Genomic DNA, 55379 nt, shown 5'->3' on the forward strand with positions numbered 1-55379 from the left:
GGCGGCGTTCAGCTTCTTCTCGCCGCCGGTCGTGACCATGCGCTGCATGTCGTCCGTCTGGATCGGGAAGTGCACGACGGGCTTGTCGGCGGGGGAGTCCGCGACGGCCGCGATCGAGGGCTTCGGGCCGGTCGCGATGATCTTCACGGTCGCCGGCTGACCCTCGGCGCCCGTGGTGGCCGTGCCGCTGGTCTTGCCGTCGGCCAGCGTGGCGTCGGTGAGGGTGAAGTTGATGGGCGCGTTCGTGACGCCCTTGTCGTTGGCCTTGACCAGCGCGAGCGTCCAGGTGGACTCGGTGCCGATGATCAGCGGTTCCTTCGGCGCGGTCGCGCTGAGCGTCCACGGGCCGCGGTTGGTCTCGGCGTCGGCCTTCAGGCGCGCGACGGCGTCCATGACCGGCTGGGGCAGCCGCGCGGCGTAGAAGGGCGCGTCGTAGGCGAGGAACTTCGGGTCGGTCGTGTCGAGCCTCACCGCGCCGTCGGGCACCGAGGTCCAGCTGTGCAGCAGGTGCGCGAGAGCGGCGGCCTCCTCCGGCGACTTCGTCGTGGAGTAGCGCAGCAGCAGGTAGGAGATGTTCGCCGCGATACCGGCGTCGAGCTTCTTGCCCGCCTTGGTCAGCAGTTCGTCGCCCTCGCGGTACCCGACACCGCTGTCGGGCGCCGGCAGCGCGTACTGCACGCACCACACCTGCTTGTCCTGCCAGATGTATGACCCGTGCCACTCGCTACCCGCCGTGGCGTTGGGCTGGAGCGCTGACGCGTTGTGGCCGATGCCCTTGACACCGACCGCTGTCGCCGTCGCGGGAACGGTCAGGAGCGCGAGCCCCGAGACCATCGCCACGGCGGCCAGACGTTTCCAGCCCATTTGGATCTTGATCCCCTCTGACCTGCGGATTGTCTCGCGTGCGAGCTTGTCGGTCCCCCACACCGGGGACAAGCCGCCACGAGGGGGAAGTCTCTCGCTACTCTGCGTGTGAACGTGATCGGAATGTGACGCGGCTTACTCGGTTCAGGTAGGACACGCCGCGACACGCCGTAGTCGTATAACGCTCTGGAGTTGGCGCAGTATTTGCACACGTGTGATCGTCGTCGGGGGTAAAGTCGCCTTTACCGATGGGGAACATGGCACTAAGCGTGCTCGTTGAACCCAGTGACGGCGTAAAGCAACGCCACAGGAGGATCAGGTGCGCTCGAGCAGCAACCCGGCCTTCCGCAACCTGCCGACCGGCGGCGGGTACGGAGGCTACGCAGGCTTCGGCCAGCCAGAGCAGGCTGGCTACCAGCAGGCCCCGCCGCCGCTGACCAGCGAGCGGCCGATGACGATCGACGACGTCGTCACCAAGACGGGCATGACGCTCGCCCTGGTGGCCACGACGGCCGTCATCACGTACCTCATGAAGGCGTGGGGCCTGCTGTTCCCCGCGGCGATCATCGGTCTCGTCCTCGCGCTCGTCATCATGTTCAAGAAGATGCCGAGCCCGCCGCTCGTCCTCGCCTACGCGGCCGTCGAGGGTGTCTTCCTCGGCGCGTTCAGCGGGATCATCGGCAACATGGTCGACCGCATGACCGGCAACCCGGGCCAGGGCGTCGTCATGATCGGGCAGGCCATCATCGGCACGCTCGGCGTGTTCTTCGGAATGCTCGTGGTCTACAAGACCGGCGCGATCCGCGTCACGCCGAAGTTCACCAAGTGGATCGTCGGCGCGATCATCGGCGTCGGCATCCTCATGCTCTTCAACCTGGTCATGAGCTTCTTCACCGACGGCGGCCTCGGCCTCCGCAGCGGTGGCCCGCTCGCGATCATCTTCAGCCTCGTCTGCATCGGCCTCGCGGCGTTCAGCTTCCTGATCGACTTCGACGCCGCCGACCAGGCGATCCGCGCCGGCGTGCCGGCGAAGTTCGCGTGGCAGATCGCGTTCGGTCTCACGGTCACCCTGGTGTGGCTGTACACCGAGATCCTGCGCCTGCTGTCGTACTTCAACTCGGACTGACGCTTCGGGTGTGCTGGAGGGGCGTTCCGCTGCGGCGGAGCGCCCCTTCGGCGTTGCGGGAGGGTTCGGAGAATTCAACTTCAGGGGGAATGCGTGGACTCCGCATATCGGCTCGTCATGGAACCGCCGTCAGTCGACGACTACCTGCGCCTGCGCAAGGAATCCGGACTGAGCGAGCGCACCAGGGAAGAAGCCGAGAACGGCATCGACGGCGCATGGGCGAGCGCCAGTGTCATTCACGTGCAATCAGGGGAAACCGCGGGCATGGGCCGCGTGCTCGGTGACGGCGGTTGGTACTTCGTCATCATCGACATGGCGGTGCTGCCGCAGCATCAACGCAAAGGCATCGGCGACGCGATCATGACCGCGCTGCTGGCGAGGATCCGTGAATCCTCTCCAGGCGCTCAGGTCAGTCTGCTCGCGGATCCGCCCGGCTGTCGTCTCTACGCACGACATGGCTTCGTGGAGAGCGCACCGGCCTCGATCGGGATGTGGCGGCGCTAAGCCCGCCAGCGCACGTCCGGCAGTTCGGTGCCCACCTTGATCAGGCAGTCCATGCAGAGAGCGCCCGCCTGGGCGCGTGACACCCGTTCGTCAGGCACCGAATGTTCGCAGACCGCCTCGTAAAAGCTGCGCGAACCGTTGGCCTGGTCGAGCGAGAACGCATGGCACTGCAGGTCGTATTCGCTTTGCCACCACACATAAGGCATGTCCGACCCCTCCTTGCTCATCGGTAGGGACGGACTTCCCCTCGCCTGATGACGTCAATGCGCGACGATTCATCTCATCGGCAGAAAGGGAGCAAGCAAGTAGCTCCGTTCGGGTGATACGGAGCTACTTGCAAGCGTCAATTTGCAGATCTTGAGCGAAAGATCAGCTCAGCCGCTCGATGACCATCGCCATGCCCTGGCCACCGCCCACGCACATCGTTTCGAGACCGAACTGCTTGTCGTGGAACTGCAGCGAATTGATCAAGGTCGTGGTGATGCGCGCGCCGGTCATGCCGAACGGGTGGCCGACCGCGATCGCGCCGCCGTTCACGTTCAGGCGGTCGAGGTCGATCCCGAGGTCCTGGTAGGACGGGATGACCTGGGCGGCGAACGCCTCGTTGATCTCCACGAGGTCGATGTCGGAGACCGACAGGCCCGCCAGCGCCAGTGCGCGCTTCGAGGCCTCGACCGGGCCGAGGCCCATGATCTCGGGGGACAGGCCGGAGACGCCGGTCGACACGATCCGGGCCAGCGGCGTGATGCCGAGTTCGCGGGCCTTGGTGTCGGACATGATCACGAGGGCCGCGGCGCCGTCGTTCAGCGGGCAGCAGTTGCCGGCGTTGATGCGGCCGTCGGGACGGAAGACGGGCTTGAGCTGGGACACCGCCTCGTAGGTGACGCCGGCGCGCGGGCCGTCGTCGGACGAGACCACGGTGCCGTCGGGCAGCGTGACCGGCGTGATCTCGCGGGCCCAGAAGCCGTCGGCGATGGCCTTCTCGGCGAGGTTCTGCGAGCGGACGCCGAACTCGTCCATCTCCTGGCGCGAGACGCCCTTGAGCAGCGCCAGGTTCTCGGCGGTCTGGCCCATCGGGATGTAGACGTCCGGCACGACGTCGAGCGAGCGCGGGTCGATCCACTCCGAAGCGCCGGTCTGGGCGACGGAGGCGGTGCGCGCCTCGGCCTCGCCGAACAGCGGGTTGTGCGTGTCCGGCCACGAGTCGGAGCTGCCCTTGGCGAACCGCGACACGGTCTCGACGCCGGCGCTGATGAACACGTCGCCCTCGCCCGCCTTGATGGCGTGCAGGGCCATGCGCGTCGTCTGGAGCGAAGAAGCGCAGTAACGGGTCACCGTGGTGCCGGGCAGGTTGTCGTAGCCCAGCAGCACGGAGACGACGCGCGCCATGTTGAAGCCCTGCTCGCCGCCGGGCAGGCCGCAGCCGAGCATCAGGTCGTCGATCTGCGCGGGGTCGAGCTGCGGCACCTTGTCCAGTGCCGCGCGGATCATGCGCGCCACCAGGTCGTCGGGCCGAACGTCCTTCAGCGAACCCTTGCCCGCACGGCCGATGGGGGAGCGGGCGGCGGAGACGATCACGGCCTCAGGCATCACGAAACTCCTCGTTGAGAGTCAAGGTTGCCGTCGAGCCTAGTTAACGCCCGCTCACCCCGGCCAGCGCGAGTGACGAGAATTCCGAAACTCAAGCGTGCCGCTTCTGCATCCACGCCGGCACGCGGGACGGTCGTATCGCCAGCGCGGCCGCGGACGGCAGCCGCACGACAGGCGCGACCCAGCCCGGCCACAGCCCCGCGACCTGGCACAACGGCGCCAGCAACACGCCGGCCGCGGCCTCGTAGCCGATCGAGCTGGGGTGAAAGCGGTCCGAACTGAACATGTCGGCGTGCCGCGCCATGAACTCCGGCGCCAGGAGGTTCCCGAGCGACACCGGCACACCACCCGCCTGGCGCACCGCGGCGGTCTGCGCGGCCGCGAGGCGCAGGCTGTACCGGCGCCCGACCATCCGCAACGGCTGGGGGATCGGCCGCACGATCCCGAGGTCGGGACAGGTGCCGACGACGACGCCGCAGCCGACCGCGCGCAGCCTGCGCACCTGCTCCGCCAGCAGCCGGGCCGACTCGGCGGTGCCCATCCGCGACGTCACGTCGTTCGCGCCGATGATGACCAGCGCGACCTGGGGCACGTCCCGCACGGCCGCGTCGACCTGCGGCACCAGGTCGTGCGTGGTCGAGCCGCTGATGGCGTACGTCGACAGGCGCACCGGCCGGCCGGCTTCCTCCGCCAGCGCCTGGGCCAGCAACACGCCCGGCATCTGCGAGGGATGGGTCACACCGACACCCACCGCCATCGAGTCGCCGAGCACCGCCAGCCGCACCGGATCACGGCCGTCGTCGAGGTACACGCCGTCCGGTGCGGGCCAGAGGTGCTCCAGCACGCCGATGGCCACGCGAGCTCGTCGTCCCTGCTCAGTGAGCAGTCCGACCAGTGCGCCGGAGAGACCTCCGAGCGTCGCGGCGGTCATCGCCACCGCTCGCAGCGTCCGCAGTCCGATCATCCGCGACACCACCTTCCTCGTGGAATCGTCGGCGTCGCCGTTCGAATCAACCTCCGCAGCCACTAGAGCTACGCTTCGTCCCGCTATCTCGGAGAGTGGGAGCAGGGGAGTAGATACCGGTGGAGTACGTCGAGCACGTCGTCGATCTGGTCGGCAACACGCCGCTGGTCAAGCTGAACTCCCTGACCACGGGGATCAAGGCCACGGTGCTGGCCAAGGTGGAGTACCTGAACCCCGGCGGCAGCGTGAAGGACCGCATCGCCCTGCGGATGGTCGAGGCGGCCGAGAAGTCCGGTGAGCTGCAGCCCGGCGGCACGATCGTCGAGCCGACCTCGGGCAACACCGGCGTCGGCCTCGCGCTGGTCGCGCAGCGCAAGGGCTACAAGTGCGTCTTCGTGTGCCCGGACAAGGTCAGCGAGGACAAGCGCAACGTCCTCAAGGCCTACGGCGCCGAGGTCGTGGTGTGCCCGACCGCCGTCGCCCCCGAGCACCCGGACTCCTACTACAACGTCTCGGACCGGCTCGTCCGCGAGATCCCCGGCGCGTGGAAGCCCGACCAGTACTCCAACCCGGAGAACCCGGCGAGCCACTACCACCAGACCGGCCCCGAGATCTGGCGCCAGACCGCCGGCAAGATCACGCACTTCGTCGCGGGCGTCGGCACCGGCGGCACGATCTCCGGCACCGGCCGTTACCTCAAGGAGGTCTCGGACGGCGCCGTGAAGGTCATCGGCGCGGACCCGGAAGGCTCCGTCTACTCCGGCGGCACCGGCCGTCCGTACCTGGTCGAGGGCGTCGGCGAGGACTTCTGGCCGGAGGCCTACGACAAGACCATCTGCGACCAGATCGTCGAGGTCTCGGACGCGGACTCGTTCGACATCACCCGCCGCCTCGCCCGCGAGGAGGGCCTGCTCGTCGGCGGTTCCTGCGGCATGGCGGCCGCCGCCGCGCTGCGCATCGCGAGGGACCTGCCCGAGGACGCCGTCGTGGTCGTGATCCTCCCGGACGGCGGCCGCGGCTACCTGTCCAAGGTCTTCAACGACCGCTGGATGGCGTCCTACGGCTTCCTCCCGCCCGACTCGACCGGCGCGACCGTCGGCGACGTGCTGCGCCGCAAGGGCGGCATGCTGCCCGACCTCGTGCACGCCCACCCCAACGAGACCGTGGGTGACGCCGTCGCGATCCTGCGCGAGTTCGGTGTCTCGCAGATGCCGGTCGTCAACGCCGAACCGCCCATCATGGCGGCCGAGGTCGCCGGCGCGGTCAACGAGCGCGACCTGCTCGACGCGTTGTTCACCGGAAAGGCCCAGCTGTCCGACCGTTTGGACAAGCACATGTCGCCGCCGCTGCCGACGCTCGGCGCCGGTGAGCCGGTCGGCATCGCCATGAACGCTCTCTCGAACGCCGACGCCGCCCTCGTGCTGGAGGACGGAAAGCCCGCCGGCGTCGTGACTCGGCAGGACATTCTGGGGTTCTTGGCTGGTCGCTGAGCGTGGAAGCCGGTGCGTCCGATAGCGTGACGCCCCAGATCATCATCAGTCTTACTCGTACACGGCCCAGCCAAGGGGGTTGGAAACCGGATGAACGCTCCGCAGCCGCCAGGAAATCCGTTCGGCGGTCAGCCGCAGGAGCCCAACGCGGACGCAACGCAGATCGTCCCGGGGGGTGGCCAGCCGTCCGCGGCGAACCCGAACCCGGACGCGACGCAGGTCGTCTCGCCAGGGCACGCTCCTGCCGCACCGCAGCAGAACGCGGACGCCACCCAGGTCGTCAGCCCCGGTCAGGTGCCGCCCTCCTCGGGTGGCTTCCCGGCTCAGGGACCCGGCTCCGGCGGGTTCCCCGCCCAGCCGCCGGCCTACGGCGCTCCGCAGCAGCAGTCCTACGGTGCTCCTCAGCAGCCTTACGGCGCTCCGCAGTCCAACCCGTACGGCCAGCCGGCCGCGGGTGCCTACGGTCAGCCTCAGCAGCCTTACGGTGCTCCGCAGTCGAACCCGTACGGTCAGCCGCAGCAGCAGGCGTACGGCCAGCCCGCCGGCTACGGCCAGCCCGCCTACGGCGGCGCTCCGCAGCCTCCCACCGGCTACGCCGAGTGGGGCTCGCGGGCAGTCGCGGGCCTGATCGACTACGGCATCCCCGGCGTCGCGGCGGGCATCATCATCGGTGTCTTCAGCGCGATCGGCGCGAGCAGCGGTGACCCGTCCTCCGCGGGCCTCTTCCTGCTGATCGCCTACCTCGTCGGCTACGGCGGCCTGCTCGGCTTCTACATCTGGAACACGGTCCTCAAGGGCGGTTCCACCGGGCAGTCGATCGGCAAGAAGGTCGCGAAGATCAAGGTCGTCAAGGAGGACACGCAGCAGCCGCCCGGCGGTGGCGTGGCCTTCCTGCGTCTTCTGCTGAACAACGCGTTCGGTCTGCTCTGCGGCATCGGCTCGCTGATCAACTACCTCGCGCCGTTGTGGAACCAGCCGAAGAAGGAGACCTACTCCGACAAGATCTGCGGCACGGTCGTCATCAACTGGCCGGACACCGCGAACTACGGCGGCGGCGGTTATCCGCAGCAGCCCGGCACCGGCGGCTACCCGCAGCAGCCCGGCACCGGCGGTTACCCGCAGCAGGCCCCGCAGCAGGGTGGCTACGGCCAGCCCCCGCAGCAGGGTTACGGCGGTCAGCAGCAGGGCTGGTAAGCCCAAGGGCGTGCACGACCTCGACCAGCCCCCGGCCACCTCGGCCGGGGGCTGGTCCGTTTTCACTGCCTGGACTCTTGCGGTCGGCGGCCAGATGGGTGAGTACCCTTCGAACATGAGCACCCCATACGGCTTCGCCACCAGGGCGATCCACGCCGGTCAGGACCCGGACCCGACCACGGGTGCGGTGAACGTCCCCATCTACGCCACGTCGACGTACGCCCAGGACGGCGTGGGCGGCCTGCGGGAGGGCTTCGAGTACTCGCGCACCGGCAACCCCACCCGCCGTGCACTGGAGACGTGCCTCGCGTCGCTCGAACGCGGCCGCTACGGCCGTGCGTTCTCCTCCGGCATGGGTGCGACCGACGCCGCGCTGCGCACGTTCCTCAAGCCCGGCGACCACGTCGTCATCCCGAACGACGCCTACGGCGGCACGTTCCGCCTGATCGACAAGGTCTTCTCGCAGTGGGGGGTCACCCACTCGCCCGCCCCCGTCTCCGACGTCGACGCCATCCGCGCGGCCATCCGTCCCGAGACGAAGCTCGTGTGGATCGAGACGCCCACCAACCCGTTGCTGAACATCGGCGACATCGCGGCCATCGCCTCGGTCGCGCACGGTGCCGGCGCCAAGCTCGTGGTGGACAACACGTTCGCCTCGCCCGCCCTGCAGACTCCGCTGGAGCTGGGCGCGGACGTGGTGCTGCACTCGACGACCAAGTACATCGGCGGGCACTCCGACGTCGTGGGCGGCGCGCTGATCACCTCCGACGAGGAGCTGGACGCGGCGTTCGGCTTCCTGCAGAACGGCGCCGGGGCGGTTCCCGGGCCGTTCGACGCCTACTTGACGTTGCGCGGCATCAAGACCCTCCAGCTGCGCATGGAGAAGCACTCCGACAACGCCGAACTGGTCGCCGAGGCGCTGACCCGGCACCCGCGCGTGAAGAAGGTCATCTACCCCGGCCTGGAGTCGCACCCCGGGCACGTGGTCGCGGCCAAGCAGATGAGCCGGTTCGGCGGGATGGTGTCGTTCATCGTCGAGGGTGGCGAGGAGGCGGCGCTGGAGGTCTGCGCGCGGACCAAGCTGTTCCTGCTGGCCGAGTCGCTGGGCGGCGTCGAGTCGCTGATCGAGCACCCCGGGAAGATGACGCACGCCTCCACGGCCGGGTCGATGCTGGAGGTGCCCGCGGATCTGGTGCGGGTGTCGGTGGGCATCGAGTCCGGTGACGACCTGGTGGCCGACCTGCTAGAAGCTCTCGGCTGAGCTTGAAACGCACGCGGGGCCCTTTCGTACTGCATGAGAGTACGAAAGGGCCCCGCGTGCGTTCTTCTACGGCTTCTTCGAGCCGAACCTGTCCACGTTGTCGGCCTCGGCTGTCGGCGCCGCCGGTAGGTCGGCACCGTTCACACAGCCTCCGACGAACTGGATCGTCTCGCCGGTGCGGACGAAGCGGCCGGCTTCGTCACAACCCGCGTGCGCCACGGTCAAGAACGCCGCGCCGGTCAGTGCCGCAGCCGTGGTCACGGCTCCGACCAGCGGAATCACCGCGGCCACGCGTCGCGCGAATGCCATGCCACCTCCACCCGATGTGAGTCCCCCGTGAGGCAGCCTACCGGGGGATCGCCACCAGTGGCGTGACTCGGCATGTCGGCGGCGCATCCACGCTCAGCAGGGCGCCTCGCGGCACGGCCCCCCGCCCCCGTACAACCAGTACGAAGACGTGGGGGCGGCACCACGGTGCACCCGTCTGGCCGCGGATGCACCGGCAACGTGCCGAGCCACACCACTAGAGGTTGCCGCGTCGCTCCTGTTCGCGCTCGATCGCCTCGAAAAGGGCCTTGAAATTGCCCTTGCCGAAGCCCAGGGAGCCGTGGCGCTCGATCAGTTCGTAGAAGACGGTCGGGCGGTCGCCGATCGGCTTCGTGAAGATCTGCAGCAGGTAGCCGTCCTCGTCGCGGTCGACGAGGATGCGGTGCTCCTTCAGCGTCTCGATGGGGACGCGGACCTCGCCGATGCGGGCGCGCAGCTCCGGGTCGTCGTAGTACGAGTCCGGCGTCTCCAGGAACTCGACGCCCGCGTCGCGCATGGCCGTGACGGTGGTGATGATGTCGTTGGTGGCCAGCGCGATGTGCTGGACGCCCGCGCCCTCGTAGAACTCGAGGTACTCGTCGATCTGCGACTTCTTCTTCGCGATCGCCGGCTCGTTCAGCGGGAACTTGACGCGGTGGTTGCCGTTGGAGACGACCTTCGACATCAGGGCGGAGTAGTCCGTGGCGATGTCGTCGCCGATGAACTCCGCCATGTTCACGAAGCCCATGACGCGGTTGTACCACTCGACCCAGTAGTCCATCTTGCCGAGCTCGACGTTGCCGACGCAGTGGTCGACGGCCTGGAAGAGGCGCTTCGGGGCGCCTTCCGGACGCTTCACGGACGACGTGCGCGCCACGTAACCGGGCAGGTAGGGGCCGGTGTACTTGGAGCGGTCGACGAGCGTGTGGCGGGTCTCGCCGTACGTCGCGATCGCGGCGAGACGGACGGTGCCGTGCTCGTCGGTGACGTCGTGCGGCTCCTCCAGCACGGTGGCGCCCTGCTCGCGGGCGTGCTTGATGCACTGGTCGACGTCACCGACCTCCAGTGCCAGGTCGATCACGCCGTCGCCGTGGCGGCGGTGGTGGTCCAGGAGTTCGGAGCCGGGCGTGACGCCGCCGTGGATCACGAAGCGGGCCGAGCCCGACTTCAGCACGAACGACTTGTGGGTGCGCTGGCCGGTCTCGGGGCCCGCGTAGGCCACGAGCTCCATGCCGAACGCCACCTGGTAGAGCCACGCGGTCTGCGTGGCGTTGCCCGCGACGAACACCACAGCGTCCATGGCGCGCACAGGGAAGGGGTCCTTGGTCGCGTCGTAGTCGACCAACCCCACGAGCTGCCGGAGCTGGTCGTAGCTCACGTCGTCAAGCTGCTGCGTCATGCCCATCAGCATGATTCGACCTAGCATCGTGAGCAACAGTCTGCGAATTCACAGGGCAATTTGTATAGTGATCCATGCCTTCAGATCAGCAGAGTGAGCACTCTGACCAGCCCGTGGACGATCTCGACGCGAAGCTGCTGTTGCTCTTGACGGACGAACCCCGGCTGGGCGTCCTCGAATGCTCCCGCCGGCTGGGCGTCGCGCGGGGAACCGTGCAGGCCCGGCTGGACAGACTGGTCGAGCGGGGCGTGCTCACCGGGTTCCCGCCGGCGCTCGACCTCGGCGCGATGGGCTACGGGCTGACGGCGTTCGCGACGGTGGAGATCGCGCAGGGGCGCCGGGCCGAGGTGTGCGAGGGGCTGGCCGCGATCAGCGAGGTGTGCGAGGTGCACGCGACGACGGGCCAAGGGGACCTGTTCGTGCGAATGGTCGCCCGGTCGAACGCGGACCTGCAGCGCGTGGTCGACCACATCGTCGACGTTCCGCACGTCCGGAGGCTGTCGACCTCCATCGCGTTGTCGACGCCGGTACCTCCACGTGTGCGGCCTTTGCTCGAACGCGTGAAAGGGCGGCCACCGAAGTGACCGCCCTTTCGCACGTTTTTTGCGCGACTACGACTGGTAAGGAACCGCCGAGATCAGCGTGACCTTCTGCTGCTTGCCGTTCGGCAGCTCGTAGGACACGGTCTCCCCGTCCTTGGCGCCGTTCAGGGCCTTGCCGAGCGGCGAAAGCGGGGAGTAGACCTCCATCTCGCCGTGCGCGCCCTCTTCGCGGGTGGCGAGGAGGAAGGTCTCCGTCTCGTCGTCACCCTCGTAGCGGATCGTGAGCACTGTGCCCGGCGCCGCGACACCCTTGGTGGTGGGAGCCTCGCCGACCTTCGCGGCCTGGAGCAGCTCGTGCAGCTGGCGGATGCGCGCCTCCTGCTTGCCCTGCTCCTCGCGAGCCGCGTGGTAGCCACCGTTCTCACGGAGGTCGCCCTCCTCGCGGCGGGCGTTGATCTCGGCAGCCATGACCGGGCGGTACGCGATGAGTTCGTCCAGCTCAGCCTTGAGCCGGTCGTAGGCCTCCTGGGTCAGCCAGGTCACCTGGGTGTCGCTCACGGTCACCAACTCCTCGTCTTGCTCCGGCGCACGCGTGTGCCCCAGATAGTTCCCGGGCCGTGGGCCCGGAACGGAAAAACACGGCCCGCGCCGGGGCCGTGCTTGAGCTGCAATAGTAACACGTAGACAACGTTCAGCGACGGCGATTTGTTCCCCATCTCGCCGTTTAAACCGCAGATCACCCGCTTGGCCGCTAGCTCGTGGACAAGTAGGCGGGAACCTGGTAGGAGCACCCGAACACCTCGCCGGTGACCGGCGGCTTCGAAGTGCGGAGAACGGTTGTCTCTACGACGACGTCATTTCCCGGCGGCACCAGAACTTCGCGTCTGCCTGCTTCGTCCCCGTCCTTGGACCGGGCCCGAATGATGCAGACAGCCGCACGTTCCGGTTGATCTCGGGAAACCTCGAAACTGACCTTCACCTGGTCGTCGCCGAGGAGGATGAACGCGGTCTGCTTCGCCTCGATCGGCTTTGTGCCGAGATTTCGGTAACCGACGAAGGCGATGACGGCACCTACCGCGACGGCTACGGCGAGTAATGCCCATCGTGCCCATGCGGCCAGCGGTGCGCGGCTCTGCTTGCGGTAGCGCCCCTCGGGGAGCGCGCGTTGTGCCACTTGTCCGCGCCCTCCTCGGCCTCTGGGGAACAATGGTGCCCGGCGTTCAGTTGATGAGTGTCGCAGGACCATTCTCACAGGAGGACCACGGGGGTCATGGCCGACAAGCTGCGCCTTATGGCAGTGCACGCACATCCCGACGACGAGTCGAGCAAGGGCGCGGCCTCGATGGCTCGCTACATCGCCGAAGGGCACGACGTGATGGTCGTGACCTGTACCGACGGTGGTGCGGGCAGCATCCTCAACCCGGCGATGGACCGGCCGGACGTGCTCGAGAACATCATCGAGGTTCGCCGGGAGGAGATGGCCCGCGCGGCCAAGATCCTCGGCATCCAGCACCGCTGGCTGGGCTTCAAGGACTCGGGCCTTCCCGAGGGCGACCCGCTGCCGCCGCTGCCCGAGGGGTGCTTCGCCCTCGTGCCGCTGGAGGAGTCGGTGCCGTCCCTGGTGGAGGCCATCCGCGACTTCCGCCCGCACGTCGTGGTGACCTACGACGAGAACGGCGGCTACCCGCACCCGGACCACATCCGCACGCACGAGATCTCGATGGCCGCCCTGGACGCGGCCGCCGACCCGGCCTACCAGCCCGAACTGGGCGAGGCGTGGGAGACGCTGAAGGTCTACTACGGGCACGGCTTCTCGCGCGCCAAGATACTCGCCTTCCACGAGGCGATGGAGGCCCGCGGCATGGAGTCGCCGTACACCGAGTGGCTCGCGAACTGGGGCACCGACCGGCCGGACGTGATGGACCGCGTGACCACCCAGGTGGAGTGCGCGGACTACTTCGACGTCCGCGACGAGGCGCTGAAGGCCCACGCCACCCAGATCGACCCGACCAGCCGCTGGTTCGGCATCCCGATGGAGCTGCAGCGCGAGATCTGGCCGACCGAGGAGTACGAGCTCGTCCGCTCGCTGGTCGACTCGACGCTGCCGGAGAACGACCTGTTCGCCGGAGTTAAGGTCTAGGGGTGCTCTCCCCAGACTTCTCCGTCGGCAGCACGGTGGCGCTGGTCGCCGTGCAGCCGTCGAACACGAACGACGACGACAAGGGCGGCCAGGGCGAGGACTTCGGCAAGTCCTCCCCGGTCGGCCTCGTCCTGCTGATCGTCTTCTTCATCGCGGTGTTCTTCCTCGTCAAGTCGATGAACAAGCACATCAAGGGCTTGCCCGCATCGTTCGACGAGCCGGCCGAGGCCTCGAAGGAGACCCCGGCCGAGCCTTCCGCGCCGAAGAAGAAGGACTAGCGCGACCTGAGTTCCACCACGAAGTCGTGGACCTCCTCGAAGGCCGGCGGCTCCACCGGCAGGTCGCTGGTCTCCCGCGCCTGCCGCAGCTCCTCGTGCCAGTGCGCGAGGTCCGCCTCCAGCCGTTCGGGCGCGGGCCTGCCCGGCACCCCGGCCAGCGCCCGGTGCTCGCCGAGGATCTTGGCCTCGATGAGTCCCGGCAGGTAGTCCGGGCCGTCGAGCTTCTCCAGCAACGTCGGCAGGTGCGCGTTCACCTCGCCGGTGCGCAGCAGGTGCACGCCGGTCAGCAGCGCGCGGAACGTGTAGAGCAGCGGCTTGATCTCCGCGGTCTTCTCGAACAGCCGCCACTGGGTCGCGGCGAACCCCCGGTAGTGGTGCCCGTGCCGTGAGGTCAGGCACCCCGCGGCGAGGCCGGCCAGCTTGCGGTGCGCCTCCGTGGTGTGCACGACCAGCGGCGAGAGCAGTTGCTCCAGCACGTAGCCGTTCGGGCGGGTCAGCAGCCGGCAGAACTTCTGCACGTCGTGCGTGACGAGGTCGATCTCGACGCCGTCGCGCACCCACATCCGTTCCTTGGTCTCCGGGCCGTGCCGCAGGCCGAGGATCTCGGCGAGCGGCAGCACGTGCACGCCGCGCAGGTCCACGTCCGAGTCGCGCGACGGGAAGCCGTACAGGTGTGCGCCGGACACGGTCGCGAACAGCAGGTCGTGCGACTGCTCGGCGACGACGGCGCTCAGGTCGGGTACCTCGTAACTCACAACATCCTCCTGCGCACCGACACCAGCCAGTCCTCGACCCGTGCCCGGTCCGGGTCCTCCGGCAACGGGCCTTCTGCTCGAGCGATCTCGTCGCCGAGCCTGTGCGCCCACGCGACCGCGTCGTCCCACGGCATCTCGCCGTTGCGGATCTTCAGCAACGAGCGGTCCGCCGTGATGTCGTAACGGCCGGTGCGCAGCAGGTTCAGCCCCACCAGCCGCAACCGTACGACGTGCATGAGCTGCTTCGGTTTGAGGTTGCGGCCCGCGCGCGACAGCTGCATCTCCGTCGCGCGCGTGAAGGCCCGCACGGCGTACCGGGAGAGGAACGCGGGCAGCAGGTCCCGCAGCTCCTCTCCCATCGGCGTGCTGATCTCCACCAGCGGGCTCACCAGCGTTTCGAGCACCGTCGGGTTCGACTTGAGGCCCAGCTTGCAGAAGTGCTCGACCTCCCAGCTCAGCTGCTCCGGGTCCGGTCCCTCGACGCTCGTCGAGGGCTTCTCCAGGCGCCAGAACGCTTCCGTGGGCGCGACGAACACCCCGCGTCTGTCCACATCGGATTCCGCGCTCGCCAGCCCGTAGGCGTGCGAGCCGATCACGGCTTCGAGGATCACAGTCTTGGGTCCACCGGTTCCGACTCCAGCGCGAGCACGCCAAAGACGCACTCGTGCACCCGCCACAGGGGTTCGCCGCGCACGAGGCGTTCCAAGGCCTCGATGCCCAGGGCGTACTCGCGCAGGGCGAGTCCGCGCTTGCGGCCGAGCGAACGCTTGCGCAGCCGCGAGAGGTTCTCGGGCGAGGTGTAGTCCGGGCCGTAGATGATCCGCAGGTACTCACGCCCGCGCACCTTCACACCCGGCTGCACGCGTCCGCCGAGGTTCGCCAGTGGCTTCACGACCATGCCCTCACCGCCGGCCGCGGTCAGTTCCTCCCACCACTGCACGCCGGCGGCCACCTGCTCGGGGTCGTTCACGTCGACCACGAGGTGCCGGGTCCGCTGGAACAGCGGTCCTTCGAGCTTGCCCAGCGTCTCCAGGTGCCACAGGTGCGAACGGTCGTGGAACGTCCGGCCCTCCGCCGCGAGCAGCTGGAACGGCGCGATCCGCACGCCCTCCAGTCCGTCGGTGGGCCAGCAGTACCGCTCGTACGCCGCGCTGTAGGCAGCGGCGTTCGAGGCGCGCTGAGTCGTGCGCGCCAACAGTTCCGCGACGTCGACACCGCGTGCCGCCGCCGCTGCCAGTGCGTCGACCGCGACCGGGAGCGCGCCGTTCGCCGCGGCGCCGACCGCCGCGTACTGCTCGCGGATCAGCCCGGAAGCCTTGGCGTTCCACGGCATCAGCTCGGCGTCGACGAGCAGCCAGTCCGTGGCGAACTCGTCGAACAACGGCTTGGCCGCCTCGCGCACGCCGTCGAGCAGTTCGGTGCCCAGCGCGCCGTCGAAGAACGCACGGCCGGTGCGCGTGTAGATCGCGCCGCCAACCTTCCGCACCAGCAACACGGCGCGGGAGCCCATGTGCTTCTCCTCGCAGATCACCTGCCCGACGCGGGCGGACCGGTACTCCGCGAAGGCCTCCTCCGGGTGCTCCAGCACGTCCTCGCGCTGCGAGGTCGCCACAGGTGCCATCGTCGGCGGCAGGTACATCAGGTCGTGCGGGTCGATCGCGAACCGGCTCATGACCTCCAGCGCGCTCGCGGACTGCTCCGCGCGGATCGTCACGGCGCCGATCAGCGACGTGTCGATCCGGCGCAGGCCGGTGACGTCGGAAAGCGCCAGCACGTCCGGCGCGCGTTCGACGGCCTTCGGCGGGAACGGTGCGTCGTTCTCGTACCAGGTCTGATGTGCCTTGACGGAGACGAGTTCCTTCTCCGGGTAGCGCAACGCGGTCAGCTTGCCGCCGAACACCACGCCCGTTTCGAGGCACATCGTGTTGTTGATCCACTCCGCCTCTGGCGTCAGGACGTGCCCGTACAGCACCATCGCCGAGCCGCGGTAGTCGTTCGCCCACGGCAGGCGCACCGGCAGTCCGTACGCGTCGGTCTCGCCCGTCGTGTCGCCGTACAGGGCGAAGCTGCGGACCTTCGCGGACGCGCGGCCGTGGTAGCGCTCGGGCAGTCCGGCGTGCGCGACGACGAGGTTCCCGCCGTCCAGGACGTAGTGCGCGACCAGGCCGTCGCAGAACTTCGTCGCGGCCAGGCGGAACTCCTCGGACTCGTGTGCGAGCTGCTCCAGCGACTTCTCCAGCCCGTGCCGGACCGTCACCTTGTGGCCGCGCATCGCCCGCACGAGCTTCTCCTCGTGGTTTCCGCGCACGCTGAGGGCGTGCCCGTTGGCGACCATGCCCATCACGAGACGCAGGACGCCGGGGGTGTCCGGCCCGCGGTCCACGAGGTCGCCGACGAACACGGCCTTGCGCTCGCCCGGCGGAACCGCGTCGACCGCCCGGCCCTCGTCGTCACGCACGAGGGTGTAGCCGAGTTCGGTGAGCAGCTCCTCCAGCTCCGCGCGGCAGCCGTGCACGTCACCGAACACGTCGAACGGGCCGGTCTCGTGCCGGAGGTCGTTGAGCAGGCGCTCGTACACGATCGTCGAGTTGTCCACATCGGACTCGGAGCGCAGCACGTGGACGCGCTTGAACCCCTCCTTGCCGAGGTACTTCAGCGAACGGCGCAACGCCGCCCGGTGCCGCTTCACGACGTGCGCGCCGAAGTCCCGGTCGGGGCGCTGCGCGTTGCGGGCGAGGCACACCTCGGTAGGGGTGTCGAGCACGATCGCGACCGGCAGGACGTTCGCCTTCCTGGCGACCGCGACCAGCTGGGCGCGGTCCTGCGGCTGCACGTTGGTCGCGTCGATCACGGTGACACGTCCGGCCTCCAGCCGCTTGGACGCCACGTGGTGCAGCACGTCGAACGCCGCCGCGGACGCCGACTGGTCGTTCTCGTCGTCGGCCACGAGACCGCGGAAGTAGTCGCTCGACAACACCTGCGTGGGCAGGAAGTGCTTGCGCGCGAACGTGGACTTGCCGGATCCGGAGGCGCCGACGAGCACCACCAGACACAGGTCGGGGATCTTCAGTTCCATCAGTTCACGTCTCCCGAGCTGAAAACGGCCATCTGGGTCGGTGCGCCGCGTTCGGCGTCCTCCGGCCCGATCGGCACGAAGCGCACTGCGTAGCCACGGCGTTCCGCGACGCCGTCCGCCCATTCCCGGAACTCCTGGCGGGTCCATTCGAAACGGTGGTCGGAGTGCCGCATCTGCCCTTCCGGCAACGTTTCGAACAGCACGTTGTACTCGACGTTCGGCGTCGTCACCAGCACCGTCGCCGGACGTGCCACGGTGAAGACCGAGTGCTCCAGCGCGGGCAGGCGCGACGGGTCGACGTGCTCGACGACCTCCATCAGCACCGCCGCGTCGTAGCCGGCCAGTTCGGGGTCCGCGTACGTCAAAGCCGACTGCCGCAACGTGATCCGCTCGCGCTGACGGTCGCCCATGCGGTCGAGGTGCAGCTTGCGCGCGGCCTCGTGCAACGCCTTCGCGGACACGTCGACACCGTGGATCTCGGTGAACTCCGGCTCGTTGACGAGAGCGCGCAGCAGCGCCCCGCCACCGCAACCGAGGTCGAGCACGCGCTTGGCCCCGGCCTCCTTGAGCGCCTTGATCACAGCCTCCTTGCGCTGTGCGGCAAGGGAGATCTTCGGCTCGGCCAGCGCGTTGTCGAGCTCCTCCGGCTCGACCTCGTCGACGTCCGCGAGACGTTCCAGGGCCGAGGTGATCAACGGTCGCTTGCGCGCCAGGTACCGGGTGGTGATCAGCTCCTTGTCCGGGTGCGCCGCCAGCCAGCCGTCACCGGCCTTGAGCAGCTTGTCGACCTCGTCGGCCGCGACCCAGTAGTGCTTGCCGCCGTCGAGCACGGGCAGCAGCACGTAGAGGTGCTTCAGCGCGTCGCTGAGCTTGACGGTGCCGGTCAGCGTCACGTCGCCGAAGCGCGAGTCGCCGTGCCCGGTCGTCTCGACGCTCCAGCCGAGTGGCGTGAACAGCCGCGCCGCGAGCCGGTGCGGCAGCGCGGGAATGCGGATGACCAGCGGGATCGGCGTCGCGGCGAGTTCGGGGTAGCTCTCGCTGCGGCCGTTCATGGCCGTGCGGAACACGCTGCCGAGCGCGACCGTGAGCAACGACCCGGCCGCGTACGGCCTGTCGTTGACGTATTGGGTGAGCGTGCTGCCGGGACCTCGGACGAGCGCGATGGGGTCGACCTCCAGCAGGAGGGCGACCGTGCATTCCTCGTTCGTCGCCTTCGGGTAGAAGACGTGCGCGACGCCCGAGCTCGTCGTGAAGGACTGAGCCCGGTCGGGATGCTTGTGCAGCAGGTGGCCCAGATCGGTCGCCGGCTGATGCGTCGTGGTCATGGTGAGCAACACGGGCCTGAGTCTGATCGAGATTCGGCCTCTGCGCTGCTCATTTAGTGTGGTTCGCATGACTAACCGGCTTGCGGACGCGACCAGCCCTTACCTGCTGCAGCACGCGGACAACCCGGTCGACTGGTGGCCCTGGTCCGAGGAGGCGTTCGAGGAGGCGCGGCGGCGCAACGTGCCGGTGCTGCTGTCCGTCGGCTACGCGGCCTGCCACTGGTGCCACGTGATGGCGCACGAGTCTTTCGAGGACGCCGAGGTCGCTCAGTTCCTGAACGAGCACTTCGTGCCGGTGAAGGTGGATCGGGAGGAACGACCGGACGTCGACGCCGTGTACATGGAGGTCACGCAGGCCATGACCGGCCACGGCGGGTGGCCGATGACGGTGTTCCTCACGCCGGACGCGCGGCCGTTCCACGCCGGCACCTACTACCCGCCGGCTCCCCGTCCCGGCATGCCGTCGTTCCGGCAGCTCATCGAGGCCGTGTCGGCGACCTGGGCCGCGCGGCCTGGCGAGATCCTGCAGTCGGCTTCCGCCGTGGTGGAGGAGATCTCCCGCCACGCCTCGCCGTTGCCGCCGTCCACTGTGGACGCGGACGTGCTGGCGGGCGCGGTGGTGTCCTTGCTCGGCGAGTTCGACCGGCGCAACGGCGGGTTCGGCGGCGCGCCGAAGTTCCCGCCGTCGATGGTGCTGGAGTTCCTGGTGCGCCACCACGAACGCACCGGGTCGGTCGAGGCCGTGTCGATGGCGACCGCGACGGCCGACGCGATGGCCAACGGCGGGCTCTACGACCAGCTCGGTGGCGGGTTCGCGCGCTACAGCGTCGACGCCTCGTGGGTGGTGCCGCACTTCGAGAAGATGTTGTACGACAACGCTTTGCTGCTCCGCTTCTACACGCACCTGACTCGGGTGACGGGTTCCGGGCGCTATGAGCGGGTCGCCAGGGACACGGCCGCGTTCCTGCTGCGGGACCTTCGGACGGCCGAAGGTGGTTTCGCCGCCTCGCTGGACGCGGACACCGAGGGCGTCGAGGGCCTGACCTACGTGTGGTCGTTCGAGGAGCTCGGTTCGGCGGCCGCTGCCTTCGGCGTGACCGCCGAGCCGAACTTCGAGGACGGCAAGTCCACGTTGCGGTTCGTGTCGGAGCCGGGGGAGGAGGTGCGAGCCGCGCTGCTGGCCCAGCGCGCTCTGCGGCCGCAGCCCGGCCGTGACGACAAGGTGATCGCCTCCTGGAACGGCATGGCGATCGCCGCGCTGGCCGAGGCGGGCGCGTTCTTCGGCGAGCCGTCGTGGATCACGGCGGCCTCGGAGGCGGCGTCGCTGCTGGCCTCGGTGCACCTGGTCGAGGGCAGGCTGCTGCGGACCTCGCGCGACGGCGTCGCCGGACCGTCGTTCGGCGTGCTGGAGGACTACGGCTGCCTCGCCGACGGCCTGCTGGCGTTGCACCAGGTCACCGGCTCGATCCGGTGGCTCGACGTCGCGTGCGGCCTGCTGGACACCGCCCTCGCGCGGTTCGCCGTGCCGGACTCTCCCGGCGCCTACTACGACACCGCCGACGATGCCGAGACGTTGGTCAGGCGTCCTGCGGACTCGACCGACAACGCGTCGCCCTCCGGCGCGTCCTCGCTGGCCTCGGCCTTGCTGACGGCCTCCCTGCTGTCCGGCGCCGATCGTTCCTCGCGCTACTTCACCGCCGCTTCGGAGGCGGTGACGCGGGCCGGTCTGCTGGCCGCGCGGGCGCCGCGGTTCGCCGGTCACTGGCTCACCGCCGCCGAGGCGCTGGTCGCGGGCCCGTTGCAGGTGGCGGTGGTGGGTGCCGACGACTCGCGCCGTGCGTCGCTGTGGGCAGCGGCCGTAGCCCATGTGCCCGGAGGCGGCGTCGTCGTGGCCGGAGAGCCGGGGTCCGTGCCGTTGCTCGAAGACCGCCCGCTGGTCGATGAAGGTCCTGCGGCCTACGTGTGCCACGGCTACGTGTGCGACCGGCCCGTCGTGTCGGAAGAAGCCCTGGTCACTTCGCTGACGGCGAACACCCGCTGACTGATTGCAGGCGTAACGTCGGTTACAACGTAATCATGTAATCAGAGGCGGTTGTAATGGGACGTGGATGGCGAGGAAGAGGCGGGTGGCAGCAGGCTGACCTGCCCCCGGCCGACGACGCGGCGGCGTGGTTCGCGGGCAGGCTCCCGGACGGCTGGTTCACCGGCGCCGCGGAGGTGATCGTCGACCGCGAGGAGATCACGGTCGTCGGCACGCTCGCGCCGCTGGAGGGCGAGTTCGACGAGGCTTCCCGCGCCGCGGCCGAGTCGGGCCGCATCTCGCGCTGGCGCGAGGAGACGCGCGACGAACGCATCGAGATCGCCCGCCAGGCCGAGCACCGCTACGGCCGCAAGGTCGCCTGGGGCGCTTCTCTGGGCAGCACGCGCGAACTGTTCACGCACCTGGCCGTGCCGGTCATGACGCGCCTGCGTCAGCCAGAACGCCAGGTGCTCGACACGCTCGTCGCCGCCGGCGTGGCCCGCTCACGCGCAGACGCGTTGGCATGGGCCGTGCGCCTGGTAGGCGAGCACGCGGACTCGTGGCTCGGCGAGCTGCGCGATGCCATGTCGAAGGTCGACGATCTCCGCTCACAGGGACCAGATCTGGCCTAGTGTCCTGCGCGTGGATCTGACGTCGGTCGCGGCAGCGGTCGTCCGGGACGAGCCGGGCGCGTTCGAAACGTTCATCAACGAGGCCCAGGGCCGTTCGCCCGACGAGATGTCGGCGGCGGCCCTGGTCCTTTCTTCATCGCCGGACGTCCAGGTCAACGAGCTGCTCGGCAACCTCCTGTTCTACATCGGCACGTGCGACGCGTTGGAGCCGTTGGTCCTGCGCGTGGCGGAAGCCTTCGAACGCGGCGATGGCGAGGCATGGGAACGTGCGCTCCTGCTGCCCATGCAGGACGAGGACATCCGCGCCGGCCTGCCGCACCGCGAGCGCCTTCTGGCCGCCGTGCCTGCCGAATCGTGGTTGTACGGCCTGTTGATGGTGGTGGACCTCGAACCGCTGCTGGTGCTGCATCGCCCCAGTGGCACCGGTTTCGAGGTGACGATCGGCGGAATCGGCGACAACTTCCAGCTCCACACGCTGCTCGCCTACCGGCTGATCCCCGCGCACGTGCCTGGCGAACCGCCGTTGCAGTCATGGGTGGAGGCGGCGTCGGTGGGTCCGGACCTCGAGCCTGAGGGCGGAATTCGGGGCCAGTTCCAGCTTTCCGACGGGTTCGGCGACACGATCTGGAACGAGGGCCGCCCGTCCGGCATCCCGTTGTTCGAGGGCCGCCGGGTCGTCGTGCTGGACCCGCCGCCCTACCTGCGGTCGTGGAACGCGGGTCGCGTCTACCCGATGATGACGCCTCTCGTCGACGTTGCGCGCGTGCTGCCCGCCGATGAGGCTGCTTCGTGGCTCGCAAAGGTCAGTTCGTGAGTTTTTCCAGTGACAGGAGGAAAGCCCTCGACACCTCGCTGCCGCTGGGCCAGCGGCAGCGCCCTGCGCCTGTGCCTGTGGCGCTACCGGCCGCTTGGTTTCAACGCGTCGTTCAGCTTTCTCCAGACCGTGGCCGGCGACTTCATCCGCGACCCGGCCTTGCTGCCAGGGGCGGTGGAACTGCTGACCGCGAGTCACGCCGCTTGGCAGGCCGACCTTCGCGCCTACGGCGTTCTCCGGCGGCATGCCAAGCGCCTGGGCCACCGGGTGCCGCACCCTTCCGCACCCAACCCGAACAAGCTTTCGCACTGGTACGGCGCACCGCGCGAGGCCGCGCTTCACGCCGTGTGGTTCTGGTACTCGAAGGGCGCCTCTGCGGACATCGACGTGCACAGCCTCGCCGTTGCGCTGCTGGAGCGCGGACGGTTCACGGCGGAGCAGCGGGAGATCTTCGACCGGGTGTGTGCCGAGCCCGGCGATTCGTGGGCCATCCTCCGGCAAATGGCAGTCGTGGTCGACAACTCCTGACACCTTTACGGCGCAACAACTTCCGCAGGAGTGTCAGACCCCTTCGCTATTGTTGATTTTGGGGGTACCCGGCCCGAGTCGTGTGTGTGGTGCGTCCCCTCTGGTTCGTGTGTTCCTCTCCGGAGCCCGATGACGCACCCGAGTGCGACCGTGGTGACGCCGGCGACGGACACGAGAGTGAGTTCCTGCGCGCCCAGCAGCACGGAGGTCGCCAGGCCGGACACCGGCATCAGGCCGATGAGCACGCCCGCGCGGTCGGAGCCAAGGCGGTTCACGGCGAAGTACCAGAGCCCGAAGGCCAGCGCGGTCACCACCACGGCCAGCAGCACGAGCGAGAAGCCCTGCTGGGCGTTCGGCATCTGCCAGCCGCCGAAGAACGTGCCGAGCACAGCGCCGATCACCGTCGCGAAGATGCATGTCCAGGTCGCCACGCCGAGCACGCCCAGGCGCCGTACCACTCCCACGGCGAACAAGGTGAAGCAGACCTCGCCGACCATCGTGATCAACGCCAGCACAAGGCCAGGACCGTGCCACGAGCCGCCGCCGGACAACAGCACGATGCCTGCCGCCACCACCACGGCGCCGACCACGGCCGATGCGGTTCGTTGGCGCGAGAGCAACGCCAGCGCGATGGGTGAGCCGCCCATGACGGCGGCGACGAAGCCCGGTTCCGCGTACTGCTGGGCGGCGATGAGCACGGCGTTGAAGCCGAGCATGCCCGTGACGACCACCCCGAGCAACGGCGGGATGTCACGCCGCGAAGGCATGGGCAAACGGCGCGCCACCAGCAGCAACACCGCCGCGCCGAGGGCGTAGCGCATGGCCTGGCCGGTCAGGACCGGATAGCCGTCCAACATGCCCGTGATCGGCACCGACGCGCCGACGATCATTGCCGCTGTCGCTCCCGCGGCCACCCCGAGTTTCATGCCTCAGAGCCTTGCGCTGAACTGGTCCAGGTTTAAGCTCCACTTCAATGACCACGAACTGGACCACTTTTCGCGAGCTGCTGTTGCCGGGGCACCAGCGGCGGCGCGGGGTGGAGGCCGAACTGCGCCGGGGAATCCGGGACGGGCGGCTCCCGCCCGGCACGCGGCTGCCGTCGAGCCGCGACCTGGCCGCGCAGCTGGGGGTGGCGCGCGGCACGGTGACGTCGGCGTACACGCAACTCGTCGCGGAGGGGTACCTCACGACGCGGCGCGGCTCGGGCACGACGGTCGCGAGCCTCGGGCCGGCCGGTGCGTGCGGCGTGCCCGCGCCACCGCAGCGGTGGCGGTACAACCTGCGGCCCGGCCTGCCCGCGCTGGGCGCGTTCCCCCGCGCCGAGTGGGTGGCGGCTCATCGCTCGGCTCTCGCCGAGCTCCCCGACGACGACCTCGCCTACCCCGATCCGGCCGGTTTCCTGGGGCTGCGCAAGGAGATCGTCGACTACCTGGCCCGCGTCCGGGCGGTGGTCGCCAAGGACGCGGTGATCACCAACGGCGCGGCGGACGGGTTGCAGCTCACCGCGCGGATCGTGAACGGCAGCATCGCGATCGAGGAGCCCAGCCACCTCGGCGGAGAGAACATGCTGCGCTCGCACGGCCTCGAAACCGTGGCGGTTCCGGTGGACGACAAGGGAATCCGGGTCGATCTCCTGTCCAAAACGGACTGCAAGGCGGTGCTGGTCACGGCAGCACACCAGTTCCCGCTCGGCATGGTCCTGCACCCGGAACGGCGGCGAGCGCTCGTCGAGTGGGCGCGCGAGCGGGACGCGTTGATCATCGAGGACGACTACGACGCCGAGCACCGCTACGACCGGCCGGCGCTCGGCGCGTTGCAGGCGCTCGCACCCGACCATGTGGTGTACCAGGGCACGACGAGCAAGGTGCTGGCGCCCGCGCTGCGCCTCGGATGGCTTGTGGTGCCGGAACGTCTGCGTGAAGGCATCGTGCAACGCAAGCAGTACAACGACATGGGCACCGGCACGATCCCGCAGGCCGCGTTCGCGCATCTGTTGCGGACGGGTGGCTATGACCGGCATCTGCGCCGTACGCGCGCGCTCTACCGGAAGAGGCGGGACGCGCTGCTGGAGGCCGTTGCGGAGCATCTGCCCGCATGGCAGCCCATCGGCGTCGCGGCCGGGTTGCACGTCGTCCTGCGGATGCCTGACGGGACGGACGACCTCGCGTTGAAGAACAGGCTTGCGGAGCGTGGCGTGCACGTCTGGGCGTTGGCGCAGTACACGCGCACGCCCATGTGGCCCGGCTTGGTGCTCGGCTACGCGTCGCTGACCCCTGACCGCCTGCGTGAAGCGGTCAGGGAGATCGCCGACGTGGCCGTGGCCTAGTGGCGTGACCCGGCCCGTTGGCGAGCGAATTCACGCTCAGCAGGGTGCATCGCGGCACCGCCCCCACGCCCCCGTACATCCAGTATGAGGACGTGGGGGCGGCACCGCGATGCACCCGTCTGACCGCGAATTCCCCGGCAACGTTCCGGGCCACACCACTAGAGGATGTGCTCCCGCATGGCGCCGGCGTCAGCGCCGAGGATGTGTTCGCGATCGCCGGTGCCAGGACCGGCGAAGGACGTGACGGCGACGGCCGCGAAGAGCAGGGCGGCAGCGATGAAAACACGCATGGTGCGGTAAACCCCCAGGTAGAACGGTTGGCCCGGTCAGCCTAGCCCGAGCCTCCAGAAATTGTCAGTGCTCGGGTGCACCATTGAACCGTGCTCCTCTCCGAAGTGGTCGACACGTCAGCCGCGGTGGCGGCGACGCGGTCACGCCTGGCCAAGGTCAAGGCGTTGTCCGCGTTGCTGCGCGCGGCGACGGCGGACGTGGTGGTCGCGGTGGTGTCGTTCCTCATAGGCACGCCGCGGCAGGGTCGCATCGGCGCGGGCTGGCGGACGGTCGTCGACCTGTCCGTGCCGCCCGCCGCCCGCGCCGAACTGACGATCGCCGAGGTCGACGCCGCGCTCGCCGAAGTGGCCGCGACGTCCGGCAAGGGCTCGGCGCAGCGCCGGGTCGACCTGCTGACGGCGCTGTTCGCGCGGTCGACCGAGGCGGAGCAGGACTTCTTACGCCGGTTGCTCACCGGCGAGCTCCGCCAGGGCGCGCTGGAGGGCGTGATGCTGGACGCGATCGCCTCGGCCGCCGACGTGCCGGGCGAGACGGTGCGGCGAGCGTTCATGCTGTCCGGCCGGTTACCGGAGACCGCGGTGGCCGCGCTGGACGGCGGCGCACCCGTGCTGGAGGCGTTCCGGCTGGAGGTCGGGCGCCCCCTGCGGCCCATGCTGGCCTCGCCGGCGGAGTCGCTGGACGAGGCCCTGGCCGAGCTCGGCAGCTGCGTGGTGGAGCACAAGCTCGACGGTGCGCGCATCCAGGTGCACCGCTCGGGCGACGAGGTCCACGTCTACACGCGCACGTTGCGCGAGATCACCAAGACGGTGCCGGAGCTCGTCGAGCTCGTGCGCGGCCTGCCGTGCACCTCGGTGGTGCTCGACGGCGAGACGCTGGCGCTGACCGACGAGGGGAGACCCCGCCCGTTCCAGGAGACGATGAGCAGGTTCGGCGCGCAGGACGAACGTGAGCTGCTGCTGCACCCGTACTTCTTCGACTGCCTGCACCTCGACGGCAAGGACCTGCTCGACGAGCCGTTGCGCGACCGCCTGGCCGCCCTGCGGCAGGTGGCGGGCGAGCACGTCATCCCGGGCGTGCTGGACCCGTCGCCGGAGGAAGCGGCGGACGTCGTCACGGCGGCGCTCGCCGCGGGCCACGAGGGCGTGATGGTGAAGTCGCTGGCCTCGCCCTACGCGGCAGGCCGCCGAGGCAGCGCCTGGCAGAAGGTGAAACCGGTGCACACGCTCGACCTGGTCGTGCTCGGCGTCGAGTGGGGCAGCGGCCGCCGCCGCGGCTGGCTCTCGAACCTGCACCTGGGCGCCCGCGACCCGGACGGCGGCCCACCGGTGATGGTCGGCAAGACCTTCAAGGGCCTCACCGACGAGCTGCTGAAGTGGCAGACGAAGGCCCTGCAGGACATCGCCACCGAGCAGAACGACTGGGTCGTCATGGTCCGCCCGGAACTGGTGATCGAGATCGAACTGGACGGCGTGCAGGTCTCGCCGCGCTACCCCGGCGGCGTGGCGCTGCGGTTCGCCCGCGTCGTCCGCTACCGCCCGGACAAGGACCCGTCGGAAGCGACCACGATCGAGGAGGTGAGGGCACTCCTGCCCACCGCACAACCGAATCCCGAGAGCTGACCCTCGCTGGTACGACGGACGGATCCTCGCCGTGCAGGACTTCGGCACGACGATTCCCGTCGTCCTGCCGATCAGCCTCGACACCAGACGAACGGTCCTGTTCGAGGTCTGAGTCGTCGTCGACTTCGACGAGGGGAACGAGCTCGAGGCGGGCCACTGGAGCGGAGCGACGGCCGAGGGCCTGCTGCTCAACGTGGTCGAACCCTGGCCAGAGGTCTACGGCGCCGCGGTGACGTTCGTCGGGAAACCAGGTGAGCGGCTACCACGCATCACCGGCTCCGAGCACCCCGTCCTGCACCGCGTGCTCACCGAGAAATGGCCGGTCAGCGTGCTCGCGCTCGGGCGGTTCTGGTTCGAAAATCGGGTGCGGCCGTCCACGCCCGGCAATAGCGTCAAGCCGGTGACCGACGCTTCCGCGCTGCTCAGCGCATTCGACACCCAGGCCCGCTCCGCCGAGTGGGAGGCGTATCCCGACGCGGTCCAGGACTCGGAGGTGTTCCGCGTCGCCTGGGGACACCGCCGCGGCTTTGTTGCAGGCCCGCCCGACCTCCGTCTCGACGGTGCCGAGCTGGACGCGGTGATCGCACGCCAGCGCGACTTCTTCGCCGCGCGCGGGCAGGCCGTCGAGTGGAAGACCTGGGGCCACGACAGGCCCGCTGACCTGCCGGAACGGCTGGAGGCGGCCGGGTTCGTCTCCGAGGGCCGCGAGACCGTGCTCGTCGGGCTCGCCGAGGAGATGGCGGGGCCGGTCCAGCTCGACGCCGGGATCGTCCTGCGCGAGACCAAGGAGGAGGCCGACCTGCATCGGCTCGCCGTCACGGCCACCGAGGTGTTCGGCAGGGACAGCAGCTGGCTCGTCGGCTACCTGCTGGAGAAGCAGGCCGACCCGAACACGGTCGTCGTGGTCGCTGAGGCCGACGGTCAGGTCGTGTCGTCGGCGCGGCTGGAGATCGTGCCGGGCACGGAGTTCGGCGGGCTCTGGGGCGGCGGCACGCTCGCCGCGTGGCGCGGCAAGGGCATCTACCGCGCGCTCGTGGCACACCGTGCGCGCGTCGCGCTCGAACGAGGTGTGAAGTACCTGCAGGTCGACGCGTCGGAGGACAGCAGGCCGATCTTGGAACGCCTCGGGTTCGTGGTGGTGACCACGACCACCGGCTACGTCTGGGAGCCGAGCCGCATGCCCTGGTGAGACGCTGCGGGTATCGTGGAAGCACGTGCGGTTCATCGAAGGGCATCGACCCTCTTACGACCTGACCTACGACGACGTGTTCCTCGTCCCCGGCCGAAGCGCCGTGGAGTCGCGGTTCGGCGTCGACCTCTCCACTTCGGACGGCACCGGGGCCACGATCCCCATCGTCGTCGCCAACATGACGGCCGTGGCCGGGCGGCGGATGGCGGAGACCATCGCGCGGCGTGGCGGGCTCGTCGTCATCCCGCAGGACGTGCCCACCGAGGCCGTCGCGGAGATCATCGCGTGGGTCAAGGAGCGGCATCCCGTCTGGGACACCCCGTTGACGCTCACCACGGGCGATGCGGTGGCGGACGCGTGGAACCTGTTGCACAAGCGGGCGCATGGTGCCGTTGTCGTCGTGGACGACGGTGGGCGGCCTCTTGGCGTTGTCGACGAGGCGGCGCTCACCGGGGTCGACCGGTTCGCGCGGCTTGGCGACGTGATGAACACCGACGTGCTGAAGCTGTCGCTCGACTCGCGGCCCCAGGACGTGTTCGACGAGCTTCACCACAGCGCGCACAAGATCGCGTTGGGTGTGGACGAGTCGATGCGGCTCAGGGGCGTCCTGACGGAGCTGACCGCGCTCAGGGCAGAGGTCTACAAGCCCGCCACCGACGACGACGGCAAGTTGCGGGTCGCGGCTGCGGTCGGGGTCAACGGGGACGTGCGGGCCAAGGCCGAGGCGTTGATCAAGGCCGGGGTGGACGTGCTGGTCGTGGACACCGCGCACGGGCACCAGGAGAAGATGATCGCGGCGCTGCGGGCCGTGAAGGAAGCGAACCCGAGCGTGCCGGTCGCGGCGGGCAACGTCGTCACCGCGCAGGGTGTCCGGGATCTGGTCGAGGCCGGCGCGGACATCATCAAGGTCGGTGTCGGGCCCGGCGCCATGTGCACCACGCGAATGATGACCGGGGTGGGGCGGCCGCAGTTCAGCGCCGTCGCGGAGTGTGCCGCGGAGGCGCGGAAGCTCGGCAAGCACGTGTGGGCCGATGGCGGCGTGCGGCATCCGCGGGACGTGGCGCTCGCGTTGGCCGCCGGGGCCAGCAGCGTGATGGTCGGCAGTTGGTTCGCGGGGACGTACGAGTCGCCCGGGGACCTGCAGCGGGACGAACGCGGGAACCTCTACAAAGAATCCTTCGGAATGGCGTCGAAGCGTGCCGTGACGGCGCGGACGCGCAGTGACAACGCGTTCGACCGGGCCAAGAAGGGGCTGTTCGAAGAGGGCATCTCGACTTCGAAGATGAGGTTGGACCCGGTGCGCCCGAGCGTGGAGGACCTGCTCGATGCGATAACGTCCGGCGTTCGCTCGGCCTGCACGTATGCCGGTGCGAACTCGCTGGAGGAATTCCACGACAAGGCTGTGCTCGGCATCCAGTCCGCCGCCGGATTCGCGGAAGGAAGGCCGTTGCCAGGGGGATGGTGACCAAGTGGACGAAGCGGTCTCGTTAAGAGATCTCCGCAAAGTCTATAAAGCGGGACAAAAGCCCGCGGTGGACGGATTGAGTTTCGACGTCCGCCGGGGTGAGGTCTTCGGACTGCTCGGGCCCAACGGCGCGGGCAAGACGACCACGGTCGGCGTCCTCACCACGCGCGTCCGCCCCACCTCGGGGCAGGCGCTCGTGGAGGGCGTCGACGTGGTGGCCGACTCCAAGCGCGCGCGGCAGTTGCTCGCGGTCGTGCCGCAGCGCAACAACCTCGACCGGTCGCTCAACGCGCGGCAGAACCTGTTGTTCCACGCGGCTTATCACGGCATCGGACCGAAGGAACGGCAGAAGCTCGCCGACGACATCATCGAGCGGATGGGCCTCAAGGACCACCAGAACGCGCTCGTGGACACGTTGTCCGGCGGTCAGGCGCAACGGCTGATGATCGCCCGCGCGCTGATGCACCGGCCGAAGGTGCTGTTCCTCGACGAACCGAGCACCGGCCTCGACCCGCAGGCCAGGCTCTTCGTCCACGAGCGCGTCGCCGCACTGCACGCGGACGGCGTCACGGTCGTCCTCACCACGCACGACATGGACGAGGCCACCAAGCTGTGCGACCGCGTCGGCATCGTCGACCACGGCAAGCTGCTCACGCTGGACGCGCCGGACGAGCTCACGAAGAGCCTGCCCGGCAGCAACACGGTCAGCGTCACGGTGAGCCCGAACGGCCATGAGGCCGCCAAGATCACCAAGGCGCTGTCCGAAGTGGATGGTGTGCAGCGGGTGGAGGACCTGAACGACGTGTTCCGCGTCTACACCGACTCCGACACCGCGATCACGCTGCCCGCGGTGCTGAACGTCCTGCGGGACCTCGACGTCACGGTCAGCGATGTGGCGATCGGCAAGCCCAGCCTGGAAGACGTCTTCATCCACTTGACCGGCAGGGAGCTCCGGTGAGCCAACTCAGGACGTTCCGGGCGATCCTGTGGCGCGACGTCTTCGTCACGGGCCGCGAACTGCCGAGCTTCATCGCGCAGGTGGTCATCCAGCCGTTCTTCATCCTTTTCATCTTCGCGAAGGTGCTGGGGGACATCGGGTACGTGCAGGACGACTTCGCCCAGGTGTTGTTACCCGGCATCATCGCGATGAACGGGTTCCTGGGCGCGTTGCAGAACACGACGCTGCCGCTGGTGCTCGACTTCTCCTGGACCCGCGAGATCGAGGACCGGCTGCTCGCGCCGATCTCCATCCCGCTCGTCGCGGTGGAGAAGATCGTGTTCGGCGCGATCCGCGGGTTCTTCGCGGCCGTGCTGATGGTGCCCGTCGGGTTCTTGATGCTCGACGTGTCGTGGGACTGGTCGGGAATCCCGGGCGCCCTGCTGGTGATCGTCCTCGGATGCCTCGCCGGCGGCAGCGTCGGCATGGTCATCGGCACGTCGGTGCCCGCGCGCCGGGTCAACGTGATGTTCGCGGTGATCCTGACGCCGTTGCTGTTCACGGGGTCCGCGCAGTTCCCGTGGCGGTCGCTGAGCAACGACCTGCTGTGGTTCAAGGTGGTCTGCGCGCTCAACCCGCTGACGTACGTGAGCGAGGGCATGCGCGCGGAGCTCGTGCCCGGCGTTCCGCACATGCCGCTGCCGGTCGTGCTGGTCGTGCTCGTCGTCGCGATCGCGGGCTTCGGCGGGCTCGGCCTGCGCGGCTTCATGAAACGAGCCCTGGACTGAAGCCTGTGCCGAACGAAACCGGCCCCGCGCAACGAGAGTTGCGCGGGGCCGGTGCTCGTTCACGGCACTACGAGGCGTAGTCCTCCAGCATCTCGGTGACGAGAGCCGCGATCGGCGAACGCTCCGAGCGCGTCAGGGTGACGTGGGCGAAGAGCGGGTGGCCCTTCAGCTTCTCGATCACCGCCGCCACGCCGTCGTGCCGGCCGACCCGCAGGTTGTCGCGCTGCGCCACGTCGTGCGTCAGCACCACCCGCGAGTTGCTGCCCAGTCGCGACAGCACGGTCAGCAACACGTTGCGCTCCAACGACTGCGCCTCGTCCACGATCACGAAGGAGTCGTGCAGCGAGCGTCCGCGGATGTGGGTGAGGGGCAGGACCTCGAGCATGCCCCTGTCCATCACCTCTTCCACGACCGCCTGGCTCACCAGCGCGCCGAGGGTGTCGAACACCGCCTGCGCCCACGGCCCCATCTTCTCGTTCTCGCTACCGGGCAGGTAGCCGAGCTCCTGGCCACCGACCGCGTACAGCGGCCGGAACACCACGACCTTGCGGTGCTGCCTGCGTTCCATCACCGCTTCGAGACCGGCGCACAGCGCCAGTGCCGATTTTCCGGTGCCGGCACGTCCGCCCAGCGAGACGATGCCGACCTCCGAGTCCAGCAACAGGTCCAGGGCGATCCGCTGTTCGGCGGACCTCCCGTGCAGTCCGAACGCCTCCCGATCTCCGCGCACCAGCTTGATCTGCTTGTCCGCGGTCACCCGGCCCAGAGCGCTCGAGGTGCCCGCCAGCAACCGGATTCCGGTGTGGCAGGGCAGCTCCGCGATGTGCTCCACGTCCTCGTACTGGGTGGGGTCGACGACGTTGTCCTTGAACAGGTTGTCCACCAGGGACTGGGGAACGTCCAGATCGGACATTCCCGTCCAGCCTGACAGGGTGACGTCGTGTGCCCGGTACTCCTCCGCCTGCAGGCCGACCGATCCGGCCTTGACCCGCAGGGGCATGTCCTTCGTCACCAGGGTGACGTTGCGTCCCTCAGCAGCGAGGTTGAGGGAGCAGGCGAGGATTCGGGCGTCGTTGGAGTCCGTTCGGAAACCTGATGGCAACACCTCCGGGTCGGAGTGGTTGAGCTCGACGTGCAAGGTGCCTCCCAGATCCCCGATGGGGATCGGCGAATCGAGGCGACCATGCCGCAAGCGCAGGTCGTCGAGCAGTCGCAGGGCTTCCCTCGCGAACCAGCCCAGTTCAGGGTGGTGGCGCTTGCCCTCCAGCTCGCTGATCACCACGAGCGGGAGCACGACCTCGTGCTCCGCGAACCGGGTGGCGGCGAGAGGATCGGACAGCAGTACCGACGTGTCCAGCACATATGTCGTGATGGCTGGGGCGGCGGACTTGCGCCGGGAGGAAGAACTGCGCGTTGAGCCTGAGGAACGGCTCGCGGGACGTCGTGCGTTCACGGCAACTCCCTCACGAACGCGGCACCCGCGTCCGCTCCTCGCTGGGCCAGGCACCACCCTGATCGGTCGTCTTGCCTTCCGCCGGTGTGGCGTCAGGCAGGTCGACCACGAGGGCCGGGTGCCGGCCCCCTCGCGACGTCGTCTGCCACGATCAGAGCCTCCCTGCGCGGTCCGCAGTGGTCGCGTCCCGCCGCTTTCGAAGTTACCTGCGGGAGTGCCCCATCTGCACGAAGCCACACAGGTGAATCCCGACTTGTCATCTGCCCGAAAACATCCCGAAACGTGACCGCTGACGTGTTTTCGCTGGTCACATGCTGTTTTCGTGCGTGTTGCGCGCCAGCCACGACAAGCCGTCCCTGACCTGGGATTCGAGTGATTTCGGCACGAGGGGCTCGTCGAGAAGTCTCAGATAGCGGGCGTCGAGCGATTCGCCGGGCGCCCGGACGTCGAGCCAGGCCCGCACGAGGCGCACTCCTTCGACGTATGTCGTGGTGTACGCGCGCCACAACGGATCGGCCAGAAAGCGGACCATCTGCCGTGCACGACGCTCGGGGACAAGCAGCCACCTGCGCAGAAGCGCAACTACGTCATCCTCATCCGCGCCACGATCGTGTAGCAGCAGGGCGGCGTCCTGCCGCACCGTGAGCAGGCCCGATGCCGCGGACTCCACCTCTTCGGACAGTTCGCCGTCCATTCGCAACCCCAGGTCGCGGAAGATCTGCTCCGTCCACAAGCCCCAGCCCGGTCCGACCGCGGCGTGCAGGCCGAGGTCGGCCATGCCCTCGGCCATCAGGCACTGCGGCGTGTTGATCAGGAAGATCGACTGCTCGGCGTGGCCGCGCTTGGCGACCAGGCCCGACTCCTTGCGGCAGTGCTCGGTGTGGTGGCCGGGGTAGGACTCGTGCGCGACCAGGTGCGGCAGGTTCGCCATCCGGTGGCCCAGGTCGGCGTTGATCGCGACCCTGCTGCGGTAGGCGCCGAGGTAGTAGTTGAAGCCGCTCCACGGCTTGTTCGTGACGATCCGGTACTCCACGATCTCCTGCTCGGGCAGCGCGTACTTCTGGCGCACCCGGTCCCTCAGCGCGCTCGACAGGGCCTGTACAGCGCCCTGGAGCCTGCGTGCGGGCACCTCGTCGGCCGCGCGGAAGGCCGTGAGGCGGTCGGCGAGCGAACCCGGCCCGGCGAGCGCCACGTCGAGCTTGCGGTGGGCCTGCGCGTACGCGTCCTCGTCGCCGGGGCGGATGCGCACCTGGAAGTACTGCTCGACCTCGTCGACGAACGAGATGCGCTCGCCGTCGAGCTTGCGAGCCGTGCACTCCAACGCTCGCAGGTGCGCGTCGAGGAACTGTTTGCGCTGCTCGGTCAGGTCGCTGCCGGGTATCTCCGCGCGCAGCAGCCGTGCGTGGCCGCCCAGTGCCCTCGGGTGCAGGCGCGGCTCGTTGTCGACGGCGCGGCTCAACGCCGGGTCGCCGGTGAACGAGTCGACGAACCCGGAGACGAGGCGCCCGAGCCGCAGCCCCAGCACCAGGTATCCGCGCACCAGCTCGTTGGCGTCCATGAGTCGGAGAGCTTAAGGCGTCTACCACAGCGGCTTACTCGCGACCGAATTGTGAAACGACGACCACCTGATCGGGGAATGCCGTTGATCTTGGCGTCACACAATGGGGTCAACCGAGCGGCCGATTGACATTCGCCGGGATAGCGTTCCGCTTGGAGACCCCACCGCTCCGGAGATCCCCGAAGACTCCGGAAATGACGGGGATGACCCGACATGAAGGAGAATGACGTGAAGAGGACTTTCGCAGTGGTCGCCGCCGCTGCCGCTCTGTCGCTCGCGTTCGCCCCGGCAGCCATGGCGGGAGGGGACGACGACCACCACCACCACTACCACGGCTTCCACCAGACCAACGGCTCGCTCCTGAGCGTGCTGAACGGCAACAACGTGAACGCCGTTGTCGGCGTCTGCAACAACAACGTGGGTGTGCTGGGTGCTGCGGTGCCGATCAACTCCCCGATGATCACCGAGACCTGCGCTGCCGGCGGCATCGTGGACGGCGACGACGTCAACGTCGACGGCTGATTTCGCTCGCAGTTGATTCATTGTCCAGGGACGTCATTTCAGGGCGTCCCTGGACTCTTTCTGGTAGAAGCACCTGTTCACAAGGAGAAGAAATGCTGAAGAAGGCGTGTGTCGCCACGGTCGCTGCGGCTGGCCTCATGATGTTCGGCGCCACCGGGATGGCGTCCGCGGCACCTGACAGCTTCCACCAGACCAACGGCTCGGTCCTGAGCGTGCTGAACGGCAACAACGTGAACGCCGTTGTCGGCGCCTGCAACAACAACGTCGGCGTCCTGGGCGCTGCGGTGCCGATCAACTCCCCGATGATCACCGACACCTGTGCCGCGGGCGGCGTCGTGGACGGCGACGACGTCAACGTCGAGGGCTGACGTTCTCGGTTCGAAGGGGCGCTCACCTCGCGGTGAGCGCCCCTTCGGCGTTTCGTCAGCTGCCGTAACGGCGGTGGCGCTTGGCGTACTCGCGCATGGCCCGCAGGAAGTCGGTGCGCCGGAAACCGGGCCAGTAGGCCTCGCAGAACCAGAACTCCGAGTGCGCCGACTGCCAGAGCATGAAGCCGGAGAGCCGCTGCTCACCGGACGTGCGGATGATGAGGTCGGGGTCGGGCTGCCCGGACGTGTAGAGGTGCTCCGCGATGTGGTCGACGTCGAGCACCTCGGCGAGCTCCTCGATGGTGCCACCGCGCTCGGCGTGTGCCTGCAGGAGCTTCCGGACCGCGTCCGCGATCTCCTGCCGCCCGCCGTACGCGACGGCGACGTTGACCTGGATGCCCGTGCGGTTCTTGGTGCGCGCCGCGGCGTTCGTGAGGCGCTCGGCGTGCTCCTTGGGCAGCATGTCGATGGCGCCGACGTGCCGGACGCGCCACGGCTTGCCGTCCCCGGCCAGTTCGTCGGTGATGTCCGCGATGATGTCGAGCAACGGCGCGAGCTCGTCGTTGTCGCGGTTGAGGTTGTCGGTGCTCAGCATCCAGAGGGTGACGACCTCGACGTCGGCGTCACCGCACCAGTCGAGCAGCTCGAGGATCTTGCGCGCGCCGGCCCTGTGGCCGTGCGCGACATCGGTGAAGCCGGCTTCCCTGGCCCACCTGCGGTTGCCGTCGAGGACCACGCCGACGTGCTTGGGCGCCTGTGGCGTCGTGCTCAGCTCGCGGCGGAGAATCCACTCGTAGAGGTGGATAGCGACGTCTTTCACACGGGTGCGGAGTGCCACGTCCGAACAGCGTACGCCGTGCAAGGTTCATCACTGAGTACTGGTCGGAAACCTACGGTCGCGTAACCTGGGTTCCTGTGACCACTGCGCCCGTTCCTTCCCAGCCCGGACTGCGGCCGCGCCTGCGTGGATGGCTGCACCTCTGGTCGTTCATCGCCTCAGTGGCGACAGGTGCGACGCTGATCGCTCTCGCGGCGTCCACGGTGTCCGCACGCGCCGCCCTGGCGACCTCCGTCTACGGCCTCACGGTCCTGGGTCTCTTCGGCGTCTCGGCGCTCTACCACCGCGTGACGTGGACGTCCGACCGCGTGCGCACGTGGATGAAGCGGCTGGACCATTCGATGATCTTCGTGTTCATCGCGGGTACCTACACGCCGTTCGCACTGCTGGCCATGGATCCGGGCACCGGGAGCACCGTGCTCTGGGTCGTCTGGATCGGCGCTCTGCTGGGCGTGACCCTGAAGCTGGCCTGGCCGCACGCGCCGCGGTGGCTCGGGGTGCCCATCTACATCGCACTCGGCTGGGTCGCGATCTTCGTGCTGCCCGAGCTGCTGCACCACGCCGGGGTCGCGGCCCTGGTGCTGCTGCTGGTGGGTGGGGTGCTCTACACGGTGGGCGCGGTGTTCTACGCGACCCGGTGGCCCAATCCCTGGCCTCAGGTGTTCGGGTATCACGAGTTCTTCCACGCCGCGACCGTGGTGGCGGCGCTCTGCCACTACATCGCCATCTGGCTCGCGATGTACTCCTGACCTGGCGCCTCAGCGGGTGAACGCGATGACCAACGGCTCCGAAGACTCGTCCAAGTAGTCATGGCCGGGGAAGTGGTCGATGTGCAGATGACTCATGGCGTCCCCGTCATCTGCATCATCCGCGAACCGCTGCACGTTCTCAGCGAGTAGCGCGAGCTGATGAGCACCTCCGCGGATGTCCAGCTCGTCGGAACCCGCGGCGCAGGTCACTGCGATCGGGCCCGACGTTCGAAGGACGTCGACGCGGGACAGGCATCGGCCGTAGGGCGAAGGATCGTCCACACGGTCGAACCTGCATTTCACCAAGATCTCATGTGCACGAACCGCGACCGTCTCCTAGCGTCTGCCGCATGACTTCCGTTGTGTGCCAGACGAGTTCCAGGTGACGCCCTACCAGCTCCGTCACGGTGGCGTGGTGGCGAGGGAGATCGGGTTCCACGAGTCGGCGGACGAGGTCCGGGCCGCGATGGCCGGTGGTGAACAGCCCTGGGACAGGACGCGCTTCGCTACCTGGAGCAGGGCCATCTGGTCGTGATCCCGCTGGCCTGGGCGACCGACCTGCTCGACCCGGACGGGCCCGGCGTCAACGAGCGCGGTGAGTGGACCGACGCCGAGGTCCTGGAGATCAGCAGCCTTCGGTACCCGTTCCTGGCCGAGGAAGAGGCTGCTCCGGTCGCCGAGGGATAGGCCCGGCGACCGGAATCAGGTGTTCAGCGGCCGCCGCGGGCCATGTGCAGCACGTCCAGCGCGGCGTCCAGCTGTTCCTCGGTGAGCTTGCCCGGCACGTGCCCGCGCTCCAGCACCACCTCGCGGATGGTCTTGCGCTCCTTCAACGACTGCTTGGCGATCGACGCCGCCTCCTCGTAGCCGATGTAGCGGTTGAGCGGCGTGACGATGGACGGGGACGACTCGGCGTACTCGCTCATCTGCGCCACCTGCGGTTCGGTGCCCGCCAGGACCTTGTCCGCCAGGAGCCTTGCCACGGCGGCGAGCAGGCGGGACGACTCCAGGACGTTGCGGGCGATGACCGGCAGCATCACGTTGAGCTGGAAGTTGCCCTGCGAGCCGGCGAACGCGACGGTGGCGTCGTTGCCGATGACCTGCGCGACGACCATCATCGTGGCTTCGGAGATCACCGGGTTGACCTTGCCCGGCATGATCGAGCTGCCCGGCTGGAGGTCGGGCAGTGCCAGTTCGCCGAGGCCGGTGCGGGGGCCCGAGCCCAGCCAGCGGAGGTCGTTGGCGATCTTGAACAGTGCCACGGCCGACGCGCGGAGCTGGCCGGAGATCTCCACGACGCCGTCCTGGGTGGCCTGGGCCTCGAAGTGGTCGCGGGCTTCTGCCAGCGGCAGGTCGGTGGCCTTGGCCAGTTCTGCCGCCACGGCCGCGCCGAAGCCCTCGGGAGCGTTCAGGCCGCTGCCCACCGCGGTGCCGCCGATCGGCAGTTCCGCCAGGCGCGGGATGGAGGAGCGCAGGCGCTCCACGGAGTAGCGGACCTGGGCCGCCCAGGCGCCTGCTTCCTGGCCCAGGGTGATCGGGACGGCGTCCATGAGGTGCGTGCGGCCGGACTTGACCAGGTCGGCCCATTCGAGAGCGCGTGACTCCAGGACGCCCAGGAGGTGTTCGAGCGACGGGATCACGTCGGTCACGACGGCCTCGGTGGCGGCCACGCGCAGGGTTGTCGGGAACGTGTCGTTGGACGACTGCGAGGCGTTGACGTGGTCGTTCGGGTGCACGTCGCGGCCCAGTGCGCGGGTGGCGAGGGTGGCGATGACCTCGTTGGCGTTCATGTTCGAGGACGTGCCGGAACCCGTCTGGAAGACGTCGACCGGGAAGTGGGCGTCCCACTGGCCGGCGGCGACCTCGTCGGCTGCCGCGGCGATGGCGGAGGCCACGTCGGCGTCGAGAACGCCGAGCTGGGCGTTGACCCTGGCCGCCGCTGCCTTGAGCAGGCCCAGTGCTCTGATCTGGGCGCGTTCCAGGCCTCGACCGGAAATCGGGAAGTTCTCGACCGCGCGTTGTGTTTGGGCGCGCCACAATGCGTCGATCGGCACGCGGACCTCACCCATCGTGTCGTGCTCGACGCGGTACTCCTGTTCAGACATACCTCCGAGTCTCTATCGTCGATCACAGCACTGCCACCCACCACTGGCAGAAGGGCACCACTCATGGAGCGTGACGTCGACCTCCTCATCGTGGGAGCTGGTCCCACGGGGTTGTTCGCCGCTTACTACGCAGGCTTCCGGGAAATGAACGTCGCAGTGGTCGACGCTCTGCCAGAACCGGGTGGCCAGGTCACGGCGATGTATCCGGAGAAGATGATTTTCGACGTGGCAGGGTTCCCCGCCGTGCGGGGACGCGACCTCGTCAACGGGCTGGTGGAGCAGGCCGCGCAGTTCAAGCCGACGTACCTGCTCGGCCGGCAGGCACGCACCTGTGAGTCCATTGAGGACGGTCTGCGGGTCGGGCTCGCGGACGGTTCCTCCATCACCACCAGGGCCGTGCTGATCACGGCGGGGATGGGCGAGTTCAACCCGCGTCCGCTGCCCGCCGGTGACGGCCGGCTGGGGCGCGGCATGGTCCACTTCGTGCCGGTGCTGGCCGAGCACGCCGGGCAGCACGTGGTGATCGTGGGCGGTGGCGACTCGGCGTTCGACTGGGCGCTGGCGCTGCACCCGATCGCCGCGAGCGTCAAGATCGTGCACCGCAGGGCCAACTTCCGCGCGCACGCCGCCACCGTGCGGCAGGTGCGGGAACTCGGCGTGGAGATCATCACCGACGCCGAGGTGCTGGCGTTGCGCGGCGAGCCACTGTCCGAAGTGGACGTCAAGGTCAAGGGCGGCGACGCGCGGACGTTGCCCGCGCAGACGGTCGTGGCGGCCCTCGGGTTCACCGCGGACCTCGGGCCGATCGAGTCGTGGGGGCTCGAGCTCGACCACCGCGCGGTGCTCGTCGACTCCACGATGAAGACCAAGATCGACAGGATCTACGCGGCGGGCGACGTCGCGCACTACCCCGGCAAGGTCAAGCTCATCGCGACCGGGTTCGGCGAGGCGGCGACCGCGGTCAACAACATCGCGGTGGCCCTCAACCCCTCGGCGCACCTGTTCCCGGGGCATTCGAGCGACGGCAGCTGACGCGCGCGCCGGGGGTCTGTCAGGCCCTCGGCAGCGGCGCCGGGTCGTGCTTCGCCAGGTGCTGGAAGATGATCGACGTGCGGAAGCCGACGATCTCCTTGCGCTGACTCAGCCTGTCGACCAGGAACGCGTGCAGGCGGTCGTTGTCCTGGGCGCTCACGTGGATCACGAAATCGTCGCTGCCCGCCATCACGAACACCGCCGTCACCTCGGGAAGGCCCGCGGCGAACGCCTTGAAGGCGTCGATCACGGTGCGGCTCAGCGGACGGACCTGCACCGACACCAGCGCCTGCACACCCCGGTTCAGCGCGGACGGCGCGATGTCCGCGTGGTAGCCGCGGATCACGCCCCGCTCGCGCAGCAGACGGGTGCGCTCCAGGCACGTCGACGGCGCGACGCCGACCTTGCGGGCGATGTCTCGGTTCGACTGCCGGGCATCGCGCTGCAGTTCGCGCACGATCGCCGAATCAAGTTCATCCATCGCGCTCCCCATGCCGATCTGCCGAACAACGTTCGGCCGAACACCTCATCCGCTGCTGTTCACCCTAACTTCGAGGTTGATAGTTGACCTAAGTTCGGGAGGAACGCACATGTGGGAGCACGAACGACTCGTCGTCCGCACCGGGAGGCGGTCGGGGATGACCACCATGGTCGCCCTGCACTCGGCCGAGGCGGGGCCGGCGGTCGGCGGGTGCCGGATGAAGGCGTACGCGCACGTCAACGACGCCATCACGGACGTGCTGCGGTTGTCCAAGGCGATGACGCTGAAGTGCGAGGCGGCCGGGATTCCGCACGGGGGAGCCAAGAGCGTGATCGTGGTCGACCGCGAACTCACGCCGGAACGCAGGCGCGCGGTGCTGCTCGACCACGCAGACCTGATCAACGAGTTCGGCGGGGCCTACCGCGCCGGGCCGGACGTAGGGACGGGACCGGCCGACATGCTGGTGCTCAGGGAACTCACGCCGCACGCCTACTGCCTGCCAGAGGAGCACGGCGGCACGGGGTCGTCGAGCGGCCCCACGGCGCGCGGCGTGCTGGCGGCGTTGAGGGCGGCCGCGCGCCACACCTTCGGCACGCCGGACCTCACCGGCCGGAAGGTCGTGATCAGCGGGTTCGGGTCGGTGGGGGAGCTGATCGCGAGGGGCCTCGAAGGCGCCGACATCACGGTGTCCGACGTGGACGAGAGCAGGCGGACGGACGAGTTCGGCTGGGTGCACCCGGACGAGGCGTACGAGATCAAGGCCGACGTGCTCGTGCCGGCCGCGGTGGGCGGGGTGCTGAGCCCGGAGACGGTGGCGCGGCTCGACGTCCGGCTGGTCGTGGGGCCGGCCAACAACCAGCTCACCGACGACGGAGTGGCCGCGTTGCTGGAGGAGCGCGGCATCGTGTGGGTACCCGATCACGTGGCCAGCGCCGGAGGGGTGATCTACACGCTGGCAAGGGAGGACGACGGGGCGGACCACGAGACCGCGCTGAAGAGGGTCGACGCCATCGAGGCGACGGTCGAGAGGCTGCTCGCGCGTCAGCGAGACGACAGCAGGACGTCGGTACCCGTCGTTAACATGGGCATCTAGACGTACTGGGTTGCGCGTGTCAGGGGGACGCGCACCGACGCAACCCCGGGGGACCTCGTGATTCACGTTTACTGGGCCGACATGGTGCCGGGCCTGCCGTGGTGGGCCGGGCCCGTCACGCGTCAGCCGCGCGCGGTGTACTGGCAGCCGCTGTCCGATCTCGTCGAGCGGCGGGTCAACGCCTCGGTCGACACGTCGGGCTGGGGTTCCGACGTGCTGGTCGAGCTGACGGTGCCGGACCTGCTGAGCCCCGACGTCGCGGTGCTGCCGGGGTTCGCCGTCGCGCAGCTCGCGTTGCCGGAGGCGCTCAACCGGTCGCGGGACGTCGAACTCGTCGTCGCGGCGCTGGAGGACGGGGTGCACGCGACGGTCGAACGGGTCGCGCGGCGGCTCGGGGCGCCGTACGCGCGGAAGAACGCCGAGCCCGTGCGCCTGGAGCACCCGTTGCGGCTGAGCGCGCTGGCCGGGCGGTTCGGTGGCACGATCGCGCTCGTGGCGCCGCACGTGCGGCTGGAGGAGTTCGTGGCGACGCTGAACGCGGCCGAGGTCGAGTGGGAGGGGCACGAGGGGTGGCGGATCGTGCGGGCGAACGACGAACCCGCCGGGCGGCCCGTGTCCGATGTGGACTTCAGCGCGCTGGAAGTGCCCGTCCTGCTGGACGACCTGTCCGCCGACCCCGGAACGGCCCTGGTCGTGGTCGGCAAGGAACTCGAACGGCTCACGGGGTGGTTGCCGAACGGTCTCGCCGCTCGCGTCTCGGTGATGGGACGCGATGATGGGTGCTGGTGGGCGGCTATCGGTTGAGGAGAGCGGAATGACCCGGTGGAAGACGGTCGCGGTGCTCGCCGCGGTCACCGTGCTCGGGGGCTGCTCCCCGACGCAGACCTGGGCCGCGAAGCTCACGCCGACCGGGCTGCCGCAGTTCGTCGACACGGCCTGCGGTGGGTCGCGCGTCACGGACATGTGGGTGCAGGCGGGCGAGAAGGAGATCTGGCGGATCGGGTTCGCCCAGCCCGCTGAGGTCCGCGAGCTCACCGTCGGTCAGAAACCCGCCGGTGCCGAAGAGAAAGTCGCCTGGCAGCGGCCGAACGGTGACGCGCCGCTGCGGCTCTCGGTGCGACAGGCCGACGGGCGCACGCCCGTCGTGGAGTTCACGCTCGACGGGCTGAAGGACGGCAAGGTCGGCTACGACGGCGAGTACCTCACCGCGGACGACTTCGCGAAGAAGCGCGAAGCCTGCTAGAAGGCCCGACCGGGAGCCGGTCAGGCCTTCCAGCGGGCGAGTTACGGCAGAACCTGCACCTGCTCGCCGATCATCAGGTTGTCGTAGAACACGAGCGATGCATCCATGGACATCCGGATGCATCCGTGGGACTGGACGGCAGTGTCACCCTGGTGGAACGCGATACCGGAGGTGGTGAAGTACACCGCGTTCGGCATCGGGCCGTTGTAGGGGACGCTCCAGTCGTTCTTCACCTTGCGCAGCACCGAGAACGTGCCCACCGGGGTCTCGTACCCCGGCTTGCCGTGGCTGACGGTCACCGGCCCGTAGCTCGTTTTGCCGTTGAAGACCAGCCAGGCCTTGTTCGAATGCTTTTCCAGGCACGCTCCGTTGTGGACGGTGCATCCCGCCTGAGCCTGTGCGGGAACAGCGAAGCCGAGGATCAGGAGCACCGTCGCGATCAGAACTCGCATCTCGCATCACCCCTCTGTGGTGGAGTAACCACTACGAGGTGACTTCAATCATCACCTTATGGAAGTACCTGGACGCGCTCGCCGGGGAACAGGTTGTCGTAGAAGACCTCGGAGTCGGCCCAGGTCAGGCGCACGCAGCCGTGCGACTGGGAGTTCAGGTCGCCCTGGTGGAACGCGACGCCGTCGGCGGTGAAGTAGACGGCGTTGGGCATCGGGCCGTTGTAGGGACGCTCCAGTCGTTCTTCACCTTGCGCAGCACCGGAAGTTGCCCACGCCTGGTTCGTGTGCTTCTGGACGCAGGCTCCGTTGTGGACGGTGCAGGCGGAAGCCTGTGCGGGCACCGCGAAGCTGAGCAGGAACAGGGCCGTGACGGCCCGGCGCTCTCATGGCCGATGATCATGAGACCACCTGGACGGTGTCGCCGATCGAGAGGTTGTTGAAGTAGTACTTCGCCGACGGCGGGTCCAGGTGGATGCAGCCGTGCGACGGCACGGTCAGCGAACCCTCGTGGAACGCGATGCCGCTCTCGGTGAAGTACGTCGACCACGGCATCGCCGCGTTGTACGGCCGGCTCCAGTCGTCCTTCACCTTGCGCAGCACCGGGAAGTTGCCGAGCGGCGTCTCGAAGCCCCTGCGGCCGTGGGTGATCGGCGTCGGGCCGTAGACGATCTTGTCGCCCCGGACGATCCACGTCTGGTTCGTGGAGAGCTTGATGCACGCGCCGTCGCTGATGGTGCACGGCGTCGGCTTCACCACGGGAGGCGGCGGGGGCGGCGGCGGGGCGGGCGTCGACGAGGGCGTGGAAGGCGGTGCCTCGGAAGAAGGCGCCGCAGACGCCGAAGAAGACGACGAATGCGGTGGTGCTGCGGGAGTCTCGGCCCTCACGGCCCCCTGCGCGCATCCCGCCACCGACACCAACGCGACCGCCACGAGCAGCATCCGCATCGCGTACCCCCTGGTTGTTCCATCCCTTGCCGAAGTAGACGGCGGGAGGTGTGCCCAGGTTGCAACGCGAAGGTCCGCCTCCCGTAACGGTTGGGAGACGGACCTTCGGAATGCGTTTACCGATCTACCGGGTCAGTTCACACGGTGCCGGCGTACTGGCTGATCCACGAGCGGTAGTACGGGACGTCCACGTAGATCGACGGAGCGGTCGCGCAGGTCGCGCCGCCACCGGAGCGGCTGGTCGCGCCGATGAGCTCCCAGCGGCCGTTCACGGACTTCACCTGCGGGCCACCCGAGTCGCCGTAGCAGGCGCCCTTGTTGCCACCGGTGTTGTTGGTGCAGATCTCCGAAGCGGCGCTGATGCCGGCACAACGGCTGTCCGTCACGATCGAGGTGTTGAGCTCCTGCAGGGTGATCGGAGCGGAGCCGCAACCGCGGGTCGGGCAGGTCTGGCCCCAGCCGATGATGCGGGTGGCGGTGCCGACCGGGCCGGAGGTGGCCGACACGGCCGCCGGGGCCTGGCTGACCGAGGTGTTGAGCTGCACCAGCGCCAGGTCGGCGGACGGGTGGTTGATGATCCGGGACGCGCCGGTGGTGGTGCCGCCGCTGGTGCGGTTGGTCGTGCCGATCCGGGTGCGGATCGAGGCCGCGGAGGAGCCCTGGACGCAGTGCTTCGCCGTCACGACCCAGTTGGCCTTGATCAGCGTGCCGCCGCAGAAGTGGCTGCCGGAGGTGCTCTGCAGGGAGACCATCCAGGAGTAGACCTGCGTGGCGTTGGTGCCGCCGACGATCATCGGCGAGACCTCGCCGTCAGCGGTGGGAGCCGGAGCCGCGGTGGCCGCGGTGACCGAGGCGAGCAGAGCGCCCGCGGCCACGACGACTGCGGAGAACAACGAACGTGCCCTCATCGTTGAGTTCCTTTCCTGAACCCGGCGCAGGGTTGCCGGGGTCAGGTCGGAAACTAAGGACGAAAGTGACTCCGTCACTAGGGTCACTCGGAGGGTGACTGTCCGTTGACGGTTCACAGATTCACAGCGACTACGGCAGCGGCTGCTGCGCGTCCTCCAGCCGGTCGAAGTCCACCGAGGCGTATTCGCGCAGCTTGTGCAGGCTGTGGAAGCCGTCGATCATGCGCACGGTGCCGGACTTGGAGCGCATGACGATCGACTGCGTGGTGCAGCCGCCCGCGCGGTAGTGCACGCCGCGCAGCAGGTCGCCGTCGGTCACGCCCGTGGCGCAGAAGAAGACGTTGTCGCCACTCACGAGGTCGTTCGTGGTGAGCACGCGGGACAGGTCGTGGCCCGCGCCGATCGCCTTCTCGCGCTCCTCGTCGTCCTTCGGCCACAACCGGCCCTGGATGGCGCCACCGACGCACTTGAGGGCCGCCGCGGCGATGATGCCCTCGGGAGTGCCGCCGATGCCGACGAGCATGTCCACGCCCGACGTGGGGCGCGCGGCGGCGATCGCACCGGCCACGTCGCCGTCGGAGATGAAGTGGATGCGGGCACCGGCCTGACGGACCTCGTGCACGATCTTCTCGTGCCGGGGCCGGTCGAGGATGCAGACGTTCACGTCGGACACGTCGCTGTGCTTGGCCTTCGCGACGCGGCGGATGTTCTCCGCGAGCGGCGCGGTGATGTCGATGACGTCGGCCGCCTCCGGGCCGACGGCGAGCTTCTCCATGTAGAACACGGCGGACGGGTCGAACATCGCCCCGCGCTCGGCCACCGCCAGCACGGCCAGCGCGTTCGGCATGCCCTTGGCCATCAGCGTGGTGCCGTCGATCGGGTCGACCGCGACGTCGCAGTCGGGGCCCTCGCCGTTGCCCACTTCCTCACCGTTGAACAGCATGGGCGCCTCGTCCTTCTCGCCCTCGCCGATCACCACGACGCCCCTCATCGAGACGGTGTGGATGAGCTTGCGCATCGCGTCGACGGCCGCGCCGTCACCGCCGTTCTTGTCGCCGCGTCCCACCCACCGGCCCGCGGCCATCGCCGCTGCCTCGGTGACGCGCACGAGCTCCAATGCCAGGTTCCGGTCGGGGGCTTCGCGACGTCGTTCCGCGGGGGTGTTCACCATTGCGCGCCTCCATGCGACTACTCAGCGTGCCGGATTTTGTGATCGGCAGCTGAATCCTTGCACGGGATCACGCGTCGGAAACGTCCTCCTCGACCACAGCGAGAGCTGCATCGATTCGCTCGCGCGCACCGGCGAGATGCTGCTCACACGTCTTGGCGAGTGCCTCACCGCGTTCCCACAGCGCCAGTGAGTCCTCCAGCGACAGGCCGCCGGCCTCCAGCTTGCGGACCACGTCGACCAGTTCGTCGCGGGCGGCTTCGTAACCCAGTGAAGTGTCGTTCTGGGTGGTTTCCGAACTCACGCGGATTGGCTCCTCAGACGGCTCAGCACGGTCGCGACGGCCAGGTCGTAGCCGACCAGGGCCTCCGCGAACTCCTCGCCGTCACCCTCTCGCACCGCCTCGTCGATGAGCGCCTCGGCCTCCGCGACTCGCCGGTACTGCACGGTGCCGGCGGTGGCCTCGCTCAGGTCGTGCAACGTCAGGATCAGCGTGCGGCGGCCCGTGGTGTCGCAGTCGCCCACCATGGCCGTCCAGCAGTCCGCGGCGGCGCGGTTCGCCGCCTCCGCCTTCGTGCGCAGGCCTGAGCCGCAGGAACCGGCCGCCTCCATGGTGAGGGGCAGGAACACGGCATCACGCATCATCGGTACCTCCCCCTTCCCGGTCGGTTTCCGGACCGCTGACCGCGGCCCGCACTGCTCCGTCAACGACGCGTACCCGCAGCTGTGTTCCGCTCGGCGCATCCGAGACAGAACGCAACACGCCGTCGGGCCCGTCAGGTGTGACGATTTGCACAACGGCATAGCCGCGGGCCAGCGTGGCGGCTGGTCCGAGGGTCGTCAAGCGCGCTTTCGTCCCCGAGAGGTGGACGTCCTCCCGATCGAGCCGTTGCGTGACGGCTCGGCGACCTTGGTCGCGAAAACGCTTCACTTCCTCGGAACGGCGCTCCAGCGGGCCGTAAGGGTCCGAAAGTACTGGTCGCGAACGCAGTGAGTCGAGCAGTTTTCGTTCCCGGTCGACCCAGCCGTGCAGCGCGCGGCGGCCCCGGTCGCGCATCTGCCGGACCCGTTCACTCTCTTCAGCGACATCGGGAACCACCCGTTTGCCAGCGTCGGTCGGCGTCGAACAACGCACGTCAGCGACGTGGTCGAGCAGCGGGGTGTCCGGTTCGTGGCCGATCGCCGACATGACCGGCGTGCGGCACGAGGAGACCGCGCGGCACAGGGCCTCGTCGGAGAACGGCAGCAGGTCCTCCACGCTGCCGCCGCCGCGGGCGATGATGATCACATCGCACTCGGGGTCGCGTTCCAAAGTGGACAGTGCGGTCATCACCTGGGTCACGGCGGTCGGGCCCTGCACGGCGACGTTGACGACGCGGAAGTGCGCGCCGGGCCAACGGTTCCGCGCGTTCGTGAGCACGTCGCGCTCCGCCGCCGACGCCCGGCCCGTGATGAGGCCGATCTTGTTCGGCAGGAACGGGGGACGGCGCTTGCGGCGCGGGTCGAACAGGCCCTCCGCGTGCAGCAGCTTGCGCAGCCGTTCCATGCGCGCCAGCAACTCGCCGATGCCGACGGCGCGGATGTCGTCCGCCCTGAGGCTGAGCGTGCCGCGGTTCGGGTAGAAGCTGATCTTCCCGTGCGCGATGACCCTGCTGCCCTCGGTGAGCTGCAACTCGCGGATCATCGAGGCGTTGCAGGTGATCGACATGGACATGTCGACGCTCGGGTCGCGCAACGTCAGGAACGCGGTGGAACTGCGCGCGTTGAGCTGCGTGACCTGACCCTCGACCCACACCTCGCCGAGCCGGTTGATCCAGTCGAGCAGCTTGCGGGCGACCGTCCGCACCGGCCACGGGTTCTCCGGCGTGGATTTTCCTTCGCTCACGACTGCGTTTTCACCGTCGCGATCCTGCGATTGAGCATCCCCACGAACTCAGGCCGCGACTCGTGCGCCTTCTCGTAGCGCAGCAACTCCTCGAGCTGCTCGGCGCCGAGGTTGCGCAGGCGGGCGCGCAGCTGGGCGATCGACAGCTCGTCGTAGGTCGGCAGGAACTCCGGCACCTCGGCGATCGCGCGCACTTCCTCCTCCCACGGGTCGTCCGCGGGAGTTTCCTGAGAAGTCGTGACGGGCGTCTCCTCCTCGTCGAAGGTCGCCCACTCCGGTTCCTCTTCCACCGGACGCAGTCCGGAGAGGACGTCGTCGCCCTTGATGGCGAGTTCGGTCACATGCTGCTGCACGCGCATGGACAGCTGCATCGCCTCGCTGACCACCGTCAACGGGAGTCCGGCGAGCTGCTGGGGCAGCTTGCGGGCCTGTTCGAGGGCGGTCACCGCTAGCCCAGCGGCGATGCGGACACCCAGTGGCAGTGACTTCATGCGTACTAGCCTGCCGCAACCGCGTCTGAAATGCCTAGGACCGGGCCTGGGTACCCTGGGGTCATGCCCAAGCGAGTCCTGTTGGCGAAGCCGCGTGGTTACTGCGCGGGCGTTGATCGTGCCGTCGAGACGGTCGAGCTCGCCCTAGAGAAGTACGGCGCTCCCGTCTACGTGCGCAAGGAGATCGTCCACAACAAGTACGTCGTGGAGACGCTGTCCGACCGCGGTGCCATCTTCGTCAACGAGACGGACGAGGTTCCTGAGGGCGCACTCGTGGTGTTCTCAGCACACGGCGTGTCGCCCGCCGTGCACGCGGAGGCCGAGCAGCGCTCGTTGCGCACGATCGACGCCACCTGCCCGCTCGTGACGAAGGTCCACAAAGAAGCGGTGCGGTTCGCCAAGGAGGACTACGACATCCTCCTGATCGGCCACGAGGGCCACGAGGAGGTCGAGGGCACCGCCGGTGAGGCGCCGGACCACGTCCAGCTCGTCGACACCGCCGAGGACGCCGCGACCGTCGAGGTGCGCGACCCGTCCAAGGTGATCTGGCTGTCGCAGACGACGCTCTCGGTCGACGAGACCATGGTGCGCGTCCGCCAGCTCAAGGACCGCTTCCCGGATCTGCAGGACCCGCCGTCCGACGACATCTGCTACGCCACCTCGAACCGCCAGACCGCGGTGAAGACGATGGCGCCGTCGTGCGACCTGGTGCTCGTCGTGGGCTCGAAGAACTCCTCCAACTCGGTCCGGCTGGTCGAGGTCGCGCTGCAGCACGGCGCCAAGGCCTCCTACCTGATCGACTACGCCAAGGAGGTCGACCTGGCGTGGCTCGAGGGCGTCGAGACCGTCGGCGTCACGTCGGGCGCGTCGGTGCCGGACCTGCTGGTGATGGAGCTGCTGAAGTTCCTCGAGTCCCACGGCTACGGCGAGGTCGAGGAGATCACCACGGCGAACGAGCGCATCACGTTCTCGCTGCCGCGTGAGCTCCGCAAGGACCTGGTCCGCTAAGCGATCGAGTCGAGGGCCTGGTCCACGGCCAGGCCCCACACGGCCACCCGGTCGGTGCCGGCGGACACCAGCGCGGTGCCGTCCGGCCGCCACGCCAGGTGCGTGACCGGCTGGCTGTGACCGCGCAGCGTCGCCCACGGTGAGCGCGCGCCCACGTCCCACACGACGACGTCCCGGTCCCGGCCACCGCTGGCGAGCCGGGACGAGTCGGGGCTGAACTCCAGCGTCGTCACCGCCTGCGTGTGACCGCGCAGCTCGCCGATCTGGCGCCGCGTCGTGATGTCCCACAACACGATCAGGCCGCTGTCGTCTCCCGTCGCGAGCGTCCTGCGGTCCTTCGAGACCGCCAATGCGCGCACGGGCCGCTGATGAGTGCTCCGCAGCGCCTTCTCGTCCCACGTCCTGGTGTCGCGCACGCTGACGCCACCGTCCTCGCGGCCGATCACGATCTCCTGGTCGGACCTGCCGAAGACGGCCGAGGTGCGGGAGCCCCACGGCAGCCCGCCGATGAGCATCGGCCACGCGCCGTCCGCGACGGGCCACACGCCGTCGGGCACCTCGCCGCCGACGGTGAGCACCGAGGTGCCGCTGAACTCCACTGCAACCGGCTGGCGCGCATCGCTCGCGAAGCCGAGCGTGGCGAGGTTCGCGACCGGTTCGCCCGTCGCCACCTCGTGCACCGCGAGAGGTGAGCTCGTCGCGACGAGCGTGCGGTCCGGGCTGAAGCGGCACATCCAGTTCTGGGCGGCACCGGTCTCCACCCGGCGCACGGTGCGCAGCGTGCTGTCGCGACGTTCGATCACGCCCGCGTCGTCGATGGTGAGCACGGAACCGTCGGCGTCGACCGCCAGCCCGCGCACCGACTTCCCGGACGGCTCGGGCATGGTCGCGGCAGGCCAGAACCGGAGCGAGGCGTCGGTGAGCACGGCGAGCGAACCGTCCGGGGCGAACGTCACGCTGCGCACCGGCGCGCCGACGGCGAGCGTGGCGAGCTCGGTGCCGCGAGCCAGGTCCCACAGGTGGACCCTGCCGTCCGGGCCGCCCGTGACGAGGACGGACTCGTCGGGGCTCGTGGTGAGCGCTGTGACCGCTGCGGTGCGCGTGGGAAACGCCGTGACGATCGCACCGGTCGTCGTGTCCCGCACCTGGACGAGGCCTTCGTCGTTGGCGACCGCCGCGTGCTTGCCGCCGGACAGCAGGGAGAGCCGGTGGATCGTGCCGGAGCCGAGCGAGAACCCGCCGGTCCGGTGCCGCGTGACGAGGTCCCACGTCGCGACCGAGTTGCCGGTGGCGAGGGCGAGGATCCTCTCGTCCTCGATGCTGAACGGGCCGCTGATCTGCCCGACGGGGAGGTGGTCGCGGAGCCGGCGGGTGGTGAGGTCGAAGTAGTCGCCACCGACCAGCAGCGTGCGGTCGTCTTCGGTGAAGTGGACGCCGACGGCCGGTCCCTGCCTTTCCAGTCGCACGGGTTCGGCGTCGAAAGAGGCCCGCACGGTGATCGTCCCCTGGTTGTCGGACACGGCCACCCTGCCGTCGTCGGACATGGACCAGCCGAAGACGTAGCGGGACTCGTCCACCACCGGCACCGACCTGACGTGCTTCAGGGTCGCGGCGTCGTACACGTCGAGGTTGTTGGACCCCATCAGGGCGATGACGCCGTTGGCCAACGCCATGCTCCACGCGCCGTTGTGCGGCAGCGCCTGGCTCATGCCGGCGGCGTCCAGGCTGATCTCCCGGCCGCGGGACTCCCCGGCTGCCGCGCTGAGCACCCGTCCGCGCGCCTCGACCGTCGGGTACGTCCGGTAAGCCTCGAGAGCCGTCCGCGCCGCACGCTCGGGGTCGCTTCCCGCGAGAGCCTCGGACGTCTCGGCTAGCTCCTGCGACCTGCGCACGAGTTCGAGGCGGTCGACCTCGCGGCGTTGCTGCACGGCGACGACCGCGGTCGCCGAGGTGGCCAGCAGCAGGGCGGACAGCCCCGCCGCGACCCAGCGCAGGCGGCGGGAGCGGCGGCGTTCGAGGGTCCTGGAGGCGCCGATGAACTCGCGTTCGGTGCCGGTCAGCTCCGGCCGGGTGCGGGCGAGCCACTCGGTGGTCTCCGCGAGCCTGGTGGCGCGGTAGAGCGAACCCGCGTCGCGGCCCAGCTCCTGCCACGTGCGGGCGGCGTCGGTGAGCCTGCGGTGCGTGCGGAGGCCCTCGCGGTCCTCGTCCAGCCACGCCCGCAGCCGAGGCCAGGCCTGGAAGAGCGCCTCGTGGGTGACCGCGACGGTGTGCTCGTCGACGGTGATCAGCCGGGTGTCGGCGAGGACGTCCAGCACCTCCTCGCCGACGACGTCCTGACGCGGGACGAGCCGTCTCGTCCCGTCGGCGCTGAGGCGGAGCAGGAGGTGCTTGGCGAGGCGCTGCTGCTCGTCGTCCAGCGTGGCGAACGCGGCCTCGGCGCTCTGCGCGAGCGCGCCCTGGATGCCTCCCGCGGCCTGGTAGCCGCTGAGCGTGAGGGTGTTGCCCCGCCTGCGGTGCCACGTTTCGAGCAGCGCGTGCGACACGAGCGGAAGCACGCCGCTGCGACCCGCCGCCTCGGCCACGAGAGTGGTCAACAGGGCTGTTTCGACCGTGCAGCCGACAGACGCGGCCGGCTGGGTGATCGCGCGGCGCAGCTCGTCCGGCGTCATCGTGCCGAGGAGCACCTGTGCGTCCGTGAGCGCTTCCGCGAGCTTCGGGTACTGAGCGCACTGCGGGTAGAAGTCGGACCGCACGGCGATGACCCGCCGGCAGTCGGCGGCCAGCAGCCCGTCGAGGAACGCCGTCCGCTGCACCTCGTCCTCGCAGAGCGTGAAGAGCTCCTCGAACTGGTCGACGACGAGCAGGTCCGGAGCCTGCGCGAGAGCGTCGGCGAGGGCCGCGTCCGGGTCGGCGCCGGGCGTGCACACCACCGCGTGCGGGAACTTCGCCGCGATGCCCGCCTTGAGCAGCGACGACTTGCCCTCGCCGGAAGCACCGAACACCGCGAGGAACGGCTGCCGCTGGAGCCTGTCGAGCAACGTGTGCGTGAGCGCCTCACGGCCGAAGAAGCGGTCGGCGTCCAGGGCCGTGAACGGGTTGAGGCCGACGTACGGCGAAGGCCCGTCGCTGACCCTGCTCTGCGCCATCGTGACGGCGAGGTCGTGCCACCGCCGTTCCCACGCGGCCTCGTCGCCGTGGCACGCGCGGACGTACGCGAGCGTGGCGTCGAGTCCCGGCAGCTTCCGGCCGCCCGCCGCGTCCGACAGCGTGCTCGCCGAGAAGTGCGCGCGCCGGGACAGTTCCCGGTAGCTCGGTTTCCCCGCGTCGGTGCGCAGCCGCCGCAAGTCCGCGGCGAACCGCAGCAGCGGGCTGTCGCCCTCGTCCAGTGGACGTTCTCCCCTAGGCATCGAACTCATGCTGGCAGAGTGCGTGCTGGTCAGGGGGTTGTTGTCCGTGATCCGTTGTACGACGTTCTAAGGGGCGATCGCGAACAACGGTCTAGCGGTCGTCGCGCGGGCGGGGCTTGCGCTGGCCCGCGGGACGTTCGGCGCGGGCACCTTCCGGGCGTGGACGGCGGGCCGGGGCGCCCTCGGGACGCGGGCGGCGGGCCGGGGCACCCTCGGCGCGTTCCGGGCGGGGACGGCGCGGGCGCTCGTCCTCCTCGGGCTCCTCGCGGGGCCTGCGGACGGGCTTGGAGCGCTCCTTGAGCTCCGCCTTGGCCTCGCGGACCTCGTCCTTGGTCGGCCGGTTCGGGTTCTTCTGCAGCACGATCCGCAGGATGCCCAGGCCGACGGTGACGGCGGTGGTGAGCGCCATGACCGGGAAGCTGTCGATCAGCGGCTTGCCCAGGCCCAGCGCCATGGCGGACAGGCCGCCCTTGTTCGTCTCGCCGGTGAGCAGCACGAGCGTGGGCACCGTGGCGGCGAGGATCAACGGCGGCTGCACCATCGGCCCGAACAGGCTGCGGCGCTGCACGAGCAGGATCGCGGCCAGCGCACCGACGAAGAACACGACGTAGAACGTCCAGCCGACGGTCTTGCTGGAGTTGATGTCGATGAACGCGCCGATGAACGCCGGGATCAGGGCAGCGAGAATCGCCGCCCACCACGGGATGCCCTTGAACTCCCCGAAGATGGCCCGGTAGTTCCACGGAACCACGTCGTATTCGTCGGCGTCGTCGTCATCGAAAGCTGCTGAACGCTCGCGCAACTCACTCACGACGCACACGGTAGCCGTTCGGCCATTCGGTGTTCGTCAGTCCGCTGCTTTCTCACCCAGAAGCAACCTGCGGGCACACTGCGTGCGTTTTAAGCGGACTGTTCGTCCGCCCTTCGGACGAGTGGTAGGGGCGTAGGGGTGGCGGAGGCGTCCGTCAGCGGCTCCACACTCGCCCGGAAGCCCTCCAGGGCGTCGAGTTCCCTGCGCCTGGCGCTCAGGAAGCGCTGCAGGTGGGTCGTGGAGAGGTTGACGGCCTCGATGGCGGTGTCGGCGGCCCTGTTCGCGCGGCCGGCCTGCAGCCTGACCTGCTCGACGTCGTCGGCCAGCGCGCGTTCCGTGACCGCGAACATCGCGCTCGACGCGATCACGGCGAACCCGGTCGGGCCGCACAGGAAGACGCGGCGGTCGAGCAGCCAGCGCAGCAGTTCGGGATCGGTGTCCAGCGCCGCGACGACCGCGCCGTCGTTGGGGACGAACATGATCGTGCCGTAGATGGCGTCGGCCCAGCGCTGGTAGCCCTTGCCGGCCAGTTCGGCGGCGCGGGAGCGGATGTTGCGGACGTGCACCCGCAGCGCGTCCTGGCGTTCCTGCGGATCGTCCGTCTCGACGGCCTCGGCCCAGGTGGCCATGGACATCTTCGAGTCGACCGGGACCGCGCGGCCGCCGCCGACGTTCAGCACCATGTCGGGCCGGACCGCGCCACCGCCTGCCACGTCCGTCTGGAGCGTGTAGTGGAGGTTTTCCCTCAGGCCGAGCGCGCGCGCTGTTTCGACGAGCACCTTTTCGCCGAGTTCACCGCGTCCGCTGACGCTGGAGAACGCCACTTCATAGCGTTGCAGGGCTTGCTGCTGGGCGTCGTAGCGCGCGCGTTCCGAGCCGATGGCCTGGAGCGCTTCGTCGGTGCGCCGGACGCTGTCCTGGTAGAGCCGGTAGACGAACACCAGCGCCCCGGCGCACACGAGCGCCAGGACGAGAGAGGCGGTGATGATCACTGCGGTCACGGCACCGATGATGCTCCCCCAGAGATGTTGAACTCGATCGGGTGACACGCCGGGAACCCTCCCGGAGATTTGTCGGACCCCGTCTCTACGGTTGGGGCCATGCGGATCCTGCACACCTCCGACTGGCACGTGGGGCGCACCTTCCACGGCCGCGACCTGCTCGTGGAGCAGGAGTCGGTGCTGGGCGGCCTCGCTGACCTGGTGTCTTCCGAGAAGGTCGACGTCGTGGTCATCTCGGGCGACCTGTACGACCGCGCCGTGCCGTCCGCCGACGCGGTGGCGTTGTGCGCGCGGGTGCTGATGAGGATCCGCGCGGCCGGGGCGAAGATCGTGATCACGCCCGGCAACCACGACTCGGCGGCGCGGATCGGGGTGTTCGGGGAGTTCGCGGCGGCGGGCGGGCTGTACCTGCGCACGCAGATCTCGTTGCTGGACAAG

The 55379-nt window shown here is 69.1% G+C and carries 61 protein-coding genes (2 of these 61 cut by a window edge); 29 read left to right on the forward strand and 32 right to left on the reverse strand.

All coding sequences use genetic code 11. From position 1 onward, the window contains the following. On the reverse strand, positions 1-864 hold the 5' portion of the coding sequence (locus tag AB0M48_RS13955; RefSeq protein ID WP_363840588.1) for a hypothetical protein. 525 nt of this gene lie to the left of the window's left edge; 864 of the gene's 1389 nt are visible here — the first part of the coding sequence; the start codon lies at positions 862-864; its stop codon lies beyond the left edge, outside the window. A gap of 319 nt (positions 865-1183) precedes the next feature. Between AB0M48_RS13955 and AB0M48_RS13960 the strand changes: the two genes are divergently transcribed. Next, positions 1184-1990 (forward strand): Bax inhibitor-1/YccA family protein, encoded by an 807-nt coding sequence (locus tag AB0M48_RS13960; RefSeq protein ID WP_090065563.1) that lies wholly within the window; start codon positions 1184-1186, stop codon positions 1988-1990. A gap of 93 nt (positions 1991-2083) precedes the next feature. After that, positions 2084-2494: a GNAT family N-acetyltransferase gene (locus tag AB0M48_RS13965; protein ID WP_363840592.1), complete on the forward strand. Its 411-nt coding sequence runs from the start codon at positions 2084-2086 to the stop codon at positions 2492-2494. Here the strand turns inward: AB0M48_RS13965 and AB0M48_RS13970 are convergent. The 3 genes from AB0M48_RS13970 to AB0M48_RS13980 form a co-directional block, all read right to left on the reverse strand. Beyond that, positions 2491-2700: a hypothetical protein gene (locus tag AB0M48_RS13970; RefSeq protein ID WP_144065796.1), complete on the reverse strand. Its 210-nt coding sequence runs from the start codon at positions 2698-2700 to the stop codon at positions 2491-2493. The genes AB0M48_RS13965 and AB0M48_RS13970 overlap by 4 nt on opposite strands. A gap of 163 nt (positions 2701-2863) precedes the next feature. Beyond that, complete coding sequence (locus tag AB0M48_RS13975) at positions 2864-4084, reverse strand: acetyl-CoA C-acetyltransferase (protein ID WP_363840596.1); 1221 nt, start codon at positions 4082-4084, stop codon at positions 2864-2866. Positions 4085-4175: 91 nt separating this feature from the next. After that, positions 4176-5048: an SGNH/GDSL hydrolase family protein gene (locus AB0M48_RS13980; protein ID WP_363840599.1), complete on the reverse strand. Its 873-nt coding sequence runs from the start codon at positions 5046-5048 to the stop codon at positions 4176-4178. A 119-nt stretch (positions 5049-5167) separates the two neighbouring features. On the opposite strand from AB0M48_RS13980, the gene AB0M48_RS13985 reads away from it, so the two are divergent. The 3 genes from AB0M48_RS13985 to AB0M48_RS13995 all read left to right on the forward strand — a co-directional run bounded on the left by AB0M48_RS13985 (position 5168) and on the right by AB0M48_RS13995 (position 8993). Next, positions 5168-6538, forward strand: a complete 1371-nt coding sequence (locus AB0M48_RS13985; RefSeq protein WP_363840602.1) for a cystathionine beta-synthase — start codon at positions 5168-5170, stop codon at positions 6536-6538. 90 nt (positions 6539-6628) lie between these two features. Beyond that, complete coding sequence (locus AB0M48_RS13990; protein WP_363840605.1) at positions 6629-7732, forward strand: RDD family protein; 1104 nt, start codon at positions 6629-6631, stop codon at positions 7730-7732. A gap of 115 nt (positions 7733-7847) precedes the next feature. Then, complete coding sequence (locus tag AB0M48_RS13995) at positions 7848-8993, forward strand: cystathionine gamma-synthase (RefSeq protein ID WP_363840608.1); 1146 nt, start codon at positions 7848-7850, stop codon at positions 8991-8993. A 66-nt stretch (positions 8994-9059) separates the two neighbouring features. Here AB0M48_RS13995 and AB0M48_RS14000 read toward each other — a convergent pair whose 3' ends face one another. Together AB0M48_RS14000 and hppD are read right to left on the reverse strand one after the other, a co-directional pair. After that, positions 9060-9302 carry a hypothetical protein gene (locus AB0M48_RS14000; RefSeq protein ID WP_363840612.1) on the reverse strand — a complete coding sequence of 81 codons (243 nt, stop codon included), beginning with the start codon at positions 9300-9302 and terminating at the stop codon, positions 9060-9062. A 214-nt stretch (positions 9303-9516) separates the two neighbouring features. Then, positions 9517-10698, reverse strand: a complete 1182-nt coding sequence (gene hppD / locus AB0M48_RS14005; protein WP_363840615.1) for a 4-hydroxyphenylpyruvate dioxygenase — start codon at positions 10696-10698, stop codon at positions 9517-9519. A gap of 74 nt (positions 10699-10772) precedes the next feature. Here hppD and AB0M48_RS14010 point away from each other — a divergent pair, with 74 nt between their 5' ends. Beyond that, positions 10773-11282 carry an Lrp/AsnC family transcriptional regulator gene (locus AB0M48_RS14010; protein ID WP_363840618.1) on the forward strand — a complete coding sequence of 170 codons (510 nt, stop codon included), beginning with the start codon at positions 10773-10775 and terminating at the stop codon, positions 11280-11282. Positions 11283-11309: 27 nt separating this feature from the next. Here AB0M48_RS14010 and greA read toward each other — a convergent pair whose 3' ends face one another. Further along, on the reverse strand, positions 11310-11807 hold the full coding sequence (gene greA / locus AB0M48_RS14015; protein WP_090007240.1) for a transcription elongation factor GreA: 498 nt from the start codon (positions 11805-11807) through the stop codon (positions 11310-11312). A 184-nt stretch (positions 11808-11991) separates the two neighbouring features. After that, entirely contained in the window at positions 11992-12414 is a 423-nt protein-coding gene (locus tag AB0M48_RS14020; RefSeq protein WP_363840622.1) for a DUF4307 domain-containing protein, read from the reverse strand. A gap of 96 nt (positions 12415-12510) precedes the next feature. On the opposite strand from AB0M48_RS14020, the gene mca reads away from it, so the two are divergent. Further along, positions 12511-13380: a mycothiol conjugate amidase Mca gene (gene mca / locus AB0M48_RS14025; RefSeq protein ID WP_363840625.1), complete on the forward strand. Its 870-nt coding sequence runs from the start codon at positions 12511-12513 to the stop codon at positions 13378-13380. Between the two features lie 35 nt (positions 13381-13415). Further along, entirely contained in the window at positions 13416-13658 is a 243-nt protein-coding gene (locus AB0M48_RS14030; RefSeq protein ID WP_363841312.1) for a hypothetical protein, read from the forward strand. Here the strand turns inward: AB0M48_RS14030 and AB0M48_RS14035 are convergent. The 4 genes from AB0M48_RS14035 to AB0M48_RS14050 are packed head-to-tail and all read right to left on the reverse strand — an operon-like array spanning position 13655 to position 18826. Beyond that, positions 13655-14413, reverse strand: coding sequence for a nucleotidyltransferase domain-containing protein (locus AB0M48_RS14035; protein ID WP_363840628.1), 759 nt, complete (start codon positions 14411-14413; stop codon positions 13655-13657). The genes AB0M48_RS14030 and AB0M48_RS14035 overlap by 4 nt on opposite strands. After that, positions 14410-15024 carry a nucleotidyltransferase domain-containing protein gene (locus AB0M48_RS14040; RefSeq protein ID WP_363840634.1) on the reverse strand — a complete coding sequence of 205 codons (615 nt, stop codon included), beginning with the start codon at positions 15022-15024 and terminating at the stop codon, positions 14410-14412. Before AB0M48_RS14040 ends, AB0M48_RS14035 begins: the two co-directional genes overlap by 4 nt. Continuing rightward, positions 15021-17489, reverse strand: a complete 2469-nt coding sequence (locus tag AB0M48_RS14045) for a polynucleotide kinase-phosphatase (RefSeq protein WP_363840637.1) — start codon at positions 17487-17489, stop codon at positions 15021-15023. Before AB0M48_RS14045 ends, AB0M48_RS14040 begins: the two co-directional genes overlap by 4 nt. Continuing rightward, complete coding sequence (locus AB0M48_RS14050; RefSeq protein WP_363840640.1) at positions 17489-18826, reverse strand: 3' terminal RNA ribose 2'-O-methyltransferase Hen1; 1338 nt, start codon at positions 18824-18826, stop codon at positions 17489-17491. Before AB0M48_RS14050 ends, AB0M48_RS14045 begins: the two co-directional genes overlap by 1 nt. 55 nt (positions 18827-18881) lie before the next feature. Here AB0M48_RS14050 and AB0M48_RS14055 point away from each other — a divergent pair, with 55 nt between their 5' ends. Genes AB0M48_RS14055 through AB0M48_RS14070 form a run of 4 tightly spaced genes read left to right on the forward strand, consistent with a single transcriptional unit; the run spans position 18882 to position 22808 of the window. Continuing rightward, the gene (locus tag AB0M48_RS14055; RefSeq protein WP_363840643.1) at positions 18882-20855 is read left to right on the forward strand and encodes a thioredoxin domain-containing protein; all 1974 of its coding nucleotides are present in this window, start codon (positions 18882-18884) and stop codon (positions 20853-20855) included. 56 nt (positions 20856-20911) lie between these two features. Further along, on the forward strand, positions 20912-21466 hold the full coding sequence (locus tag AB0M48_RS14060; RefSeq protein ID WP_363840646.1) for a hypothetical protein: 555 nt from the start codon (positions 20912-20914) through the stop codon (positions 21464-21466). 10 nt (positions 21467-21476) lie between these two features. Continuing rightward, a complete protein-coding gene (locus AB0M48_RS14065) occupies positions 21477-22280 on the forward strand; it encodes a hypothetical protein (protein WP_363840649.1) in 804 nt (267 codons plus the stop codon). Positions 22281-22289: 9 nt separating this feature from the next. Next, positions 22290-22808, forward strand: coding sequence for a hypothetical protein (locus AB0M48_RS14070; protein WP_363840652.1), 519 nt, complete (start codon positions 22290-22292; stop codon positions 22806-22808). 5 nt (positions 22809-22813) lie between these two features. Here the strand turns inward: AB0M48_RS14070 and AB0M48_RS14075 are convergent, their stop codons facing one another. Then, positions 22814-23734, reverse strand: coding sequence for a DMT family transporter (locus AB0M48_RS14075; protein WP_363840655.1), 921 nt, complete (start codon positions 23732-23734; stop codon positions 22814-22816). A 47-nt stretch (positions 23735-23781) separates the two neighbouring features. Here AB0M48_RS14075 and AB0M48_RS14080 point away from each other — a divergent pair, with 47 nt between their 5' ends. Beyond that, positions 23782-25134 (forward strand): PLP-dependent aminotransferase family protein, encoded by a 1353-nt coding sequence (locus AB0M48_RS14080; protein ID WP_363840658.1) that lies wholly within the window; start codon positions 23782-23784, stop codon positions 25132-25134. Positions 25135-25292: 158 nt separating this feature from the next. On the opposite strand, the gene AB0M48_RS14085 is transcribed toward AB0M48_RS14080, so the two are convergent. Next, positions 25293-25424 (reverse strand): hypothetical protein, encoded by a 132-nt coding sequence (locus AB0M48_RS14085; RefSeq protein ID WP_363840661.1) that lies wholly within the window; start codon positions 25422-25424, stop codon positions 25293-25295. Positions 25425-25514: 90 nt separating this feature from the next. Between AB0M48_RS14085 and AB0M48_RS14090 the strand changes: the two genes are divergently transcribed. From AB0M48_RS14090 to AB0M48_RS14110, 5 genes are all read left to right on the forward strand, one after another. Then, positions 25515-27044, forward strand: a complete 1530-nt coding sequence (locus AB0M48_RS14090; protein ID WP_363840664.1) for an ATP-dependent DNA ligase — start codon at positions 25515-25517, stop codon at positions 27042-27044. A gap of 193 nt (positions 27045-27237) precedes the next feature. After that, positions 27238-28233, forward strand: a complete 996-nt coding sequence (locus tag AB0M48_RS14095; protein ID WP_363840667.1) for a GNAT family N-acetyltransferase — start codon at positions 27238-27240, stop codon at positions 28231-28233. A gap of 25 nt (positions 28234-28258) precedes the next feature. Further along, positions 28259-29698 (forward strand): GuaB1 family IMP dehydrogenase-related protein, encoded by a 1440-nt coding sequence (locus AB0M48_RS14100; protein ID WP_363840670.1) that lies wholly within the window; start codon positions 28259-28261, stop codon positions 29696-29698. Between the two features lie 4 nt (positions 29699-29702). Beyond that, on the forward strand, positions 29703-30656 hold the full coding sequence (locus AB0M48_RS14105; RefSeq protein WP_363840673.1) for an ABC transporter ATP-binding protein: 954 nt from the start codon (positions 29703-29705) through the stop codon (positions 30654-30656). Beyond that, positions 30653-31423 (forward strand): ABC transporter permease, encoded by a 771-nt coding sequence (locus AB0M48_RS14110; protein ID WP_363840676.1) that lies wholly within the window; start codon positions 30653-30655, stop codon positions 31421-31423. The genes AB0M48_RS14105 and AB0M48_RS14110 overlap by 4 nt, the downstream gene beginning before the upstream one ends. A 67-nt stretch (positions 31424-31490) precedes the next feature. On the opposite strand, the gene AB0M48_RS14115 is transcribed toward AB0M48_RS14110, so the two are convergent. Together AB0M48_RS14115 and AB0M48_RS14120 are read right to left on the reverse strand one after the other, a co-directional pair. Beyond that, entirely contained in the window at positions 31491-32876 is a 1386-nt protein-coding gene (locus AB0M48_RS14115) for a PhoH family protein (protein WP_363840679.1), read from the reverse strand. A gap of 307 nt (positions 32877-33183) precedes the next feature. Next, entirely contained in the window at positions 33184-34434 is a 1251-nt protein-coding gene (locus AB0M48_RS14120; protein WP_363840682.1) for a DUF885 domain-containing protein, read from the reverse strand. Positions 34435-34662: 228 nt separating this feature from the next. Between AB0M48_RS14120 and AB0M48_RS14125 the strand changes: the two genes are divergently transcribed. Together AB0M48_RS14125 and AB0M48_RS14130 are read left to right on the forward strand one after the other, a co-directional pair. Continuing rightward, a complete protein-coding gene (locus AB0M48_RS14125; protein ID WP_363840685.1) occupies positions 34663-34956 on the forward strand; it encodes a hypothetical protein in 294 nt (97 codons plus the stop codon). A gap of 92 nt (positions 34957-35048) precedes the next feature. After that, complete coding sequence (locus AB0M48_RS14130) at positions 35049-35324, forward strand: hypothetical protein (RefSeq protein ID WP_363840688.1); 276 nt, start codon at positions 35049-35051, stop codon at positions 35322-35324. A gap of 55 nt (positions 35325-35379) precedes the next feature. Here the strand turns inward: AB0M48_RS14130 and AB0M48_RS14135 are convergent, their stop codons facing one another. Next, a complete protein-coding gene (locus AB0M48_RS14135; RefSeq protein WP_266043093.1) occupies positions 35380-36162 on the reverse strand; it encodes an isoprenyl transferase in 783 nt (260 codons plus the stop codon). 77 nt (positions 36163-36239) lie between these two features. On the opposite strand from AB0M48_RS14135, the gene AB0M48_RS14140 reads away from it, so the two are divergent. After that, complete coding sequence (locus AB0M48_RS14140; protein WP_363840692.1) at positions 36240-36911, forward strand: hemolysin III family protein; 672 nt, start codon at positions 36240-36242, stop codon at positions 36909-36911. A gap of 9 nt (positions 36912-36920) precedes the next feature. Here AB0M48_RS14140 and AB0M48_RS14145 read toward each other — a convergent pair whose 3' ends face one another. Beyond that, positions 36921-37193, reverse strand: a complete 273-nt coding sequence (locus AB0M48_RS14145; RefSeq protein WP_363840696.1) for a hypothetical protein — start codon at positions 37191-37193, stop codon at positions 36921-36923. Between the two features lie 82 nt (positions 37194-37275). On the opposite strand from AB0M48_RS14145, the gene AB0M48_RS14150 reads away from it, so the two are divergent. Then, complete coding sequence (locus tag AB0M48_RS14150) at positions 37276-37446, forward strand: hypothetical protein (protein ID WP_363840699.1); 171 nt, start codon at positions 37276-37278, stop codon at positions 37444-37446. After that, entirely contained in the window at positions 37443-37598 is a 156-nt protein-coding gene (locus AB0M48_RS14155) for a hypothetical protein (RefSeq protein WP_363840702.1), read from the forward strand. The genes AB0M48_RS14150 and AB0M48_RS14155 overlap by 4 nt, the downstream gene beginning before the upstream one ends. 23 nt (positions 37599-37621) lie before the next feature. On the opposite strand, the gene AB0M48_RS14160 is transcribed toward AB0M48_RS14155, so the two are convergent. Next, entirely contained in the window at positions 37622-39016 is a 1395-nt protein-coding gene (locus tag AB0M48_RS14160) for a class II fumarate hydratase (protein ID WP_363840705.1), read from the reverse strand. Between the two features lie 63 nt (positions 39017-39079). Between AB0M48_RS14160 and AB0M48_RS14165 the strand changes: the two genes are divergently transcribed. After that, complete coding sequence (locus AB0M48_RS14165) at positions 39080-40048, forward strand: NAD(P)/FAD-dependent oxidoreductase (protein WP_363840709.1); 969 nt, start codon at positions 39080-39082, stop codon at positions 40046-40048. Positions 40049-40067: 19 nt separating this feature from the next. Here the strand turns inward: AB0M48_RS14165 and AB0M48_RS14170 are convergent, their stop codons facing one another. Further along, the gene (locus AB0M48_RS14170) at positions 40068-40529 is read right to left on the reverse strand and encodes an Lrp/AsnC family transcriptional regulator (RefSeq protein WP_363840712.1); all 462 of its coding nucleotides are present in this window, start codon (positions 40527-40529) and stop codon (positions 40068-40070) included. Positions 40530-40638: 109 nt separating this feature from the next. Here AB0M48_RS14170 and AB0M48_RS14175 point away from each other — a divergent pair, with 109 nt between their 5' ends. Genes AB0M48_RS14175 through AB0M48_RS14185 form a run of 3 tightly spaced genes read left to right on the forward strand, consistent with a single transcriptional unit; the run spans position 40639 to position 42865 of the window. Continuing rightward, positions 40639-41622, forward strand: a complete 984-nt coding sequence (locus AB0M48_RS14175; RefSeq protein WP_363840715.1) for a Glu/Leu/Phe/Val dehydrogenase dimerization domain-containing protein — start codon at positions 40639-40641, stop codon at positions 41620-41622. Positions 41623-41679: 57 nt separating this feature from the next. Further along, positions 41680-42426, forward strand: coding sequence for a hypothetical protein (locus tag AB0M48_RS14180; protein WP_363840718.1), 747 nt, complete (start codon positions 41680-41682; stop codon positions 42424-42426). 10 nt (positions 42427-42436) lie between these two features. Then, positions 42437-42865 (forward strand): hypothetical protein, encoded by a 429-nt coding sequence (locus tag AB0M48_RS14185; protein WP_363840721.1) that lies wholly within the window; start codon positions 42437-42439, stop codon positions 42863-42865. A gap of 41 nt (positions 42866-42906) precedes the next feature. Here the strand turns inward: AB0M48_RS14185 and AB0M48_RS14190 are convergent, their stop codons facing one another. The 9 genes from AB0M48_RS14190 to AB0M48_RS14230 all read right to left on the reverse strand — a co-directional run bounded on the left by AB0M48_RS14190 (position 42907) and on the right by AB0M48_RS14230 (position 48714). After that, positions 42907-43317 carry a L,D-transpeptidase gene (locus tag AB0M48_RS14190; protein WP_363840724.1) on the reverse strand — a complete coding sequence of 137 codons (411 nt, stop codon included), beginning with the start codon at positions 43315-43317 and terminating at the stop codon, positions 42907-42909. Between the two features lie 56 nt (positions 43318-43373). Next, the gene (locus AB0M48_RS14195) at positions 43374-43658 is read right to left on the reverse strand and encodes a L,D-transpeptidase (protein WP_363840727.1); all 285 of its coding nucleotides are present in this window, start codon (positions 43656-43658) and stop codon (positions 43374-43376) included. A gap of 55 nt (positions 43659-43713) precedes the next feature. Continuing rightward, positions 43714-44262: a L,D-transpeptidase gene (locus AB0M48_RS14200; protein WP_363840729.1), complete on the reverse strand. Its 549-nt coding sequence runs from the start codon at positions 44260-44262 to the stop codon at positions 43714-43716. A 137-nt stretch (positions 44263-44399) separates the two neighbouring features. Further along, the gene (locus AB0M48_RS14205; RefSeq protein WP_319988338.1) at positions 44400-45170 is read right to left on the reverse strand and encodes a serine protease; all 771 of its coding nucleotides are present in this window, start codon (positions 45168-45170) and stop codon (positions 44400-44402) included. Positions 45171-45300: 130 nt separating this feature from the next. Beyond that, the gene (gene glpX, locus AB0M48_RS14210) at positions 45301-46341 is read right to left on the reverse strand and encodes a class II fructose-bisphosphatase (protein ID WP_363840733.1); all 1041 of its coding nucleotides are present in this window, start codon (positions 46339-46341) and stop codon (positions 45301-45303) included. 67 nt (positions 46342-46408) lie between these two features. After that, positions 46409-46642, reverse strand: coding sequence for an exodeoxyribonuclease VII small subunit (locus tag AB0M48_RS14215; RefSeq protein WP_363840736.1), 234 nt, complete (start codon positions 46640-46642; stop codon positions 46409-46411). Beyond that, positions 46639-46980 (reverse strand): sugar ABC transporter substrate-binding protein, encoded by a 342-nt coding sequence (locus AB0M48_RS14220; RefSeq protein WP_319988341.1) that lies wholly within the window; start codon positions 46978-46980, stop codon positions 46639-46641. Before AB0M48_RS14220 ends, AB0M48_RS14215 begins: the two co-directional genes overlap by 4 nt. Beyond that, positions 46973-48223 carry an exodeoxyribonuclease VII large subunit gene (gene xseA, locus AB0M48_RS14225; RefSeq protein WP_363840740.1) on the reverse strand — a complete coding sequence of 417 codons (1251 nt, stop codon included), beginning with the start codon at positions 48221-48223 and terminating at the stop codon, positions 46973-46975. Before xseA ends, AB0M48_RS14220 begins: the two co-directional genes overlap by 8 nt. Next, positions 48220-48714, reverse strand: a complete 495-nt coding sequence (locus AB0M48_RS14230; RefSeq protein WP_363840743.1) for a lipid droplet-associated protein — start codon at positions 48712-48714, stop codon at positions 48220-48222. The genes xseA and AB0M48_RS14230 overlap by 4 nt, the downstream gene beginning before the upstream one ends. A 63-nt stretch (positions 48715-48777) precedes the next feature. Between AB0M48_RS14230 and AB0M48_RS14235 the strand changes: the two genes are divergently transcribed. Then, the gene (locus AB0M48_RS14235) at positions 48778-49722 is read left to right on the forward strand and encodes a 4-hydroxy-3-methylbut-2-enyl diphosphate reductase (protein WP_266043076.1); all 945 of its coding nucleotides are present in this window, start codon (positions 48778-48780) and stop codon (positions 49720-49722) included. Here the strand turns inward: AB0M48_RS14235 and AB0M48_RS14240 are convergent. From AB0M48_RS14240 to AB0M48_RS14250, 3 genes are all read right to left on the reverse strand, one after another. Beyond that, entirely contained in the window at positions 49719-53129 is a 3411-nt protein-coding gene (locus AB0M48_RS14240) for a WD40 repeat domain-containing protein (RefSeq protein ID WP_363840748.1), read from the reverse strand. The two genes, AB0M48_RS14235 and AB0M48_RS14240, sit on opposite strands and share 4 nt — an antisense overlap. A 91-nt stretch (positions 53130-53220) precedes the next feature. Continuing rightward, complete coding sequence (locus AB0M48_RS14245) at positions 53221-53940, reverse strand: DUF6542 domain-containing protein (protein ID WP_363840751.1); 720 nt, start codon at positions 53938-53940, stop codon at positions 53221-53223. Positions 53941-54029: 89 nt separating this feature from the next. Next, complete coding sequence (locus tag AB0M48_RS14250; protein ID WP_363840754.1) at positions 54030-54941, reverse strand: DNA recombination protein RmuC; 912 nt, start codon at positions 54939-54941, stop codon at positions 54030-54032. 99 nt (positions 54942-55040) lie between these two features. On the opposite strand from AB0M48_RS14250, the gene AB0M48_RS14255 reads away from it, so the two are divergent. Further along, a protein-coding gene (locus AB0M48_RS14255) for an exonuclease SbcCD subunit D (RefSeq protein ID WP_363840757.1) crosses the window boundary here: on the forward strand, positions 55041-55379 show its 5' end (the start). 801 nt of this gene lie beyond the right edge of the window; the window shows 339 of its 1140 coding nt (coding positions 1-339); it begins with the start codon at positions 55041-55043; its stop codon lies beyond the right edge, outside the window.

The sequence above is a fragment of the Lentzea sp. NPDC051208 genome (assembly GCF_040682435.1).
GTDB lineage: Bacteria > Actinomycetota > Actinomycetes > Mycobacteriales > Pseudonocardiaceae > Lentzea > Lentzea kristufekii.

Coding starts and splice junctions, on each gene's coding strand:
- AB0M48_RS14060 (WP_363840646.1), top strand. CDS start 20,912: ATGGGACGTGGATGGCGAGGAAGAGGCGGGTGGCAGCAGGCTGACCTG.
- AB0M48_RS14120 (WP_363840682.1), bottom strand. CDS start 34,434: ATGGACGCCAACGAGCTGGTGCGCGGATACCTGGTGCTGGGGCTGCGG.
- AB0M48_RS14240 (WP_363840748.1), bottom strand. CDS start 53,129: ATGCCTAGGGGAGAACGTCCACTGGACGAGGGCGACAGCCCGCTGCTG.
- AB0M48_RS13970 (WP_144065796.1), bottom strand. CDS start 2,700: ATGCCTTATGTGTGGTGGCAAAGCGAATACGACCTGCAGTGCCATGCG.
- AB0M48_RS14235 (WP_266043076.1), top strand. CDS start 48,778: ATGCCCAAGCGAGTCCTGTTGGCGAAGCCGCGTGGTTACTGCGCGGGC.
- glpX (WP_363840733.1), bottom strand. CDS start 46,341: ATGGTGAACACCCCCGCGGAACGACGTCGCGAAGCCCCCGACCGGAAC.
- AB0M48_RS14000 (WP_363840612.1), bottom strand. CDS start 9,302: ATGGCATTCGCGCGACGCGTGGCCGCGGTGATTCCGCTGGTCGGAGCC.
- AB0M48_RS14160 (WP_363840705.1), bottom strand. CDS start 39,016: ATGTCTGAACAGGAGTACCGCGTCGAGCACGACACGATGGGTGAGGTC.
- AB0M48_RS14085 (WP_363840661.1), bottom strand. CDS start 25,424: ATGCGTGTTTTCATCGCTGCCGCCCTGCTCTTCGCGGCCGTCGCCGTC.
- AB0M48_RS13990 (WP_363840605.1), top strand. CDS start 6,629: ATGAACGCTCCGCAGCCGCCAGGAAATCCGTTCGGCGGTCAGCCGCAG.
- AB0M48_RS14175 (WP_363840715.1), top strand. CDS start 40,639: ATGTGGGAGCACGAACGACTCGTCGTCCGCACCGGGAGGCGGTCGGGG.
- AB0M48_RS14170 (WP_363840712.1), bottom strand. CDS start 40,529: ATGGATGAACTTGATTCGGCGATCGTGCGCGAACTGCAGCGCGATGCC.
- AB0M48_RS14230 (WP_363840743.1), bottom strand. CDS start 48,714: ATGAAGTCACTGCCACTGGGTGTCCGCATCGCCGCTGGGCTAGCGGTG.
- AB0M48_RS14055 (WP_363840643.1), top strand. CDS start 18,882: ATGACTAACCGGCTTGCGGACGCGACCAGCCCTTACCTGCTGCAGCAC.
- AB0M48_RS14190 (WP_363840724.1), bottom strand. CDS start 43,317: ATGCGAGTTCTGATCGCGACGGTGCTCCTGATCCTCGGCTTCGCTGTT.
- AB0M48_RS14075 (WP_363840655.1), bottom strand. CDS start 23,734: ATGAAACTCGGGGTGGCCGCGGGAGCGACAGCGGCAATGATCGTCGGC.
- AB0M48_RS14165 (WP_363840709.1), top strand. CDS start 39,080: ATGGAGCGTGACGTCGACCTCCTCATCGTGGGAGCTGGTCCCACGGGG.
- AB0M48_RS14185 (WP_363840721.1), top strand. CDS start 42,437: ATGACCCGGTGGAAGACGGTCGCGGTGCTCGCCGCGGTCACCGTGCTC.
- mca (WP_363840625.1), top strand. CDS start 12,511: ATGGCCGACAAGCTGCGCCTTATGGCAGTGCACGCACATCCCGACGAC.
- AB0M48_RS14045 (WP_363840637.1), bottom strand. CDS start 17,489: ATGGAACTGAAGATCCCCGACCTGTGTCTGGTGGTGCTCGTCGGCGCC.
- AB0M48_RS14010 (WP_363840618.1), top strand. CDS start 10,773: ATGCCTTCAGATCAGCAGAGTGAGCACTCTGACCAGCCCGTGGACGAT.
- AB0M48_RS13975 (WP_363840596.1), bottom strand. CDS start 4,084: ATGCCTGAGGCCGTGATCGTCTCCGCCGCCCGCTCCCCCATCGGCCGT.
- AB0M48_RS13995 (WP_363840608.1), top strand. CDS start 7,848: ATGAGCACCCCATACGGCTTCGCCACCAGGGCGATCCACGCCGGTCAG.
- AB0M48_RS13980 (WP_363840599.1), bottom strand. CDS start 5,048: ATGATCGGACTGCGGACGCTGCGAGCGGTGGCGATGACCGCCGCGACG.
- AB0M48_RS14220 (WP_319988341.1), bottom strand. CDS start 46,980: ATGCGTGATGCCGTGTTCCTGCCCCTCACCATGGAGGCGGCCGGTTCC.
- AB0M48_RS14205 (WP_319988338.1), bottom strand. CDS start 45,170: ATGAGGGCACGTTCGTTGTTCTCCGCAGTCGTCGTGGCCGCGGGCGCT.
- AB0M48_RS14080 (WP_363840658.1), top strand. CDS start 23,782: ATGACCACGAACTGGACCACTTTTCGCGAGCTGCTGTTGCCGGGGCAC.
- AB0M48_RS14130 (WP_363840688.1), top strand. CDS start 35,049: ATGCTGAAGAAGGCGTGTGTCGCCACGGTCGCTGCGGCTGGCCTCATG.
- AB0M48_RS14200 (WP_363840729.1), bottom strand. CDS start 44,262: ATGCGGATGCTGCTCGTGGCGGTCGCGTTGGTGTCGGTGGCGGGATGC.
- hppD (WP_363840615.1), bottom strand. CDS start 10,698: ATGACGCAGCAGCTTGACGACGTGAGCTACGACCAGCTCCGGCAGCTC.